The 50,824-nt window shown below is 70.2% G+C and carries 42 protein-coding genes and 2 pseudogenes; 21 read left to right on the top strand and 23 right to left on the bottom strand.

Translation table 11 applies throughout. The features are described 5' to 3' along the window. Window positions 1-521 precede the first annotated feature (521 nt). A complete protein-coding gene (locus tag VET29_RS12525; protein ID WP_324919385.1) occupies window positions 522-1,145 on the top strand; it encodes a hypothetical protein in 624 nt (207 codons plus the stop codon). Window position 1,146: 1 nt separating this feature from the next. Here the strand turns inward: VET29_RS12525 and VET29_RS12520 are convergent, their stop codons facing one another. From VET29_RS12520 to VET29_RS12505, 4 genes are all read right to left on the bottom strand, one after another. Continuing rightward, the gene (locus VET29_RS12520; RefSeq protein ID WP_324919383.1) at window positions 1,147-1,917 is read right to left on the bottom strand and encodes a DUF4262 domain-containing protein; all 771 of its coding nucleotides are present in this window, start codon (window positions 1,915-1,917) and stop codon (window positions 1,147-1,149) included. A gap of 75 nt (window positions 1,918-1,992) precedes the next feature. Beyond that, window positions 1,993-5,019 carry a helix-turn-helix transcriptional regulator gene (locus VET29_RS12515; RefSeq protein WP_324919381.1) on the bottom strand — a complete coding sequence of 1,009 codons (3,027 nt, stop codon included), beginning with the start codon at window positions 5,017-5,019 and terminating at the stop codon, window positions 1,993-1,995. 316 nt (window positions 5,020-5,335) lie between these two features. Then, a complete protein-coding gene (locus tag VET29_RS12510; protein ID WP_324919388.1) occupies window positions 5,336-5,530 on the bottom strand; it encodes a DUF397 domain-containing protein in 195 nt (64 codons plus the stop codon). Window positions 5,531-5,559: 29 nt separating this feature from the next. After that, complete coding sequence (locus tag VET29_RS12505; protein ID WP_324919379.1) at window positions 5,560-6,411, bottom strand: helix-turn-helix transcriptional regulator; 852 nt, start codon at window positions 6,409-6,411, stop codon at window positions 5,560-5,562. A 320-nt stretch (window positions 6,412-6,731) separates the two neighbouring features. Between VET29_RS12505 and VET29_RS12500 the strand changes: the two genes are divergently transcribed. After that, window positions 6,732-7,064, top strand: a complete 333-nt coding sequence (locus VET29_RS12500) for a hypothetical protein (protein ID WP_324919377.1) — start codon at window positions 6,732-6,734, stop codon at window positions 7,062-7,064. A gap of 368 nt (window positions 7,065-7,432) precedes the next feature. On the opposite strand, the gene dacB is transcribed toward VET29_RS12500, so the two are convergent. The 3 genes from dacB to pyk form a co-directional block, all read right to left on the bottom strand. Further along, window positions 7,433-8,962 carry a D-alanyl-D-alanine carboxypeptidase/D-alanyl-D-alanine endopeptidase gene (gene dacB, locus VET29_RS12495; protein ID WP_324919375.1) on the bottom strand — a complete coding sequence of 510 codons (1,530 nt, stop codon included), beginning with the start codon at window positions 8,960-8,962 and terminating at the stop codon, window positions 7,433-7,435. Between the two features lie 111 nt (window positions 8,963-9,073). Next, window positions 9,074-9,985 (bottom strand): acyl-CoA thioesterase II, encoded by a 912-nt coding sequence (gene tesB / locus VET29_RS12490; protein ID WP_324919373.1) that lies wholly within the window; start codon window positions 9,983-9,985, stop codon window positions 9,074-9,076. Window positions 9,986-10,016: 31 nt separating this feature from the next. Beyond that, window positions 10,017-11,441, bottom strand: a complete 1,425-nt coding sequence (gene pyk / locus VET29_RS12485) for a pyruvate kinase (protein WP_324919371.1) — start codon at window positions 11,439-11,441, stop codon at window positions 10,017-10,019. 207 nt (window positions 11,442-11,648) lie between these two features. On the opposite strand from pyk, the gene VET29_RS12480 reads away from it, so the two are divergent. Beyond that, complete coding sequence (locus VET29_RS12480; protein WP_324919369.1) at window positions 11,649-12,047, top strand: hypothetical protein; 399 nt, start codon at window positions 11,649-11,651, stop codon at window positions 12,045-12,047. Window positions 12,048-12,049: 2 nt separating this feature from the next. Then, window positions 12,050-12,583, top strand: a pseudogene (locus VET29_RS12475) (SigE family RNA polymerase sigma factor); the annotation flags it as partial. Window positions 12,584-12,795: 212 nt separating this feature from the next. Here the strand turns inward: VET29_RS12475 and VET29_RS12470 are convergent. After that, window positions 12,796-13,461, bottom strand: a complete 666-nt coding sequence (locus tag VET29_RS12470; protein WP_324919367.1) for a DUF2461 domain-containing protein — start codon at window positions 13,459-13,461, stop codon at window positions 12,796-12,798. 75 nt (window positions 13,462-13,536) lie between these two features. Then, the gene (locus VET29_RS12465) at window positions 13,537-14,487 is read right to left on the bottom strand and encodes a peptidase (protein ID WP_324919365.1); all 951 of its coding nucleotides are present in this window, start codon (window positions 14,485-14,487) and stop codon (window positions 13,537-13,539) included. Between the two features lie 141 nt (window positions 14,488-14,628). Here VET29_RS12465 and VET29_RS12460 point away from each other — a divergent pair, with 141 nt between their 5' ends. Beyond that, the gene (locus VET29_RS12460) at window positions 14,629-16,062 is read left to right on the top strand and encodes an aromatic amino acid ammonia-lyase (RefSeq protein WP_324919363.1); all 1,434 of its coding nucleotides are present in this window, start codon (window positions 14,629-14,631) and stop codon (window positions 16,060-16,062) included. A gap of 501 nt (window positions 16,063-16,563) precedes the next feature. On the opposite strand, the gene VET29_RS12455 is transcribed toward VET29_RS12460, so the two are convergent. Continuing rightward, entirely contained in the window at window positions 16,564-18,084 is a 1,521-nt protein-coding gene (locus tag VET29_RS12455) for a glutamate synthase subunit beta (RefSeq protein ID WP_324919361.1), read from the bottom strand. Beyond that, window positions 18,077-22,642 carry a glutamate synthase large subunit gene (gltB, locus tag VET29_RS12450; protein ID WP_324919359.1) on the bottom strand — a complete coding sequence of 1,522 codons (4,566 nt, stop codon included), beginning with the start codon at window positions 22,640-22,642 and terminating at the stop codon, window positions 18,077-18,079. Before gltB ends, VET29_RS12455 begins: the two co-directional genes overlap by 8 nt. Before the next feature lie 384 nt (window positions 22,643-23,026). Here gltB and VET29_RS12445 point away from each other — a divergent pair, with 384 nt between their 5' ends. The 11 genes from VET29_RS12445 (at window position 23,027) to VET29_RS12395 (ending at window position 35,894) form a co-directional block, all read left to right on the top strand. Beyond that, entirely contained in the window at window positions 23,027-24,388 is a 1,362-nt protein-coding gene (locus VET29_RS12445) for a carbohydrate-binding protein (RefSeq protein WP_324919357.1), read from the top strand. Between the two features lie 415 nt (window positions 24,389-24,803). Then, the gene (locus VET29_RS12440; RefSeq protein ID WP_324919355.1) at window positions 24,804-26,072 is read left to right on the top strand and encodes an ABC transporter substrate-binding protein; all 1,269 of its coding nucleotides are present in this window, start codon (window positions 24,804-24,806) and stop codon (window positions 26,070-26,072) included. 122 nt (window positions 26,073-26,194) lie between these two features. Then, window positions 26,195-27,061 carry a carbohydrate ABC transporter permease gene (locus tag VET29_RS12435; RefSeq protein ID WP_414636488.1) on the top strand — a complete coding sequence of 289 codons (867 nt, stop codon included), beginning with the start codon at window positions 26,195-26,197 and terminating at the stop codon, window positions 27,059-27,061. Window position 27,062: 1 nt separating this feature from the next. Beyond that, a complete protein-coding gene (locus VET29_RS12430) occupies window positions 27,063-27,899 on the top strand; it encodes a carbohydrate ABC transporter permease (RefSeq protein ID WP_324919351.1) in 837 nt (278 codons plus the stop codon). After that, entirely contained in the window at window positions 27,896-29,287 is a 1,392-nt protein-coding gene (locus VET29_RS12425) for a GH1 family beta-glucosidase (protein WP_324919349.1), read from the top strand. Before VET29_RS12430 ends, VET29_RS12425 begins: the two co-directional genes overlap by 4 nt. Beyond that, window positions 29,284-30,282 (top strand): LacI family DNA-binding transcriptional regulator, encoded by a 999-nt coding sequence (locus VET29_RS12420; protein WP_324919347.1) that lies wholly within the window; start codon window positions 29,284-29,286, stop codon window positions 30,280-30,282. Before VET29_RS12425 ends, VET29_RS12420 begins: the two co-directional genes overlap by 4 nt. Before the next feature lie 260 nt (window positions 30,283-30,542). Beyond that, the gene (locus tag VET29_RS12415) at window positions 30,543-31,493 is read left to right on the top strand and encodes an ABC transporter substrate-binding protein (protein ID WP_324919345.1); all 951 of its coding nucleotides are present in this window, start codon (window positions 30,543-30,545) and stop codon (window positions 31,491-31,493) included. Between the two features lie 469 nt (window positions 31,494-31,962). Then, window positions 31,963-32,958, top strand: a complete 996-nt coding sequence (locus tag VET29_RS12410) for an iron ABC transporter permease (protein WP_324919386.1) — start codon at window positions 31,963-31,965, stop codon at window positions 32,956-32,958. Further along, window positions 32,955-33,743, top strand: coding sequence for an ABC transporter ATP-binding protein (locus VET29_RS12405; RefSeq protein ID WP_324919343.1), 789 nt, complete (start codon window positions 32,955-32,957; stop codon window positions 33,741-33,743). The genes VET29_RS12410 and VET29_RS12405 overlap by 4 nt, the downstream gene beginning before the upstream one ends. Window positions 33,744-33,985: 242 nt before the next feature. Continuing rightward, on the top strand, window positions 33,986-34,765 hold the full coding sequence (locus VET29_RS12400) for an SDR family oxidoreductase (RefSeq protein ID WP_324919341.1): 780 nt from the start codon (window positions 33,986-33,988) through the stop codon (window positions 34,763-34,765). 67 nt (window positions 34,766-34,832) lie between these two features. Continuing rightward, window positions 34,833-35,894: a diacylglycerol kinase gene (locus VET29_RS12395; RefSeq protein WP_324919338.1), complete on the top strand. Its 1,062-nt coding sequence runs from the start codon at window positions 34,833-34,835 to the stop codon at window positions 35,892-35,894. A gap of 582 nt (window positions 35,895-36,476) precedes the next feature. On the opposite strand, the pseudogene lgt reads toward VET29_RS12395, so the two are convergent. The 6 genes and pseudogenes from lgt to VET29_RS12365 form a co-directional block, all read right to left on the bottom strand. Then, window positions 36,477-37,646, bottom strand: a pseudogene (gene lgt, locus VET29_RS12390) (prolipoprotein diacylglyceryl transferase); the annotation flags it as partial. A 105-nt stretch (window positions 37,647-37,751) separates the two neighbouring features. Continuing rightward, window positions 37,752-38,540 carry a tryptophan synthase subunit alpha gene (gene trpA / locus VET29_RS12385; protein WP_324919336.1) on the bottom strand — a complete coding sequence of 263 codons (789 nt, stop codon included), beginning with the start codon at window positions 38,538-38,540 and terminating at the stop codon, window positions 37,752-37,754. Then, a complete protein-coding gene (gene trpB / locus VET29_RS12380; protein WP_324919333.1) occupies window positions 38,537-39,757 on the bottom strand; it encodes a tryptophan synthase subunit beta in 1,221 nt (406 codons plus the stop codon). The genes trpA and trpB overlap by 4 nt, the downstream gene beginning before the upstream one ends. A gap of 8 nt (window positions 39,758-39,765) precedes the next feature. Next, window positions 39,766-40,575: an indole-3-glycerol phosphate synthase TrpC gene (trpC, locus tag VET29_RS12375; protein ID WP_324919331.1), complete on the bottom strand. Its 810-nt coding sequence runs from the start codon at window positions 40,573-40,575 to the stop codon at window positions 39,766-39,768. Between the two features lie 141 nt (window positions 40,576-40,716). Then, window positions 40,717-41,178 (bottom strand): Trp biosynthesis-associated membrane protein, encoded by a 462-nt coding sequence (locus tag VET29_RS12370; protein WP_324919329.1) that lies wholly within the window; start codon window positions 41,176-41,178, stop codon window positions 40,717-40,719. Then, window positions 41,171-42,712: an anthranilate synthase component I gene (locus tag VET29_RS12365; protein ID WP_324919327.1), complete on the bottom strand. Its 1,542-nt coding sequence runs from the start codon at window positions 42,710-42,712 to the stop codon at window positions 41,171-41,173. The genes VET29_RS12370 and VET29_RS12365 overlap by 8 nt, the downstream gene beginning before the upstream one ends. Before the next feature lie 93 nt (window positions 42,713-42,805). On the opposite strand from VET29_RS12365, the gene VET29_RS12360 reads away from it, so the two are divergent. Further along, window positions 42,806-43,414 carry a TetR family transcriptional regulator gene (locus VET29_RS12360; RefSeq protein ID WP_324919325.1) on the top strand — a complete coding sequence of 203 codons (609 nt, stop codon included), beginning with the start codon at window positions 42,806-42,808 and terminating at the stop codon, window positions 43,412-43,414. Window positions 43,415-43,622: 208 nt separating this feature from the next. Here the strand turns inward: VET29_RS12360 and hisI are convergent, their stop codons facing one another. Together hisI and hisF are read right to left on the bottom strand one after the other, a co-directional pair. Further along, complete coding sequence (gene hisI, locus VET29_RS12355; protein WP_324919323.1) at window positions 43,623-43,958, bottom strand: phosphoribosyl-AMP cyclohydrolase; 336 nt, start codon at window positions 43,956-43,958, stop codon at window positions 43,623-43,625. After that, window positions 43,955-44,716: an imidazole glycerol phosphate synthase subunit HisF gene (gene hisF, locus VET29_RS12350; RefSeq protein WP_324919321.1), complete on the bottom strand. Its 762-nt coding sequence runs from the start codon at window positions 44,714-44,716 to the stop codon at window positions 43,955-43,957. Before hisF ends, hisI begins: the two co-directional genes overlap by 4 nt. 41 nt (window positions 44,717-44,757) lie before the next feature. Between hisF and VET29_RS12345 the strand changes: the two genes are divergently transcribed. Beyond that, window positions 44,758-45,330 (top strand): TetR family transcriptional regulator, encoded by a 573-nt coding sequence (locus VET29_RS12345; protein ID WP_324919319.1) that lies wholly within the window; start codon window positions 44,758-44,760, stop codon window positions 45,328-45,330. Between the two features lie 49 nt (window positions 45,331-45,379). Here VET29_RS12345 and VET29_RS12340 read toward each other — a convergent pair whose 3' ends face one another. Then, complete coding sequence (locus tag VET29_RS12340; RefSeq protein WP_324919317.1) at window positions 45,380-45,748, bottom strand: YciI family protein; 369 nt, start codon at window positions 45,746-45,748, stop codon at window positions 45,380-45,382. Window positions 45,749-45,873: 125 nt separating this feature from the next. On the opposite strand from VET29_RS12340, the gene VET29_RS12335 reads away from it, so the two are divergent. Continuing rightward, window positions 45,874-46,212: a PadR family transcriptional regulator gene (locus VET29_RS12335; RefSeq protein ID WP_324919315.1), complete on the top strand. Its 339-nt coding sequence runs from the start codon at window positions 45,874-45,876 to the stop codon at window positions 46,210-46,212. A 289-nt stretch (window positions 46,213-46,501) separates the two neighbouring features. Further along, window positions 46,502-46,702 carry a hypothetical protein gene (locus VET29_RS12330; RefSeq protein WP_324919313.1) on the top strand — a complete coding sequence of 67 codons (201 nt, stop codon included), beginning with the start codon at window positions 46,502-46,504 and terminating at the stop codon, window positions 46,700-46,702. Between the two features lie 94 nt (window positions 46,703-46,796). Here VET29_RS12330 and VET29_RS12325 read toward each other — a convergent pair whose 3' ends face one another. From VET29_RS12325 to VET29_RS12315, 3 genes are all read right to left on the bottom strand, one after another. After that, window positions 46,797-47,642, bottom strand: coding sequence for a type II CAAX endopeptidase family protein (locus tag VET29_RS12325; protein ID WP_324919311.1), 846 nt, complete (start codon window positions 47,640-47,642; stop codon window positions 46,797-46,799). Window positions 47,643-47,745: 103 nt separating this feature from the next. Next, window positions 47,746-48,402 (bottom strand): response regulator transcription factor, encoded by a 657-nt coding sequence (locus tag VET29_RS12320; RefSeq protein ID WP_324919309.1) that lies wholly within the window; start codon window positions 48,400-48,402, stop codon window positions 47,746-47,748. After that, the gene (locus VET29_RS12315; protein ID WP_324919307.1) at window positions 48,399-49,496 is read right to left on the bottom strand and encodes a sensor histidine kinase; all 1,098 of its coding nucleotides are present in this window, start codon (window positions 49,494-49,496) and stop codon (window positions 48,399-48,401) included. Before VET29_RS12315 ends, VET29_RS12320 begins: the two co-directional genes overlap by 4 nt. A gap of 76 nt (window positions 49,497-49,572) precedes the next feature. Between VET29_RS12315 and VET29_RS12310 the strand changes: the two genes are divergently transcribed. Then, entirely contained in the window at window positions 49,573-50,472 is a 900-nt protein-coding gene (locus tag VET29_RS12310) for a DUF5829 family protein (RefSeq protein WP_324919305.1), read from the top strand. Window positions 50,473-50,824 lie beyond the last annotated feature (352 nt).

Here is a 50,824-nt window from a genome sequence, read left to right as displayed (position 1 = left end):
CACCGGCACAGGCCGCACCCGATGGACGATGCGCTGGAAACCAGTACTCAACGCCTTCGCCATCACCTTCGGTGACCGCTGGCCGGGAGCCGAAACCTACTGATCAACAACGCCGGACACACCGATCACGACACAGACCCGGGACTCGCGAAGTCCCGCGTGCAGGAACCCGCAGTTCGTGATGTCCGAACGCCGGACTCGCGAAGCCTCGTGTGCACGAACCCGCGGTTCGCTGTGTTTGAACGCGGGACTCGCGAAGGGTGGGGTTCGCGCGTTCGGCGCGGTGGCTCCGGTAGTCGGTGCCGAGCCTCGAGTGGCGGATCTGTGCACACCGGGTTCTGCACGAAACCGCAACTCGGTGTGGGCGAACGCGGGACTCGGGGTGTTTGGGTGCGGGACTCGCGAAGGGTGGCGCGGGACTCGGGAGTTGCGGCCCTAAGTGCTGCCCTATCGGCCATCGGATGGGTGATCAACGGGAAGTAGCGTGTTGGTGGGGGGTGTGCCGGTTGCGAAGGAGAGCCATGACGATGGCGGCATTGCTGCCCGAACCCCCACCTGTCGTGTTCGCGTACGCGTTGCCGGACGGGCCCGTGGCCGGGGCGGCCGTGGACATCGGGCACGTGACGGTCACCATTGGGTTGCTGCTGACCGGTGATCTGGAGGTGCTGGCCGGGTCCGGGCCGGCGGACGTTGGGCGGGTGGCCGGCGGCCGGGTCCGGGCCGGCGGCCGGGTGGACGCCGGGCCGGTGGACGCCGGGTGGGCGGACGTTGGCCGGGTGGCCGCGCTTGCGGCGCTTGGTGCTGTGGCGAAAGGGGTGATGATCCGCGGGCTTGGGTCGGCGACGCCCAGGGTTACCGCTGCCGGGCATCGGTTTACCCAGCGGCACCATGACTTTCGGGCGCCGAACACTGTCATCTCGGGCGGTGAGTGCGTGATCGACATCGCCGGACGGCATGCCGGTGTGGCCGTGACCGTGAGCGGGCAGGTCGACTACGCGCTGGAGGTCACGGCCGAGCGGCCGCCGTCGGCCACCGCGCCCCGGGGCTGGTTCCGCCGGCACGAGAAGGAGCTCGCGTCCATCGGGCTGGTCCTGCTCGTCGCGACACCCATCGCGCCGGTTCGGCTTGTGGTCAAAGAGGAATAGGTCACTCCACTCTGGACCGGGACCAGTTGCCGTCGGCCTCCTGCCGGGCCACGTAGCCCAGCGGCAGGTCGGCGAAGTCGCACACGTACGGGTGGTCCGCCACGACGTGCCGCAGGTGCACCATGCCCAGCTCCTCCCGCTCGGAACCGTCCAGGAAGCACCACGAGCCGTCCGCGCCGTGGATGACGCCGGCCACCGGCGCCGACCCGTCGATCACCCGGCGGGAACCGAGCACCAGCGAGTCCGCCGCCGCGCCGGCGAACGGCGAGTCGACGAGCAGGTCCAGCCGCGTCCACAGGCTCGGCGGGTGGTCGTCCTTGGGCAACCACAGCGACGGCTGCCGGCCCACCGACGTCAGCTCCGGCCACTCCAGCTGCACCATCGGCATGGGCCGCTCGCGGTAGAAGTCGAGGCCGTACGCGAACAGGTCGGGGTGCCAGGACGGGTGCACCGGCCGCACCGTCAGCGGGTACCCCGCCAGCACCCCGTCGATGGACGTGCCGGGACGTAAGGAAAGTCCTTCGTGCACAAGGGATCCCACGCGGTTCACCCAGTGGTGCATGTCCGTCACCCGTAAGCCGAACACGCACACCTCGGGCGCACCCATGGTGTGCCACATCCCGACGCTGTACGCCCAGCCGGGGTACTCCGCCTCCTCGGGCAGCGCGACGACGCTCCACCCGTGGCTCTTCACATGCCACGCGATGTCGCGCAGGTACTCGTCCATCTCCGCCGGGTCGTCGTCCGAGCAGAGCCAGCACTCGCAGTTCACGCGAAGAACCTAGACCCGAGCACCGACAGTGTTGCGCGGCTCCTGGTGAGCGGGCCCGTACCCGCTCACCACCACTCAGGCGTGCTGCTCCTCGAGCAGGCCACGGTCGTACGCGATGGCGACCGCCTCGGCCCGCCGGGTCGCGCCCAGCTTCGCCATGATCCGGGACAGGTGCACGCTCACCGTCTTCTCGCTGATGAACAGCTCGTCGCCGACCTGGCGGTTGGTCCGGCCCAACGCGACGAGCTTGAGCACCGACCGTTCGCGCGGGGTGAACGGGTCGAGCGCCTCGCGTGGCGCCACGCCGTCGGTCAGCGCGATGCGGCCGCGGCGCGCCAGCTTGCGCAACGCGTCGCGCAGCGGCCGGGCCTCCAGCCGCTCGGCCACCTCGTCGGCCGCACGCAGCGCGCGCGTCGCCTCCTCCCGGCGCTCCGCGCCCAGCAGCGCCTCGCCGAGCCGCCACCGGCACACGGCCTGCTCGTACACCGCCCCGTAGGAGAACGCCTCGACCGCCTCCGCCCACAGCGCCGGATCGGCGGGTCCCCGCAGCCGGCTCAGCTCGGCCTCGGCCCTGGCGAGCCACGCCAGTCCCTCGGGACCAAGCGAACCGGTGCGTGGCCGGCCGAACTTCGCGGTCTTGCGGGCCAGTTCGACCAGCCGCGTGCCCTCCTGGACCGCCGCGTTCCGCTCCGCCTCGTCCTTGCGCCGTGCCGCCCGCTCGGCCAGGTCCGCGTACAGCGCCACGCCGAGCGCGCCGAACCGGATGTTCACGAGCTGGTACTGCCCGCCGATCCGCTCCGCCCAGTCCAGCGCGTCACGGACCAGCTTCACGCCCTCCTCGGTACGGCCCTGCCACAGCGCCAGCTCGGCGCCGGTGGTGCCCATGGTCGCGCCGATCTGGAAGTCCCGGTGCCACTCCGACCGCAGCTCGGTGGCGAGCCGCGCCGCCTCGACCAGCCGGCCGCGGCTCACCATCACATAGCTGCCGACCGCCGCGAGCCGCGCGGACACCGTGTTCGACACCCGCGTGCCCGGCGGTTCCGCGGCGGCCTCGCTCTCGCCCCAGTCGCCGCGGGCGTACCGGGCGATGACCTTGATGGCACGCAGCTCGAACCCGTAGGTGCTCCAGGCCAGGCCGGTGCCGCGGGCCCGTTCGATGCCCTCGTCGATGATCATGACGGCGTCGTCCAGCTCGCCCTGCTCGTAGGTGCTGAGGGCGAGGTAGTGCCGGGCCCGCAGCTCGACGCTCAGCTCCCCTTCGTCGCGCGCGAGCTCGATCGCCTCCCGCAGGCGGGCCCTGCTCTCGACGGTGCGCCCGTTCTGCTCGTCCAGCGCCGCGAGGGTGACCAGCGCGTCCGCGACCACACCCTGCTCGTCGCACGCCCGCGCGTCCGACACGGCCAGCTCGGCGAACTTCCGCGCCTCCTCCGGCTCCCGCATGCTGCGCAGGATCAACGCGTACACGGCGAGGATCCACGCCTTCTCGCAGTTCGGGGGCGCCCCCTCGACGATCTTCCACGCCTTCTCGATGGTCTGCCGCGCCTCCTGCTCCCGGCCCTCGAGCACGAACAGCGAGGAGGCGAGTCTGCGGCGCATCATGGCCGCCGTCTCCCGGTCGCCTGCCTCGTCGGCGAGCTTCACCGCCGAGCGCGCGAACGACACGGCGCGTTCCGGGTCGCCCGACCTGCCGGCCATCCACGACGCCTTGCGCAGCAGCGTCACCTCGTCCATGCCGGGCGGCCGGTCCTCGGACGCGACCGCGTCCCACAGCTTCAACGCCAGCTCGTAGTGTTCGAGCGACTCCGCGGGCGCGCCGGCGGCCTGCGCCTCCTTCGCCGCCGTGACGGAGGCGGACAGCGCCTGCGGCAGCTGGTGGCTCTCCATGCTGTGGTGGGCGAGCGCACCCGCCGCGCCCCGCGGTCCCGTGGTGCTCGCGAGGTGGCGGGCGTACGCGGCGTGCAGCCGGACACGCTCGCCGGGCAGCAGGTCCCCGTACACGGCCTCCCGCAGCAACGCGTGGCGGAACACGTAGAAGTCCATGCCCTGGTGCTGCCGCGCCACGAGGACGTGGTGCTGCACGGCCTCCCGCAGCGCCTCCTCCAGCTCCGGCTCGGACAGCTCGGACACCGCGAACAGATCGGCGTGCGGCACTCGGCGGCCCGACACCGAGGCGACCCGGACCACGTGCTGCGCGGTCTCCGACAGCCGCTCGACCCGCGACAGCAGCACGTCGACCAGGGTGGCCGGCAGGCTCTCGCCGTCCTCGGTGTACGCGGCGAGCAGCTCCTCGGCGAAGAAGGCGTTGCCCTCCGAGCGCGCGGCGACCTCGCGGACCAGGTCGTCCGGCAGTGCCTCCTCGGACATCGAGGTGACGAACAGCCGGGAGTCGGAGCTGTTGAACGGCGTGAGGTCCATCCGTTCCAGCGCGGGCTGGCGGAACAGCTCGGCGAGCAGCGGGCGCAGCGGGTGGCGGCGGTGCAGGTCGTCGCCGCGGTAGGTGCCGACGATCATGACCCGCTGCCCGCGCAGCCGCGCGACGAGGAACGACAGGAGGCGCCGGGTGGAGCCGTCGGCCCAGTGCAGGTCCTCGAGGACCAGCACGACCGGCGCGGTCGCGGCGAGGTCGGTGAGCAGCGCGTGCACCGCGTCGAACAGCTGGAGCTGGCCGATGTCCTGCTCGGGCCGGTTGCCGATCCGGCCGCCGACGCCCGGCACGACCGCGTTGATGACCGCGAGGTTGCTGTCCCGACCGTCGCCGGCCGGCAGCGTGACGTCGGGGAAGAGCCTGGCCAGCGCGGGGTGGGCGAGCACGGCCTGCTCGCGGTCGGGAACCTGCGACAGCGCCTCGGCGAACGGCAGGTAGGGCAGACCGGACTCGCCGGCGTCGAGACAGCGACCGGTGAGCACGACCGCGCCGAGGTCTCGCGCGACTGCGGCGAGCTCCTCGGTGAGCCTGGTCTTGCCGACCCCGGCGTCACCGGAGATCAGCACCGCGGTCGCGGTCCCCCCGGCCGCCTGGTCGAACACGGCCCGAAGCCGGTCCACCTCCCGGTCACGGGCAACAAGGGGTATTCCAGATCCCAGACGAGCCACGCCCTGCATACTGTCACGCCCCCCGGGTACGAGCGCGCGTCAGTTTCGAAGGGCGAGACGTTCGGTTCATCAGCGGCGTTCCCTGTCGGCGGATCCCGGTGTACGAGGGCCCACTGTCGTACTGAGGGGCCCCTGCCGGCATCGGGAGATCACGCACTCCTGCCCAACGAGGGGGTAAGGGACGAGGCTGGAAGGTGGCGACGGTCGTCGCCTCTGAGCGCCGAGGACGGAGCCGGCGCGGAAGCCGTGAGACGGGCCGTGCCCGTCGGTCGAACCGGTGCTCCGGGGTCAGGAGAGCACCTCTGCGGTCACTCAGGCGTCAGCCTCAGGCGTCGAGGCGGCCGTCCTTGACGATGCCCATGAAGGCACTCCAGCCCGCGTTCGCGAACGAGACGTGGCCCTCTTCTGGGTTCTTCGAGTCACGAACCGCCGCGCCGGCGCCGCGTACGACGAGCTCCACGCAGTCGTTCTGGGCGCCGCTGAAGCTGCTCTTGCGCCACCGTGTGTCGGAAAGATCCATCACACCCTGCTCCCTTCGATTTTCTTCCTTCAGGACATCCGGTCGGCTGTCCTGTCGATCAGGTCGACGGTGTCGTCTGGCTTCAACGCCGCCGCACGCAAGTGATCGAAGATCAACGAGTATCGGTGCACGTCCTCGGGCTGTTCCAAGTAGACACCCGACGTCGAGTACTCAACGTAAACCACATCGGGGTCCGCCTGCTCGGGGAAGCCGAGGATAAGGAACGGGCCTTCCATGCCGGCGTGCGCGCCGGCCGAGAAGGGCACCACCTGCAGCGTGACGTTCGGCAGCGACGACAGCTCGACCAGCCGCTTGAGCTGCTCGCGCATGATCTCCGGGCTGCCGACGACCCGCTCCACCGCGGCCTGGTCGAGTACCGCCCAGTACTCCGCCGGGTTGGACTCCTCGGTAAGCAGCTTCTGGCGGGACGTCCTGGCACGTACGCGAAGCTCCACATCGGCCTCGCCGATGTCCGGCCGGATCGCGCGGATCACCGCACGGGTGTAGGACTCGGTCTGCAACAGACCGGGGATGAGGAGCTGGTGGTGGGTGTGCAGGAACGAGGCGTCGGCCTCCAGGCCGACGAACGCTCCGGTGAACGCCTCGTTGAAGGCGTGCCACCACCCCTTCTTCCGGGCCTCTCTCGCCAGCTGCACGAGCGCCTCCCGCTCGTCGTCCTCGACGCCGTACACCTCGAGCATGTCCCGCACGTCGCGCGGGGTGACGCCGACGTGCCCGGTCTCGATGCGACTGATCTTGGAGGCGGAGCACTCCAGCCTGTCGCCGACCTCGTCGATCGTCAGGTTCGCGTTCTCGCGCAGCTCACGCAGCCTGGCCGCTAGCCGTCGGCGGCGCACCGTCGGACTGGGACCTCGCGACATGGATCACCTCTTCACTGGATGGTTCGCGGAGATGATGTTCTCACTTGGACACGATCACGAGGAAATCTCGCGAACGCGGCCCAAGCCTGCACGCTCACAGTAGGCGAACGCACGGTGCTATCTCGCTCTTCACCCAATCGTGTAGTGCAAGTTGCAATATGCGCGTGGCCCGGCGCAAGCTCCTAGGCAAGCCGGCGGCATCTCCAATGGCCCGATCGATCCAGTACCGCCCGAGCAGCAACTTGACGCGCGGTCACGTTGTCGCAACTCGAACCGGTACAGGATAGGTCCGTCCGCGCTACACACCTAGGGGAGTCACGGTGAGTAGTCCAGTTTTTGGACAGCTCGAAAGTTCGCTGAGCGACTACCTGACCGACATCACCCACCGGGGCCGGTACGGCGACGAACACTCGGTGGCGTCCGTCGCACGTTTCGAGCTGCCGCGCCTGGTCGAGGCGTTGAAGGCGGTGCTCGACGAGCACTCACCGGACGAGTTCGGTCGCTGTGCGAACTGCCGCACCAGTAGGTTCGGCCGCTCGCCCGCCCCCTGCCGGGCCTACCTCACGGCCCACCTCTGCCTTGTGGTGACCGAGGAAGAGACGCCGGAGGAGCTCCCGCGGCCCGTCCGCAGACGGGTCGCCTTCGGCAACTGAGTACCAGAGTTCCGTGCCGCGGCAGCGCTCCCTGGGAACATCCCCCCGCGGCTCGGGTCGGACGACACGTCTCCCCACGTCTTCCCGTGCCGTCCGGCATGTGGCGGGTTCGGGACCCTTCCCCCCCGACCGGTCCCGGACCCGCCCTCTTCCCGGCATTCGACTCCCGCGAGTGCCGTGGCAGGCCGTCCACAAGTGAGGCCGCTAGTGTCCCGCGCCGGAAATCAGGCAACCAATTCAGCGGCCCAGCTTCCCGCCGGCGGCGTTGCCGGTCCGCCCAAGTACGACCCAGTACGAGGACGAACCGGCGCCTTGCCAGCAGAAACCCGGATCCACCCACTCAATCACCGCATCTCCGGCGCGGGACACTAGCAGGCCTTCACCCAGCTGCACTCCACATCGGACGTCTGGCCCTCGAGGTCCGGCACACTCGTCGCGGTGCGGGCGGCGGCACTTCCTTCCTGTGCGAGCCGTATCGCCACGGTGTCCTCCATGGCCTTCAGGTTCACCCCGACGGCGTTGTTGGTCACCAGTGAGAACACCAACACCTGACCGTCCGCGGTCGTGGCGTACCCGGACAGGCTGCTCACGCCGGTCAGCGAACCGGTCTTCGCGTGTACCCGGCCCTCCGCGGCCGTCCCCTTCATGCGGTTACGCAAGGTGCCGCCGACCAGCCGGTCCGTCTTGCCCGCGATGGGCAGCGCCTCGTACCACTCGGGGAACCACGGCCGGCCGCGGGCGGCGCCGAGCAGCGAGGCCAGCTGGTCCGGCGAGATCTGGTCCATCCTGGACAGACCGGAACCGTCCCGGAGGGACAGTCGAGCGGGGTCGACGCCGTAGGCGGGCAGGCGGCCGGCCACGGCGGCGAGGCCGGCGCTCCAGGTGCCCTGGTTCTTCGTGGCACGGCCCATGGCCTTGACGAGGATCTCGGCATGCAGGTTGTTGGACAGCTTCAGGAACGGCACCAGCAGCTCACGCAGCGGCATGGACCGCCTGGTCGCGACCTTCGCGCCGGCGGTGGGGACCGCGCCCCTGGTCGTCGGGCCGAGCACCCGCACGCCGTGCCTGCCGAGCGCCGCCCGGAACAACGCGGCCGCGTAGCCGGTCGGCTCCCAGACCGCCATCCACTCGGACGTGGCCGCACCGTTCACCGGAATGGAACCGGTGACGGTGAAGGTGTTCGCACCGTGCACACGGTCGACACTGATCGTGTTGGCCGATCCGGCCGGTCCGGTGACGGCCGTGTTCGCGATGGTCACGTAGTCGGTGGGCGGTTCCGTGGTGACCTTCGCCTTGCCGTTCGCGCCGGGCTGGACCCGGACGATGATCGAGCCGGCGTCGTAGTCGGTGTCCGGGGCGGCGGTCAGCGCGGAGACCTGCGCGTCGTAGTAGAACGGCTCGTCGTCCCAGGCCCAGGACACGCCGAGGCGCACGTCGTCGAACCACGTGTCGTCGGCGACGAGCCTGCCGCTGACGAACCGGATGCCCTGGTCCGCGACCTGCTTGGCGAGCGCGTCGTAGTCGGCGGCGAGCATGGTGGGGTCGCCGGTGCCGCGCAGGTAGAGGTCGCCGTCCTGGACCGGGCCGTGCCGGCGGCCGGTGGTGTGGACGGTCGTCTCGAAGCGGTAGTCGGGGCCGAGGACGTCGAGCGCGGCGACCGAGGTGACCAGCTTGGCGTTGGAGGCGGGCTGCTGGCGCCGGCCGGCGTCGCGGCTGTAGACGGTCTGACCGTCGGCGGTGCGGACGACGAGCCCGACGTCGGCGCCGGCGAGCGCCGGCGCGGACAGGATGGTGTCGAGGTCGGCGGTGAGACCGGCCCGGTCCTGCGCGACGACGGGTGCGGCGCCACCGAAGACCAGGGCGATGAGGGCTAGGGAACCAACCAGGCGGGCACGCACGGGCGCCTCCAGGGTCGCAGGGGTGTTGGTGAAGAATCGTCCTACCCTGCAACCTTGCTGACAATCACCCACCACGGGTATGCGGTGCCGTGCCGGGTCCCCGGAGGGGGCTCAGTCCGGGACGATCCGGAGCAGCCCCTCCTGCACCACGGTGGCGATCAGCGCGCCGTCCTGGGTGAAGAAGCGGCCCGTGGCCAGGCCGCGGGCGCCGGAGGCAGTCGGCGAGGCGCAGTCGTACAGGACCCACTCGTCGGCGCGGAACGGCCGGTGGAACCACATCGCGTGGTCGAGGCTCGCGCCGACCACGTTGTCGAAGCCCCAGTACACGCCGTGCCGCACGAGGACGGAGTCCAGCAGTGTCATGTCCGACGCGTACGCCAGCACGCACACGTGCAGCAGGTCGTCGTCCGGCAGGGTCCCGTCCGCACGCATCCACACCTGGTTGCGTGCCGCGTTGCCCTGACCCCGCAGCACCCACGGCGGGTCGGTGACGTACCGGATGTCGATGGGCCTGGGCATCCGCGCGATCGGGCCCAGCTTCTCCGCGTACTCCTTGATCGACTCCTGCCGCGACGGCAGGTCGTCCGGCGGCGGCACGTCGGGCATCGTCTCCGCGTGGTCGATGCCGGGCTCCGGCGTCTGGAACGACGCGGACAGCGCGAAGATCGCCTTGCCGTGCTGGATCGCGATGACCCGGCGCGTGGTGAACGAGCGGCCGTCACGGATGCGGTCCACCTCGTACACGATCGGCACGCTCGGGTCACCGCCGCGGATGAAGTACGCGTGCAGCGAGTGCACCTTGCGTTCGGCCGGGACCGTGCGGCCGGCGGCGACCAGCGCCTGCCCGGCCACCTGTCCGCCGAACACCCGGACGGTCGAGTGCGCCGGGCTCACCCCGCGGAAGAAGTTCTCCTCGATGCGCTCGAGGTCCAGGAGCGCGACCAGCCGGTCGAGCACGGGCTGGCCACGCATCGCCTGGGTTCCGTCGAGGTCAGCGGCTGCCTGACGGGCCGCTTCCGTCATGGGAGACCACCTTCCGAGCCGGACGAACGGCTCAGGCGTGATCTTCCTCCCCGAGCCGGTGGACCCGGATGAGGTTAGTCGAGCCGACCGTCCCCGGCGGCGAACCTGCGACGACCACCACGAGATCACCCGGCTGGTACCGGCCGATGGACAGCATCGCGTTGTCGACCTGGCGGACCATGAGGTCGGTGGAGTCCACCTCGGGCACCATGAACGTCTCGACGCCCCAGGTCAGCGACAGCTGGCTGCGTACGGACGGCTCCGGGGTGAACGCCAGGAGCGGCAGGTGCGTGTGCAGCCGCGCGAGCCGCCGGACCGTGTCCCCGGACTGGGTGAACGCGACCAGGGCCTTGGCGTTGAGGCGCTCGCCGATGTCGCGGGCCGCGTAGGAGATCACGCCACGCTTGGTGCGCGGGACGTGGGCCAGCGGCGGCGCCACCGTCGACTCGCTCTCGACCGCCTCGATGATGCGGCCCATCGTCCTGACCGCCTCGATCGGGTACCGGCCCACGCTGCTCTCGCCGGACAGCATGACCGCGTCCGCGCCGTCGATCACCGCGTTGGCGACGTCGGAGACCTCCGCACGCGTCGGGCGCGAGTTCTGGATCATGGACTCCAGCATCTGGGTCGCCACGATCACCGGCTTGGCGTTCTCGCGCGCGATCTGGATCGTGCGCTTCTGGACCAGGGGCACCTGCTCCAGCGGCAGCTCGACGCCCAGGTCACCGCGGGCGACCATGACCGCGTCGAACGCGAGCACGATGGCCTCGAGGTTCGATACGGCCTCGGGCTTCTCCAGCTTGGCGATGACCGGCAGCCGGCCGCGGCCGGCCCGGTCCATCACCTGGTGCACGAGGTCGATGTCGGCCGGGGAGCGCACGAAGGACAGCGCCACGAAGTCCACGCCGAGCTGGAGTGCGAACTCCAGGTCCTCGATGTCCTTCTCGGACATGGCCGGCACCGACACGTCCATGCCCGGCAGCGAGATGCCCTTGTTGTTGCTGACCTTGCCGCCCTCGGTGACCTCGCAGACCACGTCCGGACCGTCGACCTCGATCACCGTCAGGCCGATGTTGCCGTCGTCGACCAGCAGGCGGTCGTCCTTCTTGGCGTCCTTGGCCAGTCCCTTGTAGGTCGTGGAGACGCGGTCGTGGGTGCCCTCGATGTCCTCGACGGTGATGCGCACGACGTCGCCGACACGCCACTCGGCCTTGCCCCCGGCGAACGTGCCGAGGCGGATCTTGGGGCCCTGCAGGTCGGCCATGATGCCCACGGCCCGGCCGGACTCGTCGGCAGCGGCGCGCACCAGGTCGTAGACCTGCTTGTGGTCGCTCTGGCTACCGTGGCTGAAGTTCATTCTCGCGACGTCCATGCCGGCCGCGACCAGGTCGCGCACCTTCTCCGGGGTGGCTGTCGCCGGTCCCAGAGTGCAGACAATCTTCGCTCGTCGACTCACGGGGCCGTAGCTTAACCCTCCTCGCTGGAACGATCCTGAAGTACTGGTCGGTAACGGGAGGATCGATCCAGAAAGTTATCCGTGCGTTGGTCTGACGGTCTCCTGCTCGCACCGGAAAACTCGCTGCAACCCCCCACCCGCCGGCGCCCCTATCAACCGGTGAAGGGGCGCGGCAGCGGGCCACGCCCTCGGGACGAGGAGGACCCTTTGCCAGGACGAGGAGCACGGATCGGGCTGGTCGCGGCGGGTTTCGTGATGGTGGGCGCGGCGGTCACGGGGACGGCGATCGCCGCGACGGGCGGCCACCCGGCACCGGCGCCGCCGGCGACCACCGGACCCGCGACGACTCCGCCGGGGACCGGGGCGCCCGAGACCACACCACCGGCGCCGAACGTGCCGGAGACCACACCGGCGCCCACGACCAGGTACCCCGACACCACGCCACCCGGGACCACGCCACCCGGGACCAAGCAGCCCGCGACGACGCCGGCCGCGACCAAGTACCCGGAAACCACCCCGCCGGGGACGAAGGCGCCCGAGACCACGCCGACCGGAACCAAGCTCCCGGCGACCACACCGTCGCCGACGAAGAGCACGGCTCGGTGACACTGGACACCGTGAACCGAGATACCGGGCAGGGCTCGTCGTGGGACGACGAGTTCGCCCGGTATGTCGGTGCGCGGGCACGGTCGTTGCGGGCCACCGCGTACACGATGTGCGGCGACTGGCACCACGCGGAGGACATCACGCAGGTCGCGTTGCTCACGCTGTACCGGGTCTGGCCGAGGATCAACGACGAGACCCGCGACGCCTACGCCCGCAAGGTGCTGTTGCGGGTCTACCTCGACGACCGCAGGCGGTCGTGGCGCAGCCGTGAGCAGCTGACCGACGCGGTGCCCGACAACGGCGCGGAACCCGAGGGCTTCGAGGACCGGACGCTGGTGCTGGGGGCGCTGTCCGGCATGGCGCCCAAGCAGCAGGAAGTGCTGGTGCTGCGGTATCTGCGCGACCTGAGCGTCGAGGAGACGGCCGAGGAGCTCGGCGTGTCGACGGGGACCGTCAAGAGCCAGAGCGCACGCGGGCTCGCCACCCTCCGCAAGCGGCTCGGCCCGCACTTCCCGATGCTGGTCGCCGGGGCCGCGACCGTCGCGGCGATCATCGCGATCGTCCTCGGCATCGCGTTCGCCAGCACGCCACCCGGCCCGGTCGTGCCGGCCGTGCCACCGTCGGAGACGACGACACCGCACACCACACCGGACACGACGCCACACACCTCGCCACACACCTCGCCACACACCTCACCGGACACCACGCCGGGACACACGAAGACCGGAGAGGACCCGAAGACCACTCGCTAGCGGCGCGGGACCTCCGAGACGCCGACGTGGTCGCGGGCCCACTCGTTGATGGGGCGCAACGCGCGGAAGGCCTTCCTGACGCGGTCGAGGGTCTTCCGCTCGTGCAGTGCGTCGTCCGGTGGCCAGACGCGGGCCGCGTACAGCGACCTGTGCCGGAGCAGGTCGATCCTGGGGTGGTCGGCGTCGTAGCCACGCGGCCTGGTCCTGAGCCGTTCGCCCCTGATCTCCCAGCCGGCCCGTTCGAGCTTGGCGACGACGCCGTCGAGTGCCTTGCCGTGGAGGTCCTCCGCGACGGCCGTGCGGAAGCGGGCCAGCTGGTCGGACTCGAGGTGGAAGCAGCCGCCGCCGACCCGCAGCCCGGCCGGCCCGACCTCGACGTAGTACGCGCCGGCGCCGCGGCCCGGCTCGATCACGCCGCCGCAGTGCGTCTTGTAGGGCGTCTTGTCCTTGGCGAACCGGACATCGCGGTACGGGCGGAAGACGGTGACGCGGCTGGTGTCGTCGGCGAACTCGGGGGCCAGCTCGGCGAGCAGCGCCTCCATCGGAGCACGGACGTCCGACGCGTAGAGGTGCTTGTTGTCCTCCCAGTACGACTTCGAGTTGTCGGCCTCGAGGCCGTCGTAGAAGTCGATCGCGTGTTCGCCGAACCCTTCGAACGCCATGGACCGTGAGTATGAACGAGGGGGCGGCTCCGCCCAGCCGCCCCCTCGCCCGACGCGACGACCGTTGCCCGGGTCCTAGGCCGCCTGTGCCGCGTTGTAGAGGTTCTGCGCGTCCGTGCCGAAGTAGGGACCGAACATCCACGTCGGGATGAAGCTGATCTTGTAGCTGTTGACCGAGTTCTGCACGCCGGTGCCGGCGGCCTCGTTGAACTGCAGGAACCACGGGCCGCCGCTCGCGCCACCGGTCATGTCGCACGTCATGCCGATGCCGTCGGACAGGAACGCGTTGAACGTCGTACCGCTGCAGTAGACCATCTTCGTGCCGTCGTACGGGGACGCCGCCGGCCAGCCGAACGCGTACATGTTCTGGCCGCGTGCCTGGTTGAACGCGATGCCCTGGCCGCCGACGACGTCGGTGAGGCTCTGGCCGCTCAGCTGGTTGACGACCGCGGCGCCGACGTCGTAGTTGATGTCCTCCGACGCCACCCACTGCGGCGTGGCCATGGTCGCGCGTGCGGTCCACGTGCCGTACGGGGCGTTGCCGTTGTTGTAGCCGGGCACGAACGCCCAGTTGGTGTGGAAGGCGCCGTCCAGCTTCACGCAGTGGCCGGCGGTGATGACGACGCTCTTGTTTCCGCTGGTCACCGCGTTGCCGGAGCACGAGGCCTGGCGGCCCTGGTAGGTGAAGAACACGCGGCCCGCCGTGCTGACCACCTTGCCGCCGCCGGTCCACGCCGCGCCACCGGACGGGAAGGCCGCCGGTCGCACGCCGGGGACGACCTCGGGCAGACCCTTGAGCACGTCGTCCGTCAGCTTCGCCGGGTCCACGGCTGGCAGGTCGAGCGGGACCGCGTCACGCATCGCCTCGGGCGTCCAGCGCGCGGCGACCGCGGCGGCCTTCGCGGGGGTGTCCGCGGCGAGGTGGACCGTGACGCCCGGTGCCGACTGTGCCGCCGGCTGGACCAGGGCGACCGCGAGCCCGGCCGCCGCGAGCACGACGGCGGAACGCCAGAATCGCCTTTCCATGTGATCACCTAACCTTTCGCCCACTCGACCAAGTGGGCGTGCAGGGTGGATAGGTTGCGTTTTCGGACGCTACCGACAAGTCGGGCGGTCATTGACCCGCCATTCGGGGGTTCACATTCCCGATATGGCTACTCTGCCCACATGTTCACAGTGGACGGTCGGACGCTCCGCCTCGAGGACGTGCGGCTGGTGGCGGAGGAGGACGTGCGGGTCACGGTCGACGAGGCGGCCATGCGGCGCGCCGCGCAGGCGTGGGAGCTGGTCACCGAACTGTCGGCGCGGCGGGAGATCTACGGCCGCACGACCGGCGTCGGCGCGAACCGCGACCTGACGATCGACGAGGACTCCAGCCCCGAACACGGGCGGCGGCTGCTGCGCAGCCATGCCGGCGGCGCGGGCCCGCTGCTGTCGGCGGCGCATGTGCGCGCGATGATGCTGATCCGGCTGAACCAGCTGGCGGCGGGCGGTTCCGGTGTGCATCCCCGGCTGCTGACGGCACTCGCCCAGGTGCTGACGTCCGGTGCGCTCCCCCGCGTGCACGCGTTCGGCGCCATCGGCACCGGCGACCTGACCATGCTGGCCGAGACGGGGCTGACGCTGGCGGGCGAGCGGCCGTGGGCGACCGGTCACCTCGATCCCGTGGCGATGGACACGTCGGACGCGCTGGCGTTCATGAGCAGCAACGCCTCGACGCTGGCGGAGGCGGCGCTGGCATGCCTGTCGCTGGAACGGCTGCTGCGCGCGAGCCATGTGGTGACGGCGTTGTCGTACGTGGTGCTGGGCGGTTCCCCGGAGGCGTACGCGACGGCCGTGCACGCCGCGAAGCCGCACCCCGGGCAGGTGTGGTGCGCGGCGGAGATGCGGCGGCTGCTGGGGATGGTGACACCCCCGCCGGGGCGGCGGATCCAGGACCCGTACGGCCTGCGCGCGTTCCCGCAGGTCCAGGGACCGGCGGTGGATGCGTTGGCGTACCTGCGTTCCGTGCTGACCGTGGAGATCAACGCGAGCGCGGAGAACCCGATGGTGTCCCTGGCGGCCGGGGATGTCTTCCACAACGCGCACTTCCACACCGCGTACCTGGCCACGGCGCTGGACCAGGCCCGGGCGACGGTCCATCACGTGGCCGAACTGTCGGCAGCGCGGCTCGGTGACCTCGTGGAGCCGTCGTTCACGGACCTGCCGGCGTTCCTGGCGGACGGGCCGCCGGGAAGCTCCGGCGTGATGATCCTGGAGTACGTGACACACGACGCCCTGGCGACACTCCGACAGGCGGCCCTACCCGTGACACTCGGAACCGCGGTGGTCTCCCGCGGCGTCGAGGACCACGCGAGCTTCTCGACCCAGGCGGCCCGCCAGGCGGTGTCAGCCGCCGACGCCTACCGCCAGGTGCTGGCCTGCGAGCTGGTAGCAGCGGTCCGCGCCCTCCGCATGCGCCCAGCAGACCTGCTGGACATCCCCATCCGCGACGCCTTCGACCTCGCCGCCGCCACCCTCGACCCGTCAACCGCCGACCGCCCGTTCTCCGACGACCTGACCAAAGCAGCCGCCCTACTAGACACCCTCTCCGACATCTAACCCACCCCCTCGCGAGTCCCGCGTTCAAACACCGCGAGTCCCGCGTTCAAACACACCGAGTCCCGCGTTCGCACACACCGAGTTGCGGTTTCGTGCAGATCTTGTTGCGTACGAACGAATCCTTGGTGTGACTCCTCGGTGCGACGCACCGACCGTTGGTGTGTTGGTGTGCACGAAACCGCAACTCGCCATGTCTGAACGCGGGACTCGCTATGTGCGAACGCGGGACTCGCACACGAAGCGCAACCGGGGAGATCCTGACGACGCCGGGCGCAGAACTCGCCGTCCACGTCGCGGAGCTTGATCGGTTCGCCGCCGCGATGCCGGCCACCACTAACCGCGGCACGGCAGGGAGGCCGCGGATGGTGTTTTCCATCACCCGTCAGGAGGGCCGATACCCGACGTGCCCGGCCGGTGTCCCCCGGCCGATCGGCCGCGGCGGAGTTGGGTGCCGACGCGGCGTGAGGGTGAGGCCGGCACGTCGTTGGGCCGGCTCGGGGCTCAGACGACCGCGAGGGGCAGGGCCGTCGGGATCACCGGGGCGGGCAGGTCCGAATGACCGGTCAGGAAGGCGTCGACGGCGTTGGCCACCGAGCGGCCCTCCGCGATCGCCCACACCACGAGGGAAGCGCCGCGGTGCGCGTCGCCGCAGACGAAGACGCCGTCGGAGGTGGTCTGCCAGTCGGTGCCGCACGACAGGGTGCCGCGCGGGGTCAGTGACAGGTCCAGGCCATCCAGCAGCGGCATGTGTTCCACGCCTTCGAAGCCGATGGCAAGCAGGACCATGTCCGCCGGCAGCTCCTCGACGTGGTCGTTGACCGGCGAGACCTCGCGGCGACCCGTCGTCGGGTCGCGCCTGACCCGGACCTCGCGCAGCCGCACCGCGCGGACGTTTCCCTCGCCGTCGTCCACGAACTCGTCCACCGCGACGGCGAAGCGGCGTTCGCCCGCCTCCTCGTGCGCCGGGTACGTCCGCAGGATCCACGGCCACACCGGCCACGGCGACCGCGCGTCGTCCCGCACGGACGGCGGTTGCGGATACTGGTCCAGCTGCGTCACGGTCAGCGCGCCCTGGCGGGTCGCGGTGCCGTAACAGTCCGCGCCGGTGTCGCCGCCGCCGATCACGATCACGTGCTTGCCCGCGGCCGAGAGCGGGGACGGCCCGTCGCCCTCGCACTCCCGGTTCGCCGGCACCAGGTGGTCCATCGCCATGTGCACACCGGAAAGCGACCGGCCCGGGACGTCCTGTGCGTCGCGGCCACGCAGTGCGCCCACCGCCAGCACCACCGCGTCGAACCGCGACCGCAGCGTCTCCACCGACAGGTCACCGGGTTTCGAACCGCCGACCTCGCAGCCCGTCACGAACCGGGTGCCTTCCTGGCGCAGCTGCGCCAGGCGCCGGTCCAGGACCTTCTTCTCCATCTTGAACTCGGGAATCCCGTACCGCAGCAGGCCGCCCAGCCGGTCGTCCCGCTCGTACACGGTCACCTCATGGCCGGCGCGGGTCAGCTGCTGCGCTGCCGCGAGACCCGCCGGGCCCGAGCCGACGACCGCGACCTTCTTGCCGGACGACACCGAAGCCTGCCGCGGCCGGATGAGGTCCTTCTCCCACGACGCGGTGGCGATGGCCTCCTCGACGCGTTTGATCGCGACCGGGCCACCGGACACCGGGTTGATCGACAGCACACACGCCGCCTCGCACGGCGCCGGGCACAGCTTCCCGGTGAACTCGGGGAAGTTGTTCGTCGCATGTAGACGGTTGCTCGCCGCGGACCAGTCGTTGCCGCGGACCAGGTCGTTCCACTCCGGGATCAGGTTCCCGAGTGGACAGCCGGCGGATCCCGAGTGACAGAAGGGAATCCCGCAGTCCATGCACCGGGACGCCTGGGCGCGGACCTGCTTGTTCCGCTCGTCGGGGTCCTGGTCGACATACACCTCGTGCCAGTCCGCGAGCCGGTCCGGCTTGGGGCGCTTGGGCGCCTCCGCACGCGAGAACTTCAGGAAACCACCTGGGTCAGCCACGCGACGCCTCCATGACCGCCTCGTCGATGTCGCGTCCCTCGGCCGCGGCGAGCCGCATCGCCTCGAGCACGCGCTGGTAGTCGCGCGGCATGACCTTCGTGAAGGAGGCCGCGCGCCTCGTCCAGTCGCCGAGCAGCGACGCCGCTACCGCCGATCCGGTGTGCCTGTGGTGTGCCGTGACGGTCTCCCGCAACCATCGAAGGTCCTCCGTGGAGGGTCGTTGCAGGTCGACCATCGCCTTGTTGACCATCTTCTCGTTCAGGTCGAGCACGTACGCGATGCCGCCGGACATGCCGGCCGCGAGGTTGCGCCCGGTCGGCCCGAGCACCACCGCCCGGCCGCCCGTCATGTACTCGAACGCGTGATCGCCGACGCCCTCGGTCACCGCCACCGCGCCGGAGTTCCGCACGCAGAACCGTTCCCCGACCCGCCCACGCAGGAAGATCTCGCCGCCGGTCGCGCCGTACGCGATCACGTTGCCGCCGATCACCTGCTGCTCGGCCGCGAACCGCGAGTCCGGGTGCGGCCGCACGATGATCCGGCCACCGGACAGGCCCTTGCCAACGTAGTCGTTGGCGTCGCCGACCAGGTCCAGCGTGATGCCGGACGGCAGGAAGGCGCCGAGCGACTGGCCGGCCGAGCCGGTCAGCTCGATGTGGATCGTGTCGTCCGGCAGGCCCTCACCGCCGTAGCGCCTGGTCACCTCGGCGCCGAGCAGCGTGCCGACCGTGCGGTTCACGTTGCGGACCGGGATCTCCAGCCGCAGCGGGTGCGCGTCCTCGAGCGCCGCCTCGGCCAGCTGGATCAGCGTGCGGTCCAGCGCCTGGTCCAGACCGTGGTCCTGGCCACGCACGCGCCGCCGCGCGCTCGAGTACGTGGTGTCCGGCACCTCGAAGATCGGCGCCAGGTTGAGCCCGTTCGCCTTCCAGTGCTCGACGGCCCGGTCGACGTCCAGCAGCTCCGCGTGGCCGATCGCCTCGTCGAGCGTGCGGAAACCCAGCTCCGCCAGGAACTCCCGCACCTCCTCGGCGATGAAGTGGAAGAAGTTGACCACGTGGTCGGCCTGCCCGGTGTACCGCTCGCGCAGCACCGGGTTCTGCGTCGCGACGCCGACCGGACAGGTGTCCAGGTGGCACACCCGCATCATGACGCAGCCAGCCACGATCAGCGGCGCGGTCGCGAAGCCGTACTCCTCCGCACCGAGCAGGGCGGCGATGACGACGTCCCGGCCGGTCTTCATGGCGCCGTCGACCTGCACGGTGATCCGGTCGCGCAAACCGTTGAGCATCAACGTCTGCTGGGTCTCGGCGAGACCGACCTCCCACGGCGTGCCCGCGTGCTTGAGCGAGTTCAGCGGCGAGGCGCCGGTGCCGCCGTCGTGCCCGGAGATCAGCACGACGTCCGCGTGCGCCTTGGAGACCCCGGCCGCCACGGTCCCGACACCCAGCTCGCTCACCAACTTGACGTGAACCCGGGCGTCCTCGTTCGCGTTCTTGAGGTCGTGGATCAGTTGCGCGAGGTCCTCGATGGAGTAGATGTCGTGGTGCGGCGGCGGCGAGATGAGCCCCACACCCGCCGTCGAGTGCCGCGTGCGCGCGATCCACGGCCACACCTTGTTCGGCGGCAGCTGCCCGCCCTCGCCCGGCTTCGCGCCCTGCGCCATCTTGATCTGCAGGTCCGTCGCGTTCACCAGGTACTCGCTCGTGACGCCGAACCGGCCGCTCGCGATCTGCTTGATCGCCGAGCGCCGCTCCGGGTCGTACAGCCGGTCGGTGTCCTCGCCGCCCTCGCCGGTGTTGGACCGGCCACCGATGCGGTTCATCGCGATGGCAAGGGTTTCGTGCGCCTCGGCACTGATCGACCCGTACGACATGGCGCCGGTGTTGAACCGCCTGAGGATCGACTCGACGGGCTCGACCTCGTCCAGCGGGACCGGCTCGCGGCCCTCGGTGCGCAGGCGGAACAGCCCGCGCAGCACGCCACCCTCCCGGTTGAGCCGCTCGACCTCCTCGACGTAGCGGCGGTACACGTCCGCACGGCGAGTCTGTGTCGCGTGCTGCAACAGGAACACGGTCTCGGGGGTGAACAGGTGCAGCTCGCCCTCGCGGCGGTAGGCGTACTCGCCGCCGACCTCCAGGCGCCGGTGTACGCGGTCCGTCGGGTTCTCCGGGTACGCCTGGTGGTGGCGGGTCTCGACCTCCTTGGCGATCACGTCGAGGCCGACGCCGCCCAGCTTGCTGCTCGTGCCGGTGAAGTACTCGCCGAGCAGGTCGTTCGCCAGCCCGAACGCCTCGAAGACCTGCGCCGCCGTGTACGCGCCGACGGTCGAGATGCCCATCTTCGACATGATCTTCAGGACGCCCTTGACCAACGCCTGGACGTAGTTGCGGATCGCGCGCTGCGGCTCGATGCCGGTCAGCGTGCCGCGCCGGATCTGGTTCTCGATGGTCTCGAACGCCAGGTACGGGTTGACCGCCGCGGCTCCGTAACCGAGGAGCAGCGACACATGGTGCACCTCGCGCGCGTCGCCGGTCTCGACGACCAGCGCGACCTGCAGGCGCTCCTTGGTGCGCACCAGATGGTGGTGCACGGCGGAAACCAGGAGCAGCGAAGGGATCGGCGCCATCCGGTGGTCGGCGTCCCGGTCGGACAGCACGAGGATGCGCGCACCGGCCGCGATGGCCTCGGACGCCTCGCGCCGCACCCGCTCGACGGCCTCGCCGAGCGCGGCTCCCCCACCGTCCACTTCGTACAGTCCGGGGATCACGGTGCAGGCGTAGCCCGGCATGTCACCGTCGTCGTTGACGTGGATGAGCTTGGCCAGCTCGTCGTTGTCGATGACGGGGTAGGTCAGCTGGATGTGCCGGCAGGACGCGGGGCCCGGTTCGAGCAGGTTCTGCTCGGGCCCCATGATGCGTGCCACCGAGGTGACGATCTCCTCGCGGATCGCGTCCAGCGGCGGGTTCGTGACCTGCGCGAAGTTCTGCTTGAAGTAGTCGTAGAGCAGCCGGGACCGCTTGGACAGCGCCGCGGGCGGCGTGTCCGTGCCCATCGAGCCGATCGGCTCGGCGCCGTTCAACGCCATCGGCGCGAGCAGGATCTTCAGTTCTTCTTCCGTGTAGCCGAAGGAGAGCTGGCGACGCAGCACGGACTCACTGGTCTGCACCACGTGCTCGCGGTCGGGCAGGTTGGTGACCTTCAGCAGGCCGGCGTGCAGCCACTCCTCGTACGGGTGCTGCGCCGCGAGCTTCGACTTGACCGCGTCGTCGTCGACGATCCTGCCGGCCTTGGTGTCCACCAGGAACATGCGGCCGGGCTGCAGGCGGCCCTTCGCGACGACCTGGTCCGGTGGCACGTCCAGCACCCCGGTCTCGCTCGCCAGCACCACGCGGTCGTCGGCGGTCCGCCACCAGCGCGCCGGGCGCAGGCCGTTGCGGTCGAGCACGGCGCCGACGAGGGTGCCGTCGGAGAACGTGACGCTCGCCGGGCCGTCCCACGGCTCCATCAGCGACGCGTGGAACTTGTAGAACGCACGCCGCTTCGGGTCCATGGTGGCGTTGTTCTCCCACGCCTCCGGGATCATCATCAGCACCGCGTGCGGCAGGCTGCGACCGCCGAGGTGCAGCAGTTCGAGCACCTCGTCGAAGGAGGCGGAGTCCGAACCTTCCGAGTCGCAGATCGGGTACAGGCGGGTGAGGTCGCCCGGGATGAGATCACTCTGCAGCAACGCCTCGCGGGCCCGCATGCGGTTGCGGTTGCCGCGGATGGTGTTGATCTCGACGTTGTGCGCCACGAACCGGGACGGGTGCGCGAGCGGCCACGACGGGAAGGTGTTCGTGGAGAACCGGCTGTGCACCAGTGCGATGGCGCTCTCGAGCCGGGAGTCGGTGAGATCGGTGAAGAACACCGGCAGCTGCGCGGTGGTCAGCATCCCCTTGTACACCAGTGTCCGGGACGACAGTGACGGAAAATACACCCCGCAGCCGGCGGCGACGCTCTCGTGCTCGGCGCGCTTACGCAGGCAGAACGCCAGCCGGTCGAGCTCGACGCCGCCGGGACGGACGCCGTCCACGTCCGGCGGCGCGGCCACGAACGGCATCGCGAAGTGCGGCATCACCGAGAGCGCGGTCGGGCCGACGTCGGCCGCCTCTGGCGCGACCGGCACGTCGCGCCAGCCGAGGACTTCCAGGCCTTCTTCCTTGGCGACGCGCTCGACCAGCAGGACGGCTTTGGCCCGCTGGTCGAGGTCCTGGGGCAGGAACGCCATGCCCGCCGCGTACGTGTGCGCACCGTCCTGTGTGGCCGGTAGGTCGAACTCGACCTCGGCACGTAACAGCTCGTCGGGGAGTTGGAGGAGGATGCCGGCACCGTCGCCACTGGTCGGCTCCGCGCCCGCCGCACCGCGGTGCTCGAGGTTGGCCAGCGCCACCAGCGCGTCGGTCACGATGCCGTGTGACCTGCGGCCCTTGATGTCGGCGACCATTGCTACGCCACACGCGTCGCGCTCGGTGGTGGGATCATAAAGACCCTGTGCGGTGGGTATGGCGGAATAGATCACGCGTCGACCTCCCTCGTCGTCCTCGCGCTCAACTGTTCGCTGGGCGCGGGACGCCGGTGGCCCGCGTGTTGACGCGAGCTTAACAGTCCCGAAACCCAGGAGCCATGCGTCAATGGGCGGATTTCCGCGATCGATGTAACGGTTTGGATGATCCGCGCGATAAGGCGCCCTCGCCCTGGTGGGGCCGGTAGCGCCGGCTGCCTCGCCTGCCTCCAGCGTAACCGAAGGATCCTCAAAAGGAAGGACGACCAACCGTCACTTGCTGTTGACAAGGCCCCGTGAGAGCGCTTCCATGGCATCCACAATCATTTGCGGCCTTCGTGCAGGCACTCGGTACCCCTGCCCGAGCGTGACGAGGAGGTCACATCCATGCCCGCTACCCGCATGGCCAGAACACGGAGGCTCGCCGTCGGCGTGGCCACCGTGGCCCTGACCCTCGCTCCCCTCAGCTACACCGCACAGGCCTCCGTCCCGCCGCCCGACTCGGGCTGGACGCAGGTCTGGGCCGACGACTTCACCGGCAACGCCGGCGCACTGCCGTCGTCGTCGAACTGGATCTTCGACACCGGCCACAGCTATCCCGGCGGCGCCGGGAACTGGGGCACCGGCGAGATCCAGAACTACACCACCAACACGAACAACATCAGCCTCGACGGCGGCGGCAACCTGCGCATCACCCCGCTGCGGGACGGGTCCGGCAACTGGACCTCGGGCCGCATCGAGACCCAGCGCACCGACTTCGCCCCACCGTCGGGTGGGGTGCTGCGCATCGAGGGCCGCATCCAGATGCCGAACGTCACCGGCAACCAGGCGCTCGGCTACTGGCCGGCGTTCTGGGCGCTCGGCGCGCCCTACCGCGGCAACTACTGGAACTGGCCGGGCATCGGCGAGCTCGACGTAATGGAGAACGTCAACGGGATCAACCAGGTGTGGGGCACGCTCCACTGTGGAGTCGCCCCGGCCGGGCCGTGCAACGAGTACAACGGCCTCGGCGCCGTGCGCGCCTGCCCCGGCTCGTCGTGCCAGTCGGCGTTCCACACCTACCGGTTCGAGTGGGACCAGAGCGTCTCGCCCAACCAGCTGCGCTGGTACGTCGACGGGCAGCAGTTCCACAGTGTCAGCCAGAGCCAGCTGCCGGCGGACACATGGAGCCAGATGACCTCGCACGGCTACTTCATCCTGCTGAACGTCGCCATCGGCGGCTCGTTCCCGGACGGCGTCGCCGGCCGCACGACGCCGACGGCCGACACCGTCTCGGGCCGGCCGATGCTCGTGGACTACGTGGCGGCGTGGACACGCGGCGGCGGGGGCACCACTCCCCCGCCGGGCAACGGCGGCACGGCCTACCGGCAGATCGAGGCGGAGAGCTACAACGCGCAGTCCGGCACGCAGGTCGGCAGCGCGGCGAGCGCCGCGGGCGGGTCGTACCTCGGCTGGCTCGCGAACGGTGACTGGGCGCGTTACTCGGGCATCGACTTCAGCTCGAGCGCGGCGCGGCAGTTCACGGCCAGGGTGGCCTCCGGGGCCGCGAGCGGCGTGAGCGGGCTGGTCGAGGTCCGTCTGGACAGTCCGTCGAGCACACCGGTCGGCAGCTTCGCGGTCGGCAACACGGGCGGCTGGGAGAGCTGGCGGAACATCCCCGCCAACATCAGCGGCGTGACCGGCACCCACGACGTCTACGTGACGTTCACCAGCGGCCAGCCGGCCGACTTCGTCAACGTGGACTGGCTCACCTTCGGTCACTGAGCCCGATGCCCTGGAAGGCACGCCGAGTGTCCCCGACGTGCCTTCCAGGGTCCTGAAGCGGCGGTCCGCGGCAAACCCGTACAGGCCACGTGGAGCCCCGGACCGCTGACCCGCCGGTCCCTCGCGCGCCTTGTCCCTGCGCGGGGGACCGGCACATTTGTTGTCGACCGCAACATTCCGGTTACGAGACCTTGACGCACCCCGCCTTGACAGGCAATTCTTCGCACACCCATGAGAGCGCTCTCACGTATCGACCACAGCACTGGAGCGGAGCAACGGAGCTGACGCCGTCTGGACTGACGAGCACGGAGACCCGGCGAGGAACGAGCCCAGGGTCTCCGCGCACAGGAGGGAAGACGGCGCCTTGAGCGAAGGAGCGACGCGATCCAGTTCAACACAGTGGCCTGGAGGCCAAATGCGTAACTCACGGATCGTGGCGTCCATCGCCGCGACCGCCCTCGTGCTCACGGCGTGCGGCTCGGGCGACTCGGGCGACAGCGGTGTGACCACGCTGACGATCAACGTCTTCGGCGACAGCTTCTCCTTGAAGGACAACCGGACTCTCTACGACGAGTACGAGAAGTCCCACAAGAACGTCAAGATCGTCGAGAACAGAAGCGACTTCGGCACACACCACCAGAACCTGCAGGCGCGCCTGACCGCGGGCTCCGGCGCGGCGGACCTCGAGGTGATCGAGGTCGGCCAGGTGTCCGGCTTCATCGGCCAGACCGACAAGTTCGTGAACTTCAAGGACAAGGACGTCGACACGGCACAGTGGACGGACTCCACCGTGCAGCGGGCGTCCAGTCCGGACGGCAAGACGCTGATCGGCCTGCCGACCGACATCGGCGGCCTCGCCATGTGCTACCGCACCGACCTGTTCGCCCAGGCCGGTCTACCCACCAACCGGGACGAGGTGTCGGCGCTCTGGTCGTCGTGGGACGACTACGTGGACGTCGGCAGCCGGTTCGTCGGCAAGGTGCCCGGCGTCAAGTGGTTCGACGCGGGTGGGCACGTGTTCACCGGCGTCCTCGGCAACGAGAAGGAGACCTACTACAACGCCAAGGGCGACCTGATCGTCGAGAAGAACAAGGCCGTCAAGGACGCGTGGGACCTCACGGTCAAGGCGATCAAGGCCGGCCAGTCGGCCGCGCTGGCCGAGTTCTCCACCGAGTGGAACACCGGCTTCCAGAAGGGCCAGTTCGCGACGGTCACCTGCCCCGCGTGGATGATGGGCTACATCCAGGGCAACGCGCCCGACACCAAGGGCAAGTGGGACATCGCGAAGATCCCCGGCGGCTCCGGCAACTGGGGCGGCTCGTACGTCACCGTTCCCGCGCAGGGCAAGCACATCGACGCGGCCGTCGAGCTGGCGAAGTGGCTGACCACGCCGGAGCAGAACGTCAAGCTGTTCAAGACGATCGGCAACTTCCCGAGCCAGGAGTCCACCTGGTCGCAGCCCGAGGTCGCCGACTTCACCTCGGAGTTCTTCTCGAACGCGCCGGCGGGCAAGATCTACCCGGAGTCGCTGGAGAACGCGCCGGTGCAGGTCGTCGGCCCGCAGAGCGGCGTCATCGGCAACACGTTCGCCGGCGCGCTGAACAGCGTCGAGCAGGGCACCGATCCCGGCAAGGCCTGGGACTCGGCGATGTCGGACATCAAGTCCGCCGCGGGTGAAGGGTGACAGTCCATCTGGACCACCGTGGGGCGCCGGCTGAGGCAGACCGGCGTCCCGCGGGACCACCCGACCGCAGGCAGGCCTGGCGTTCGCGGCTCTACCGCTGGGACCTCAAGGGCTCGCCGTACCTGTACGTCTTCCCGTTCTTCGGGTTGTTCGCGGTGTTCGGCCTGTTCCCGTTGGTGTACACAGCGATCATCTCCACGACCGCGTGGAGCCCCCGCAAGCCCGGCAGCGAGGACGTCTCGGTCGGCCTGGACAACTACGGGAAGCTGTTCGCCGACCCGAACTTCCACAACGCGCTGGTCAACACGTTCGGCATCGGGATCGTGTCGACCGTGCCGCAGCTGTTGCTGGCACTGGGCATCGCGCACCTGCTGAACTACAAGCTGCGTGGGCGGCTGTTCCTGCGGATGGGCGTGCTGCTCCCGTACATCACGTCCGTGGCCGCGGTCGCGCTGATCTTCAACCAGATCTTCGCCCGCGACTACGGGCTGCTGAACTGGTTCCTCCAGCCGTTCATGGACAACCCGCTCGACTGGCGGGCCGAGAAGTGGGCGTCGTGGCTCGCGGTGTCGGCCATGGTGACCTGGCACTGGACCGGCTACAACGCGCTGATCTACCTGGCCGCGATGCAGACGATTCCCTACGAGCTGTACGAGTCCGCGTCCATCGACGGCGCGACCAGGTGGCAGCAGTTCTGGCACATCACGATTCCCAGCCTGCGCCCGACGATCATCTTCACGGTCATCGTGTCGACGATCGGCGCGCTGCAGCTGTTCGCCGAGCCGTTCCTCTTCGATGTGACCAGGAACAACAACGGCGGCTCCGAACGGCAGTTCCAGACCGTGGTCCTCTACCTGTACCAGCAGTTCTGGACCAACGGCCGGTACGGCTACGGCGCCGCGATCGCGTGGACGCTCTTCATCGTCACGGTGGTGATCGCGCTGGTGAACTTCCTGCTGGTACGACGGATCCGATCGGCGGACGACTGACATGGCCCGGCGCGGAGCACCCGACCAGGGCCGCTGGGGCACCTACGGCATCCTGTTCGCGATCATCCTCTTCTCGATCTTCCCGCTGTACTGGTCGATCGTGGTGTCCTCGCGGGACCAGTCCGCGATCGGCAGCTACCCCCCGCCGCTGGTGCCCGGCGGTTCGTTGTGGGACAACCTGTCCGCGGCGTGGGAGCAGGGCAACTTCGGGCTGGCGCTGGTGAACTCGGTGATCGTGGCCGGCACCATCACGGTGGCGGTCGTGTTCACGTCCACGCTCGCGGGTTTCGCGTTCGCCAAGCTGACCTTCCGCGGCCGCAACGGGTTGTTCACCGCGGTGGTCGCCACGATGCTGGTGCCGACGCAGCTCGCGATCATCCCGCTGTACATCATGGTGACACAGTGGTTCGGCTGGGCGAACGACCTGCGCGGCGTGATCGTGCCGGCGCTGGTGAGCGCGTTCGGCGTGTTCTTCATGCGCCAGTACCTGTTCTCGGCCATGCCGACCGAGCTGCTCGAGGCCGGCCGCGTCGACGGCGCGTCGACGTTGCGGATCTACTGGAACGTGGTGCTGCCCATCGCGCGGCCCGGCGCGGCGGTGCTGGGGCTACTCACGTTCATCACCTACTGGAACGACCTGTTCTGGCCACTGATCCTGCTCAACACGCAGAACCCGACGGTTCAGGTGGCGATCGCCAACACGGCGAGCGGCATCGAGGTCGACTACTCGCTCGTGCTGGCGGGCACGGTGATCGCGACCTTCCCCATGCTGATCGTGTTCCTGTTGCTGGGCAGGCAGATCATCGGAGGGATCATGCAGGGGGCGGTGAAGGGGTGAACGCGGCTCGCGGAGTGAACGACCAGGGGCCGCGGTTCCCCGAGGACTTCGTGTGGGGTGCCGCGACGGCGGCGTACCAGGTCGAGGGCTCGCCGGACGCGGACGGGCGCGGACCATCCATCTGGGACACCTTCGCGCACACGCCGGGCCGGATCACCAACGGCGACACGGGTGACGTGGCGGCCGACCACTACCGGCTGTTCCGGGACGACGTCGCGCTGATGGCCGACCTGGGCCTGTCCGCGTACCGGTTCTCGGTGTCGTGGCCGCGGATCCAGCCGGGCGGCAAAGGGCCCGCCAACCCGGCGGGTCTCGACCACTACGAGCGCCTGGTCGACGAGCTGCTGGCGCGGGGCATCACCCCGATGCTCACGCTCTACCACTGGGACCTGCCGCAGGAGCTCGAGGACTCCGGCGGGTGGGGAGCGCGGGACACCGCGGTTCGGTTCGCGGAGTACGCCGAGCTGGTCGGGGCCCGCCTCGGCGACCGGGTTCCGCTGTGGACCACGCTGAACGAGCCCTGGTGTGCCGCCTTCCTCGGGTACGCGTCCGGCGAACACGCGCCGGGCCGCACGGATCCGGCGCTGGCGCTGCGGGCCGCCCACCACCTGATGCTGGCACACGGGCTGGCCACACAGGCGCTGCGCGCGGTGCTGCCGCCCTCGGGCCAGGTCTCGGTCACGCTGAACCTGGCCGCGGTGCTGCCGGCGGCCACGTCGTCGGCGGCGACGAACGCGGTGCGGCGGATCGACGGCCTCGCCAACCGGCTGTTCCTGGACCCGCTGTTCGTCGGCCACTACCCGGTGGACGTCCAGCAGGACACGGCCCGGCTGACCGACTGGTCGTTCGTGCGGCCCGAGGACCTGGACGTCATCTCGACGCCGATCGACCTGCTGGGCATCAACTACTACTCGCCAACGCTGGTGGACGTCGGCCCCGCCATCGAGGGCCCGTCACCGTGGCCGGCGTGTGAGAATGTCCGGTTCGTCCAGCCACCGAACGCCCGCACGACCGCGATGGGCTGGGCCATCGACGCCCAGGGCCTGCGCAACGTCGTGCACCGCGTGCACGAGCAGTACCACCCGCTGCCTCTGATGATCACCGAGAACGGCGCCGCGTTCGAGGACGAGCTGGGGGTGGACGGCGTCCGGGACGACGAGCGGATCGCGTACCTGCGTGATCACCTGGAAGTAGTACACGAGGCGATCACCGCGGGAATCGACCTTCGGGGATACTTCGTGTGGTCGCTGCTGGACAACTTCGAGTGGGCCTACGGCTACGCGAAGCGGTTCGGCATCGTCCACGTGGACTACGCGACGCAGGCTCGGGTGTGGAAGGACAGCGCACACTGGTATCGCGACGTGATTCGACGGAACGGGTTGGAATGAAGCCGACACTGGACACGGTCGCCGCGGAAGCCGGAGTTTCCCGCGCGACCGTCTCCAGAGTCATCAACGGCTCACCGAGAGTGTCGCCTGAGGTCAAGACGGCGGTCGAGGCGGCGATCGCCGCGCTGGGGTACGTGCCCAACCGTGCGGCACGCAGCCTCGCCATGCGCCGCACGGACTCGATCGCCCTGGTCATGCGCGAGCCGGACGCGACGGTGCTGAACGACCCGTACCTGGGCAACATCATCATCGCGACGAGCCAGACGCTGATCGGCACGGGCGTGCAGCTCGTACTGGTGAACGCACAGAACACCGCGGAACACGCACAGCTGGCCGACTACGTCCGAAGTGGACACGTGGACGGCGTCCTGCTGGCGTCCATGCACGACGACGATCCCCTCCCCCGGCTGCTGCTGGACGCCGGCATCCCGACGGTGGTGGGCGGCCGCCCCGCCCGGTCGCTCCCCGGCATGTCCTATGTGGACTGCGACAACGAGGGCGGCGCCCAGCTGGCCGCGGAGCGGTTGCTCTCCGCCGGCCGCCGCCGCGTGGCGACCATCGCGGGCCCGCAGGACATGACGGCCGGCATGGACCGCCTGACCGGCTACCAGCACGCCCTGACGGAGGCCGGCCGGAAGGCGGACCGCGTGGCGTACGGCGACTTCACCCGCGAGTCGGGCCAGCAGGCGATGACCGAGCTGCTGGCAAGGTACCCCGACCTGGACGCGGTGTTCGCGGCGAACGACATGATGGCGGTCGGCGCGCTCCGGGTCCTGCGGGACGCGGGCCGCAGGGTGCCGGCGGATGTCTCGGTGGTCGGCTTCGACGACATCGAGATGGCCCGCCACACCGAGCCCCCGCTCACCACGGTTCACCAGCCGATCGTGGACCAGGCCCGCACGATGACCGAACTGTTGCTGACCCAGATCGGCGGCGATCCGGTCAAGGAGCCGGTGATCCTGCCGACGGAGCTGGTGGAACGCGAGTCGGTCTAGCGGGGCCCGTCGGTCTCGGGCTGCCGTTGCCGGCGCGCACGCGAGTGGTAGCGTCAGCCTGCTGGTCAACCCGCTGACCAGCGGCGCGATGGTGGTAGCGAAGTCCGGTGCGAGTCCGGCGCTGTCCCGCAACTGTCATAGCCAGGTCGCCTCCCCATCGCGTCGACGCCAACCGCCCCCGGTGCAGGGATGCGGCGTCCCCTGGGTTTCGGTACCCAGGGCCGCGCCACGTGCCGGGCCGACGAACTCGAGGAAGTCCGTTGTCCTTCACAACAAGGCGCCTCGCGGCCCTCACCATCGCCGGCGCGCTGCTCGCCGCCGGTTGCGCGGCCCGCGACCAGGCCTCCGGCAACTCAACACCCGACACGTTCGAGCCGCGCAGCCAGTCCTTCCCGGTCACGGTCACGCCGCCGACGGGCAAGCCGGTCACGATCGAGCGGCGGCCGACGCACATCGTGTCGCTGTCGGCCAGCAACACCGAGACGCTGTTCGCGGTCGGCGCGGGCAAGCAGGTCGTGGCCGTGGACGACCAGTCCGACTACCCGGCCGACGCGCCGAAGACCGACCTGTCCGGGCTCACCCCGAACGTCGAGGCCATCTCGAAGTACGACCCCGACCTGGTGGTGATCTCCGACAACGCCGACAACCTGGTCGAGTCGATGTCGGCCATCGGCGTCCCGGTCCTGGCGGTGCCGGCCCCGGCCACGCTCGACGACGTGTACTCCGGCATGGAGCTGATCGGGAAGGCGACCGGCCACTTCGACGAGGCCACGGACCTCGCGGACCAGACCCGCGCGGGCCTGGACAAGATCGTCGCCGACACCCCGAAGGCGGCCAAGCCGCTGACCTACTACCACGAGGTCGACCAGACGCTGTACAGCGCGACGTCCAAGACCTTCATCGGGCAGGTCTACAGCCTGTTCGGCCTGACGAACATCGCCGACCCGGCCGACAAGGACAAGGGCGGCTATCCACAGCTGTCGAACGAGGCCATCCTGCAGGCCAACCCGGACCTGATCTTCCTCGCGGACGCCCAGTGCTGCGCCCAGAACGCGACCACCGTCGCCGCCCGCCCGGGCTGGAACACCCTGGCGGCGGTCAAGAACGGCAACATCATCGCCCTGGACGACGACCTCGCCTCCCGCTGGGGACCACGCATCGTCGACCTGGCCCGCTCCATCGCCGACGCCGTCACGAAGGCCGGCAGCTGACCAGCCCCATTCGATCACCCGAACTCAGCACCGACGCGCCAGCACGATCCAGCCGGCCGACCTACGCGATCGACTGTGCCGCAGGCCCTCGACCCACACGCCCAACCAGCCTGACCTGCGAAAAAATCTATTCGAAGATCAACCCCAGAAGGGAGAGTAGGCAGCCCCCACCCGAACCCGGGGGCCACCCCGCTGACCATTCTACCGGCTGGGGGTGACACAGTCCGACAAAAGCCCAGGTCAGCGGGGGCTGTGGATAACTATCACCCGGTTGGGTCGAGCGAAAGGGACACTCATGCGCCGCAGCGAGTCAGCCCGCGCTGTCGACGCGTCCTCGGCTGGGCATGCGGGCGTGAATTCGGACGGGCATGCGGGCGAGAGTCCGGACAGGCGTTCGAACGGGCCGGGCGGGCGTTCGGGCGGGCGTTCGGGCGACGACGTGCGGCCTACTCGGCTGCGGGCCGTGGCGGTGGTCATCGCCGTTGTGACGTTGCTCGGCGTCGCTTCCGTCTCCGCGTTGCTCGGTGCCGCCGATCTCGGCTGGACGCGGGTCGTGCGCGAGGTCTGGGCGCAGCTCACCGGCGGCACCTCGCCCCTCTCCGCGACCGAGGCGGCCATCGTCTGGGAGGTCCGGGTGCCTCGGGTCGTGCTCGCCGGGCTGGTCGGCGCGGCGCTCGCGGTGTCGGGCGCCGCGTTCCAGGGTGTCTTCCGCAACCCACTGGCCGATCCCTACCTCCTCGGCGCCGCCGCCGGCGCGGGTATGGCGGCCACCATCGTCGTGGTCGCCGCGCCGCAGACCACCGGGTGGGTCCTCGGGCCCCTGCCGATCGCCGCGTTCGCCGGGGCCATCGGCGGGGTGTCGCTCACCTGGCTGCTCGGCCGCTCCGCCGGCGGCGGGACCGCGGTGCTCCTGCTCGCCGGTGTGGCCGTCGCCTCGTTCCTGACGGCGGTGCAAACGTTCGCGCAGCAGCTCAACACCGACACCATCAAGCAGGTCTACAGCTGGATGCTCGGCGGCCTCAACACGACCGGCTGGCGCGAGGTCCTCATCACCGTCCCCTACATCGGCGCGGCCGCCGTCGTGCTCTGCCTGTGCGCACGGCTGCTCGACGTTCTCGCGGTCGGTGACGACGAGGCCGCGTCCCTCGGCGTCAACCCCGCGCGGGTCCGGGTGGTCGTGCTGCTCGCGGCCTCTCTCGCGACCGCCGCCGCGGTGGCGGTGAGCGGGCTGATCGGTTTCGTCGGGATCGTGGTACCGCACGTGGTCCGGCTGCTGGCCGGCGCGAGCTACCGCGTGGTCGTGCCGCTGTCACTGTTCGGCGGCGCGACGTTCCTGATCATCACCGACTACATCGCGCGTACCGCGTTCGCGCCGGCCGAGGTGCCGATCGGGGTGATCACGGCGTTCACCGGCGCGCCGTTCTTCCTGCTGGTACTACGCATGTACCGGGGACGGCTGCGATGACCGCCCTGACGCTCGACGCCGTGAGCGCCCGGTACGGCACCCGGGTCGTGACCTCGGACGTGTCCATCTCGGTCGAGCGGGGCGGCTGGCTCGCGATCATCGGACCCAACGGCGCGGGCAAGTCGTCACTGCTGAAGGCCGTCGTCGGCATCGTGTCGCACGACGGGTCGGTCCTGCTGGACGGTGTGCCGGCGTCGTCGCTGTCCAACCGGGAACGCGCCAAGGCCGTCGCCTACGCGCCGCAGACCCCGCAGCTGCCGGACCGCCTGACGGTCACGGACTACGCACTGCTCGGCCGCACGCCGCACCTGTCGCCGCTGGCGCGCGAACGGCGGTCGGACCTGGCGGTGGTCTCGACGGTGCTGGAGCGCCTGGACCTCGGGGCGCTGGCGACCAGGGCGCTGCAGACGTTGTCGGGCGGGGAACGCCAGCGGGCGGTGCTGGCGCGGGTACTGGCCCAGGAGTCCAGCCTGCTGCTGCTGGACGAACCCACCACCGGCCTGGACATCGGCCACGCTCAGGCGCTGCTCGACCTCATCGACCGCCTCCGCCACGAGGAAGGCGCCACGGTGGTCAGCACCCTGCACGACCTGACCCTCTCGGCCCAGTACGCGACCCAACTCCTGTTGCTGGACAACGGGAAGGTGGTCGCGACCGGCACCCCGGACCAGGTGCTGACCCGCGACACGATCGAACGCCACTACGCCGCGACGGTCGAGGTCCTCCACACGACATCCGGCCAACTGGTCGTCGCCCCCACCCGCGAGTCCCGCATTCAAACATAGCGAGTCGCGCGTTCAAACATAGCGAGTCCCGCGTTCAGACATGCCGAGTTGCGCGCTCAAACATGCCGAGTTGCGGTTTCGTGCTGATCGTCATGTGCACGAGATCGCAACTCGGTATGCGCGAACGCGAGACTCGCGGTGCGGGTGCGCGAACGCGAGACTCGCGGTGCACGAACGCGGGACTCGGTGTGGGTGGACGCGGGACTCGCGGCGGGAGTGGTAGAACGTGTTACAGTTTGGCCGTGATCCTTGATCGGTTTCGGGTGGTGGATCGGGTTGCCGTGGTGACCGGGGCCGGGCGGGGAATCGGTGCGGCCACCGCTGTTGCGCTTGCTGAGGCCGGGGCCGACGTCGTCATCGCCTCGCGGACCGCCGGGGATCTCGACGCCGTCGCCGAGCGGGTCGCGGCAGCCGGGCGGAAGGCTCGGGTCGTCGCCGTCGACCTGTCCGATGTGGACGCCGCCGCAGGGCTCGCGGAGATCGCGCAGGACACGTTCGGGCGGCTGGACATCGTGGTCAACAACGTCGGCGGCACCTACCCTCGGCCGTTCCTCGACACCGACCACCGCTTCCTCGAGGATGCCTTTCACTTCAACGTCTCCACCGCGCACGCGCTGACCAGGGCCGCGGTCCCGCTCATGACCGAGGGCGCGGTCGTCAACATCTCGTCGATCATGGGCCGGGTCAGCGGGCGCGGCTTCCTCGCGTACGGCACGGCGAAGGCGGCGCTGGCCCACTACACCGAGCTGGCCGCGTACGACCTCGCGCCGCGGGTCCGCGTCAACGCCATCGCCGTCGGGTCCGTCGCGACCTCCGCGCTCGACATCGTGCTGACCAACGAGGAACTCCGCGACCGAATGGCACAGGCCACGCCACTGCGTAAGATCGGCGAGGCGGAGGACATCGCCGCGACCGTGCTGTTCCTGGCCTCGCCGGCAGGTGCCTACGTCACGGGCAAGGTCCTCGAGATCGACGGTGGCCTGCAACAACCGAACCTGGACCTGGGACTTCCTGACCTATGAGCGGAGCTTGCGGCGCGAGTCGGCGACGTTCGGGACGCCGGTGCCACGGAGCCCGCGAGGGAGCGGCATGAGAGTCGTGCAATGGAGCACGGGAAACGTCGGGCGGCACGCGCTGGCGGGCATCGCCGCGCGCCCGGACCTGGAGCTGGCCGGCGTCTGGGTGTCCACAAAGGACAAAGTGGGGCGTGACGCCGGTGAGCTGGCCGGCATCGAGCCCCTCGGCGTCACTGCGACCGACGACGCCGACGCGCTCCTGGCGAACAAGCCGGACTGCGTCGTGTACACCGCCATGGCCGACGACCGGCTGGCCGAGGCACTTGACGACCTCGCGCGGATCCTGCGCGCGGGCGTGAACGTCGTCGCGAGTGGACCGGTGTTCCTGCAGTACCCGTTCGGCGTGGTGCCCGATGACCTGCTGACGCCGCTCCAGTCCGCCGCGGCGGAGGGTGGCGCGTCGCTGTTCGTCAACGGCATCGACCCCGGCTTCGCGAACGACTGGCTGCCGCTGGTGCTGACGTCGGTGAGCCAGCGCATCGAGCAGGTGCGGTGCCTGGAGATCCTGGACTACGCGACGTACGACAACGCGAAGGTCCTGTTCGACATCATGGGTTTCGGGCATCCGCTGGACGAGACGCCGATCCTGCTGCAACCCGGTGTGCTGTCGCTCGCGTGGGGCAGCGTGGTGCGGCAGTTGGCGGCGGGACTCGGGGTGACGCTGGAGCGTGTGGAGGACTTCGCGACGAGGCTGCCCGCGCCGCACCGGATCGAAGTGGCGTCGGGTGTCATCGAGGAGGGCACGGCCGCGGCACTGCGGTTCGAGGTGCGCGGGATCGCGAGCGGCCGGGCGGTGTTCGTGCTGGAACACGTCACGCGGCTGCACCCGGACCTGGGCCCGGACTGGCCGACGATGCCGGGACAGGGCGGGTATCGCGTCGAGGTGACGGGCGAACCGAACTACACGCTGGACCTGCGCCTGGAGGGTTCGGACGGCGACCACAACACCGGCGGCCTGAAGGCGACGGCCATGCGGTTGGTGAACGCGATCCCAGCGGTGGTGGCGGCCAAGCCGGGCCTGCTGACTGCGTTGGACCTGCCGCTGATCACCGGCCGCGGCCTGGTCACGGGCTAGTCACGCGCTAACCCGGACTGACCGGCAGACGCAGAGACCGGCAGACACTCGGACCGGCAACCTCGCCGACCGACCGGCGGCCTCCGGCCCCCGGTTTCAACGCTACCGGAGTGCACTGACAATTCCGGTGATCAGCGTGCGCGAACGGACCGTTCGTACGCAACGTCCGGGAACGGGACGATGGCACGAGCAGTGTCGGGAACGCGGCCCCTGCCGGTCGGGTGATGGCCCCGCCGGTCGTCAGCCTTCCGACTTTGCGGACGCGTCGGCCTTCTTTTCGGCGGCCGTGTCGGCGGTCGCGGCGGCCGTGTCGGCCGGGGGCTTCTCGGCGACCGGCTTCTCAGCATCGGCTTTCTTCGTGCCGCCGGCCTTTTTCGTGGCGGCCTTGTTCGCGTCGGCCTTTTTCGTGGCGGCCTTTCCTGTCGCGGGCTTTTCCGCAGCAGCGGGTATTTCCGTCGCGGGCTTCTCCGTGGGCGTCTCAGCCTTTTCCGCGGCGGGCTTCTCGGCGTCAGCCTTCTCTGCCACGGGCTTGGCCGGCTTTTCCGCAGCGGGCTTTTCGGGCGTTTCCTTCGCGGGGGAAGACTTGGCGTCGGCGGCCTTGGGGTCAGCCTTTGCCGGTTTGCCGGACTCCTCGTCTTCGGCGGCCTCGTCGGAGTCCTCGGCGTCGTCGGAATCCGCGTCCTTGGCCTTCGCGTCCTTGGCCTTCGCGTCCTCGTCGGGCTTTGCCTTGTCATCGGAACCGCCGGAATCACCAGAGTCACCGGCGTCGTCAGAGCCAGCGGCGTCGCCGGAGTCCGGTCGGGGTGCGTCCTTGCCGAGCAGCAGTGCCGGGTCCTCGCGTTCACCGCGCGACCGTGCCAGAACGAAGTACACCGCCGCGCCAAGGAACACCAGGATCGAGACCCAGACATTGATCCGGACGCCGGCCACGTGGGTCGCGTCGTCCGTGCGCATCAGCTCGATCCACGTCCGGCCAAGGGTGTAGCCCATGACGTACACCGCGAACGCGCGCCCGTGGCCCAGCCGCAGCTTCCGGTCCAGCCACACGACCAGCACCGCCACCAGTGCGTTCCAGATCAGCTCGTACAGGAACGTCGGATGGACCGGACTTCCCTCGATCGCGATGTGGTTGACCGCCACGCCGTTGAGGTTGTCGTCCTGCCCCAGGTCGTTCACGCGCCGGTAGATCTCCAGGCCCCACGGCAGGTCGGTGTGCCCTCCGTACAGCTCCTGGTTGAAGTAGTTGCCGATGCGTCCAATGCCTTGTGCCGCCACGATCCCCGGCGCGATGGCGTCCGCGAACACAGGCAGCGGCACGCCCTTGACGCGGCACCCGATCCACGCGCCGACCGCGCCCAGCGCGATCGCGCCCCAGATGCCCAGTCCGCCGTCCCAGATGCGCAGGGCGTCCAGGGGGTGCTTGCCAGGCCCGAAGTACCGGTACCAGTCGGTCGCCACGTGGTAGAGCCGGCCGCCTACCAGGCCGAACGGCACCGCGAAGACCGCGATGTCCACGATCGTGCCGGACGTGCCACCACGGGCGATCCAGCGCCGCTCACCCCACCAGATCGCCAGGATGATGCCGGCGATGATGCACAGCGCGTACGCGCGGATCGGGATGGGCCCCAGGTGCCACACGCCACGGTCCGGGCTGGGGATGGTGGCCAGGAAGACGCTCGACGCCGCAGTCACGCGCGTCACCGTAACGGGCGACGTCGGACCGTGGTGCGGCAGGTCCCCAACTGAATGCATCCGGGCACGATCGGGCGTATCCAAGCAGTCACGCCCTGTGCTTCCATAACGGGTGCTGAGCGTGACGAGAGGAGCCGCTTTTGCGTAACCGGGAGTACTAGCGGACTAGCGGACGACCAGCGGGCGGCGGACTCCTTCGGCAAGCTCCGCCGCCAGCTTCTGCACCCCGCCGACACCTTCCGCTGCCCGCGACACGAACGCCGAGCCGACGATCACCGCGTCCGCGAAGCCGGCGATCTCGGCCGCCTGCTCGCCCGAGCGGACCCCGAGCCCGACCCCGACCGGCAGTGACGTGTGTGCCCGCGCCCTGGCCACCAGGGCGGACGCCCCCGAGCCGACCGCGGCCCGCGCGCCGGTCACGCCCATGACGGCCGCCGCGTACAGGAAACCGCTGGTCGCGGCCGTCGTTGAGGCGATCCGCTCCTCGGTCGAGGACGGCGCCACCAGGAAGATCCGGTCCAGGCCGTGCGCAGTGGAGGCCTCGAGCCAGTCCTCGGCCTCGTCCGGGACCAGGTCCGGTGTGATGATGCCCAGCCCGCCGGCCGCGGCGAGGTCGCGCGCGAACCGGTCGACGCCGTAGTGGTAGACCGGGTTCCAGTACGTCATGACCACGGCCTTGCCGCCGGCCGCCGTCACCCGCTCGACCACCGTGAACACGTCACGCAGCCGGAAGCCGGCGGACAGCGCCTCGGTGGCGGCCGCCTGGATCGTCGGGCCGTCCATCACCGGGTCGGAGTACGGCACGCCGACCTCGACCAGGTCGCAGCCGGCCTCGACCATGCCGGTCAGCAGCTCCGCCGAGACGTCCACCGAGGGGTAGCCCGCCGGGAGGTAACCCACGAGGGCACCGCGGCCCTCGGCCCGGGTCCGCTCGAAGAGCGACGCCAGACTCATGACGTGAACCCGAAGTACGACGCGGCGGTGTCCATGTCCTTGTCCCCTCGCCCGGACAGGCAGACCACGATCAGCCCGTCGGGCCCCAGTTCCTGCCCCAGCTTGATCGTGCCGGCCAGCGCGTGCGCCGACTCGATGGCCGGGATGATGCCCTCGGTCCGCGACAGCAGCTGGAACGCGGCCATGGCCTCGGCGTCGGTCACCGAGCGGTACTCGGCGCGGCCGGTGTCCTTGAGCCACGCGTGCTCGGGACCCACGCCCGGGTAGTCCAGGCCGGCGGAGATCGAGTACGCCTCGATGGTCTGGCCGTCCTCGTCCTGCAACAGGTAGGACTTGGCGCCGTGCAGCATGCCGGGCGAGCCCTCGGACAGCGTCGCGCCGTGCTCACCGGACTCGATGCCGTGGCCGCCCGGCTCGAAGCCGACCAGCCGCACGTCCTTGTCGTCGATGAAGCCGTGGAAGATGCCGATCGCGTTGGAACCGCCGCCGACACACGCGGTGACGGCGTCCGGCAGCCGGCCGGCCTGCTCCAGGACCTGCGCGCGGGCCTCGTTGCCGATGACCTTGTGGAAGTTCCGGACCATCATCGGGAACGGGTGCCCGCCGGCGGCCGTGCCCAGCAGGTAGTGCGTGGTGTCGACGTTCGCGACCCAGTCGCGCAGCGCCTCGTTGATGGCGTCCTTCAGGGTCCGCGAGCCAGTGGTCACCGGGATGACCTCGGCGCCCAGCAGCCGCATGCGAGCCACGTTCAGCGCCTGGCGCTTGGTGTCGACCTCGCCCATGTAGACGACGCAGTCGAGGCCCATCAGCGCGCACGCGGTGGCGGTCGCGACGCCGTGCTGGCCGGCGCCGGTCTCGGCGATGACTCGCTTCTTGCCCATCCGCTTGGTGAGTAGCGCCTGGCCCAGCACATTGTTGATCTTGTGTGACCCGGTGTGGTTCAGGTCCTCGCGCTTGAGGAAGATCCGCGCGCCGCCGGCGTGCTCGGCGAACCGCGGCGCCTCGGTGAGCAGCGACGGCCGCCCCGCGTAGTCGCGGAGCAGCCGGTTGAACTCGTCGAGGAAGTCCGGGTCCTGCCTGGCCTTGTCGTAGGTGGTGGCCAGCTCGTCCATGGCCGCGATCAGGGCCTCTGGCAGGAACCGGCCGCCGTACGGGCCGAAGTGCCCCCGCTCGTCCGGGTCGTGCTCGTCATGGTCGTGCGGCTGCTTGTCGGTCATCGCTTCCGTCACCGGCTGGGCCTGGGGCACGCCGGGTGTGAACCCGCCGTGACCAGCTGGATCAGCGCCGCCTTCGGGTCCGGGGCGGACACGAGGCTCTCGCCGACCAGCACCGCGTCGGCGCCCGCGCCGGCGTGGGTCATCAGGTCGCCCGGTCCGCGAATCCCGGACTCGGCGATCTTCACGGTCTCGAACGGCAGACCGGGCGCGAGCCGGCCGAAGACCTCACGGTCCACCTCGAGGGTGTGCAGGTCACGCGCGTTGATGCCGACCACGGACGCGCCGGCCTCCAGCGCCCGGTCGCACTCCTCGGAGTTGTGCACCTCGACCAGCGCGGTCATGCCAAGCGACTCGACCCGGTCGAGCAGCGACACCAGTGCGTTCTGCTCCAGTGCCGCGACGATCAGCAGCACGATGTCCGCGCCGTGCATGCGTGCCTCGTGCACCTGGTACGGCGACACGACGAAGTCCTTGCGCAGCAACGGCACGTCGACGGCGGCACGCACCGCGTCGAAGTCGGCGAGCGAGCCGCCGAACCGGCGCTGCTCGGTGAGCACGCTGATCACCCGCGCACCCGCGTCGGCGTAGTCCTTGGCCAGCGTCGCCGGGTCGGCGATCGAGGCCAGATCGCCCTTCGACGGGCTGCGTCGCTTGATCTCCGCGATGACGCTGATGTCGGCACTGCGCAGCGCCGAGACCGCGTCACGCGGCGGCGGCGCCTTGGTCGCCTTCTCCTTCAGGACGTCGAACGGCATCGCCGCCTCGCGAACCGCGAGGTCGGCACGCACACCTTCGATGATCGAGTCGAGAACACTCACCGGCCACGCTCGCTGGTCGGTACCGGCTTCGTAGTGGCCGACTCCGATGAATCGCTCGTGCTATCCGTCACCAGCCCTGCCCCTTCCCGCTCAAGGGATGCTAACCCCGCACCGTCGTGGCACTTCCCACGGGTGCCGGGTTCACCGTTGGTCCCCGGTCGGATCCTGGCCGTGCGACAGGTCATCCCACATGTCCTGGTGCGGGTCGCCGGATCGGCCGCGCGTGTTCGCCAGCTGATATTTAGCACCCATTGTCGGCAGTGTGGTGGCGTTCCGCACAATCAGCAGGCCAGCGGCCAGGAAGAGCAGGCCGCCGAGCAGTGCGAGACCGCGACCGCTCATCAGGTGCCACGGTCCTGACGTGGCGATCCCCTGCCAGCACACGAAGACGCCCGCGGCCGCGATGACCGCGCCGAGCATCCGCCGCGCCCAGCCGCCGACGGCGAACACGCCGAGGAGGCTCGCGAGCGAGAGCAACGCCAGCGCGTCGAACCCGGAGGTCAGCTGGTGGTCCGCCCCCCAGCCGACCTTGGTCGCGCCCCACAGCGCCGCCGCGGTGCCCAGCAGGAGCACCGCGATTATCCACAGTGGACGTTTACGCACGGTCCGCCGCTGCACGCATCGTCTCGGCGGTGGCGATCGCGGCGAGGACCGCGCCCGCCTTGTTGACACACTCGTCGTCCTCCGCGATCGGGTTCGAGTCGGCCACGATCCCGCCGCCGGCCTGCACGTACGCGGTGCCGTCACGCATCAGCGCGGTGCGGATGGCGATGGCGGTGTCGGCGTCGCCCGCGAAGTCGAGGTAGCCCACCACGCCGCCGTACAGGCCGCGCCTGGTCGGCTCCAGCTCCTCGATCAGCTCCATCGCCCTGGGCTTCGGCGCGCCCGAGAGCGTCCCGGCCGGGAAACACGCGGCCACGGCGTCGTAGGCGGTCCTACCCTCGGCCAGCTGGCCCGTCACGGTCGACACGATGTGCATGACGTGGCTGTACCGCTCGACCCGGAAGAAGTCGACGACGTGCACCGAGCCGGGCTTGCAGACCCGGCCCAGGTCGTTGCGGCCCAGGTCGACGAGCATGACGTGCTCGGCGCGTTCCTTCTCGTCGGCCAGCAGGTCCTTCTCGAGGATCGCGTCCTCGTCCGGATCCATGCCACGCCATCGGGTACCCGCGATCGGGTGAGTGGTCGCCTGCCCGTCGCGCACCGTGACCAGTGACTCGGGGCTGGAGCCGACGATGTCGAACCCGTCGAGACGCAGCAGGTACATGTACGGGCTGGGGTTGGTGGCCCGCAGCACGCGGTAGACGTCGAGCGGGTCGGCCTCGGTCGTCACCTCGAAGCGCTGGGAGACGACGACCTGGAAGGCCTCGCCGGCGTGGATGGCCTCCTTGGCGGCGTTGACGGCCGCCATGTGCTCCTCCTGCGTCCGCCTGCGCAGGTACCGCGGCTTGACCCGCTCGTAGATGGCGACGGTAGGCGGGGCGGGCGTGTACAGGGCCCTGGTCATCTCGTCGAGGCTGCGTACCGCGTTGTCGTAGGCCGCGTCCACCCGCTCGGGGCTGTCGTCCCAGTTCACCGCGTTGGCGATGAGCGTGATCGTGCCCTCGTGGTGGTCGAGCGCGGCGAGGTCGGTGGCCAGCAGCATGACCAGCTCGGGCAGGTGGAGGTCGTCGTCGGTGAGGTCCGGCAGGCGCTCAAGCCTGCGGACGGCGTCGTAGCCGATGTAGCCGACCATGCCGCCGGTCAGCGGCGGGAGGCCCGGGAACGGGTTGGTGTGCAGGCGCTGGATGGTCTCGCGCAGGGCGGCCATGGGGTCGCCGCCCTCGGGCAGGCCGACGGGCGGCGTGCCGGTCCAGACGGCCTCGCCGTTCCGTTCGGTGAGCGTGGCGGCGCAACGCACGCCGACGAACGACCATCGTGACCACGACCGCCCGTTCTCCGCCGACTCGAACAGGAACGTCCCCGGCCGGCCCGCGGCGAGCTTGCGGTAGACCCCGACGGGCGTCTCGGCGTCGGCGAGCACCCGGCGGACGACCGGGATGACCCGGCGGTCCGCGGCGAGCCGGCGGAACTCCTCCCGCGTGGGGCTGACCACGCCCAGCCCGGTGGCGGGAGCGGCATCGATCACAGTGGCCATGGCGCCATTCTGCCGGGCGGGTCCTCGCCGGTGCGTCCGGGCCAAAATTCAGCCATTGTTGAAAAAATTCGCGGCCTCGCGCATGATGGACGAGTGACGGAGAAGACGCAAGGGGTGCGGCGGCGGGGGCGCCGGCCAGGCGGGACGGACACGCGGGAGGCGTTGCTCAACGCCGCCCGCGAGGTGTTCATCGAGCAGGGCTTCGACGGGGCGACCGTGCGCGCGATCGCCAGCCGCGCCGGGGTGGACGCCGCGATGGTCAACCACTGGTTCGGCGGCAAGGAGGGCCTGTTCGGCGAGGCTGTCCTGAAGCTGCCGTTCAACCCGCAGGACATCCTCTCGGACCTGCTCACCGCCGACGCGGAACACATCGGCGACGCCATCGTGCGCCGTTTCGTCACCACGTGGGACACGACCGGGGGTGGGGTCTTCACCGCGCTCATGCGCAGCGTGGCCAGCCACGAGGAGGCCGCGATGATGCTGCGCGACTTCTTCTTCAAGCACATCTTCAAGCACGTGATCGGCCGACTGGCCCCCGACAACCACGAACTCCGCGCCACCCTCGTCGCCACCCAGATCGTCGGCATGGGCATGATCCGCTACGTGGCGAAGTTCGAACCGTTCGCATCCGCCGACGTAGACATCGTCTCCGCCGCCGTAGCCCCAACCCTCCAGCGCTACATAACCGGCAAGATCGACTAACCCCGCGGGTCCCGCCCTCACACCCCGCGAGTCCCGCGTTCAGACATGCCGAGTTGCGCGTTCAGACATACCGAGTTGCGGTTTCGTGCACACCAAGACCCGCACGCAAACCAGGATCTGCACGAATCCGCAACTCGGTGCGCGCGTACGCGGGACTCAGTGTGGGCGAACGCGAGACTCGCGGTGTTTGAATGCGGGACTCGCGGGGTTAGAGGGGGGTGTTGTCGAAGCAGGTTTTTGTGCCGGTGTGGCAGGCGGGGCCTTTTTGGTCGACGATCAGTAGGAGGGTGTCGCCGTCGCAGTCGAGGCGGACCTCGTGGACCTGTTGGGTGTGGCCGGAGGTTTCGCCCTTGACCCACAGGGTGTCCCTGCTGCGGGAGTAGTACGTGGCGCGCTTCGTCGACAGGGTGAGTGCCAGGGCCTCGTCGTTCATCCAGGCGACCATCAGGACCTCGCCGGTCCCCCGCTGTTGCGCGACCGCGCACACCAGGCCGTCCGCGTTGCGCTTGAGACGGTCGGCGATCTTCGGGTCCAGAGTGGTCACCGGACCACGACCTCGGCCTGGCGCAGGGCGTCCTTGACCTCGCCGATGCGCAGCTGTCCGAAGTGGAAGACGCTTGCGGCGAGCACCGCGTCCGCGCCGGCCTCGACCGCGGGTGGGAAGTGCGCGACATCGCCGGCGCCGCCGGAGGCGATCAGCGGGACGTCCACCTCGGCCCGCACCTTGCGGATCAGCTCCAGGTCGAAGCCCGCCTTCGTGCCGTCGGCGTCCATGGAGTTCAGCAGAATCTCGCCGACGCCGAGCGCCTGACCGCGGGCGGCCCACTCGACCGCGTCGATGCCGGTGCCCCTGCGGCCGCCGTGGGTGGTCACCTCGAAGCCGGACGGGGTGCCGGGCGCGCGGCGCGCGTCGACCGACAACACGATGCACTGCGCCCCGAAACGTTGGGACGCCTCGGAAAGCAGCTCCGGCCGGAGAATCGCGGCGGTGTTGATCGAGACCTTGTCCGCGCCGGCCCGCAACAACCTGTCCACATCGGACACCTCGCGCACGCCGCCGCCGACGGTCAGGGGGATGAACACCTGCTCGGCCGTGCGGCGCACCACGTCGAACGTGGTCTCGCGGTCGCTCGCGGACGCGGTCACGTCCAGGAAGGTCAGTTCGTCCGCGCCCTCCGCGTCGTAGGCACGCGCCAGCTCGACCGGGTCGCCGGCGTCGACCAGGTCGGTGAAGTTGACGCCCTTGACGACCCGCCCGGCGTCGACGTCCAGGCAGGGGATCACTCGGACAGCTACTGACATGGGGTCGAGGATACTGGCGGTCAGGAGCGAGAGGAGCGGACGTGGCGCGGACCGGGCGGCGGCCTGGGCAGACCCAGACCAGGGAGGGCATCCTGGCGGCTGCCCGCAACCAGTTCGCGGAGCGCGGGTACGGCGGCGCGACCATCCGCGGCATCGCCGCCGAGGCGGGGGTGAACCCGGCGCTGGTGCACCACTTCTTCGGCTCGAAGGACCAGGTGTTCGTGGCCGCGCTGAACCTGCCGGTCAACCCGGCGGTGATCGTCGACAGCATCCTGGCCGGACCGCGCGAGCGGATCGGCGAGCGGATCGTGCGGTTGTTCCTCGGGCTGTGGCAGCAGCCGGAGACGAGGGCCCCGTTCCTGGCTCTGCTCCGCTCCGTGGCGAACAGTCCCGAGGTGGCGCAGCAGCTGCGGACGTTCATGGAGACCGCGGTCCTCGCGAAGGTCGCCGCGGCGCTCGACCTGCCCACGCTGCGCCTGACGGCCGCCGTCTCGCAGATGATGGGCCTCGCGATGGTCCGCTACGTCCTGGCGGCCGAGCCGATGGCGTCCGCGTCGGACGACGAGGTCGCCGAGCTGATCGCGCCGGTCATCCAGCAATACTTCGACGCCTAGCGCCACGCCCGGCGGGTGGCCGGCCGGTGACCGGCCCACCGCCGGGAGGTCACCCCGGCAGGTCCTCGAACTCCACGACCTGCCGCACCTCGACCTCGATCTCGATGCCCTCGAACAGCCGGATGTACTGCCGCGCCAGCTCGACGGCCTCGGTCCGGTCCTTGGCGTTGATCAGCGCGAAGCCCCCGATGACCTCCTTGGCCTCGGTGAACGGGCCGTCGGTCACGGTGACCCCCTCGGTCCTGGCCTTGCGGACCAGTGAGCCCTTCTCGGACGGGTGCACGCCCTCGGCGGTGATCAGCACCCCCTTCTCGGTCCAGTCCTGGATGGTCCGGCCCATCTTCGCCATGAACTCCGGGGTCGGGTTCCACGCCTCGGGGACGCTCTCGTCGAGCCGGTGCATCATCAGAAACCGCATGGTCACTCCTCGTGTCTTCCGGCCGGTCCGTCCCGGCCGACACTCCCGCGTCGAACGGCCGCACGCGATTTCGACACACCGACCCCGAATTGCGGATAGTTAGTTCATCGGTATATACAGATGGCATGATCGATGGCGCGTTGCGGGAGCCGACCTTCCTGATCCTCACGGCGCTGGCGGCCCGCCCCCAGCACGGGTACGGGATTCTGCGCGACGTGGCGGAGATCTCCGACGGCCGGGTCCGGCTGCGTGCCGGCACCCTCTACACCGCGCTGGACCGGATGGGCACGGACGGGTGGGTGGCCGTCGACCGGGAGGAGGTCGTCGACGGCAGGCTCCGTCGCTACTACCGGCTGACCGACCAGGGGGCGGCCAGGCTGGCGGCAGAGGTGCGGAGACTGCGGGCCCACACCCGCGCGGCGGAGCAGCGCCTGCGCACCCGGCCGCAGGGAGGGACGGCATGAGCACGCCCGAACGGGCCGGGCGCGCTGTTCGACATGCCATGGGGAGCGAATTTCCCGGACGCGCCGGTGTTGGTGATCTGGCTGGCCGTAGCCGTACTGGGGGTGCTACGGAAGCGCCGCGCCGCCGCGGTGGGGGCCTGGCTCGGCACGGCCGGGTTCCTCACGCTCACGTTCTTCGCGCCGTCTCAACACTGGTGGTTCGGGGTCGACGCGGGCTGGGTGGAACTTCGGCGCCCTGACCGCCGTCGCGCTGACGTGGTCGCCGGGACCGGCCCGCGGCCGGGAGCTGGTGCACCGGAGCGGGATCGTCGTGCTGGGCGCCTCGGTCGCCGGCGCGGTCCTGGCCAGGATGTTCGGCTACGGCGACGACCTCTGGGACACCGTGGGGCTAGTGCTGCCGGTCGCCGGCGCCGTGGTGGCCTCGCGCCATGGTCGCGAGCCGGGCGGCGGGCCGCGCTGGTGCTCGCGCTGCCCGTCCTCCCGGTGTTGATGTGGCGGTGTCGGCGTGCCGCTGCTGTTGCCGCTGGCCCTGGGCGGCCTGCCGCGACGCGTCCGGCGCCGCGGCACCCCGGTGGCCTGAGCGGTCAGGCCTGCTTGCCGCGGGCGCGGATCAGACCGCGGCGGCGGGCCGACCGGAGGAAGAAGTAGATCGGCACGACGCTGACGATGATGGCGAAGATGCTCGCCTCCGGACCGAACTGGCCGCCGGTGACGAGGTCCGAGCCGGGCATCGAGGAGTGCAGCAGGGACAGCGACTCGGTGCGGCCGCCGGACGCGGTGGCGCCGAAGATGCCGGTCTCCGCGAAGTTCCAGGCGAAGTGGATGCCGATGGGCACCCACAGGCTCCGCGTGGCGATGTACGCGGCGCCGAGCATGAGGCCGGCCTCCATCGCGATGGACAGCGCGCCCCAGATGGTCGCCTTGGGGTTGAGCAGGTGCACGCCACCGAAGAAGACGGCGGAGATCACCAGTGCGACCGTCGTGCCGGTGAGCTCCTCAAGCACACGCAGCAGCACACCGCGGAAGACCAGCTCCTCGCCGACCGCGACCGCCGCCATCAGGCCGAACGCGGCGACCGCGTCCCAGAACGAGCCCCCGCCGGTGATCTTGTAGCCGCCGAAGACCGCGATCAGGCCGATCGCCGCGACGAACAGGGCCAGGCCGACGCCGGCGCCGCGGAGCAGTCCCTTCGACGCGTCCGCCCACCGCAGCTCGTCGGGGCTGCGCCGTTCGACGAACCGGATGGCGCCGTGGTAGAGCAGCAGCGCGAGCGCCGCGAACACCAGGCCCACGATGAGGCACCAGAACGGCGCCCCGGTGGTCGCGGGGACGACGACGGCGATCAGCGTGCTGGCGCCGAACATCACGATGATCAGCACGACGAGGCGTACCGCCGCGGGCCAGCGGGTGTTCGCAGCTGTTGAGGTCACGGGTCCACTCCTGTTCGTCCGAATGTCGTGGACGAAGCTATGGCCGGGACGGGGTCGGGATCATCGCGCCGCGGTGGGCAAACCGGGTAGCTCGCTCGGGGGACTACCTCGGCGACACGAGCCCGGTACGGTAGGCCAGGACAACGGCTTGGACACGGTCGCGGAGGTCGAGCTTGGTGAGGATGCGGGACACGTAGGTCTTGACGGTCTCGTGGCTGATCACCAGCTCCGCCGCGATCTCGGCGTTGGACATGCCTGCCGCGATGAGCGTGAGGACCTCGCGTTCGCGGCCGGTGAGCGCGGCCAGCGGCGCGGTCGACTCCGTGGGGCGCACCCGGTCCGCGTAGCGGCCGATGAGCTGGCGGGTCACGGCGGGCGCGAGCAGTGACTCCCCCGCGGCGATCGTGCGCACGCCGGCGATCAGCTCGGGCGGCGGCGTGTCCTTGAGCAGGAACCCGCTCGCGCCGGCACGCAGTGCCTCGTAGACGTACTCGTCGAGGTTGAACGTGGTCACCACGAGCACCCTGGCCGGGTTCTCGACGCCGGGGCCGGCCAGGCGGCGGGTGGCCTCGATGCCGTCGAGCATCGGCATGCGGATGTCCATCACGACCACGTCCGGCCGCATGCGTTCGACGGTCTGGACGGCGGTCCGCCCGTCCGCCGCCTCGCCGACGACCTCCATGTCCGGCTGCGCGTCGAAGATCGTGACGTAGCCGGTGCGCACGAGCGCCTGGTCCTCGCAGACCACCACGCGAATCATGTAACCCCCAGTGGAATCCTTGCGCTGACCCGGAAGCCGCCGTCCGGCGACGCGCCTGCGCTGAGGTCGCCACCGACCACGCTGACCCGTTCGCGCATGCCGACGAGCCCGCGCCCGCTGCCTCGGCCGAGGCCGGTCCTGGTCGTGCCGGCCGTGGTGACGGCCAGTTCCAGCCATTGGTCGCCGTGGTGAAGCTCGACGACGGTGCGCTTGCCGGCGGCGTGTTTGAGCGCGTTGGTGAGTGCTTCCTGGACGACGCGGTAGGCGGCCATCTCGGCCGGCCCGGCCATCGGGCGCGGCTCGCCGTGCTCGACCAGTTCGACGGGTTGGCCGGCCGCCCTGGAGCGGGCGACGAGGTCGGGCAGCGTGCCGGCCTGCTCCTCGATGTCGCCGTAGCCCTGGAGTGCGCCGAGCAGGTAACGCAGGTCGGTGAGCGCGTCGCGGCCCGCGTCGCTGATGGCTCGCAGGCCCACGGTGACGTTGTCGCCGGTGGCGTACTGCGCGGCGTCGGCCTGTACGACCATCGCGGTGACGTGGTTGGTGACGGTGTCGTGCAGCTCGCGGGCGATCCGCGCGCGCTCGGCCACGACGATCTCTTCTTCGGCCCGGCGCCGCCGCTCGGTGTGCTCCCGTGTCCAGCGACCGAAGCTCCAGCAGGTGACCAGCACGAACGAGAAGGTCACGTACTCCGCGACGGTCTCCGGCGACCCGGCGGCACGCAGCGCGGCCACGAACGCCACGTACACGGCGGCCGCCGTCACCGCGGTGGTGATCCGGTGCCGGGTGTGGTGCGCGCCGACGCTGTAGAGGGCGATGAGCAGCGCGAGCGACGCGAACGCGGTGGGGTAGCGGAGGAGTTGGAAGGCGATGAAGGAGCCGCCGACGACGGCGAGGCACGTGGCGGGCCACCGGCGCCGGACGACGAGCGGCAGGGCCTGGCCGAGAAGTAGGAGGATGCCCGCGGTGTCCAGCTGCCGGTTCCCGAACTCGCCGAGATCCACACCCTGATGCTCGGCGCCGGGGACGAACGACAGCACGACCAGGGCGACGGCCAGTGTGGCGTCCCAGGTGTGGCGCCACGTCCGCGGGGGCATGGCGCGAACGGTATCGAACGTCCAGCGTTTGCCCGCACGGCCCTGATCGGCGGTCCGTCGAACCTAGGATCGCGGCATGTCGCTTCGCCGGACGATTCTCACCGTGGCACTGACGGCCGCGGCCCTGACCGGGGCGGTCCAGCACGCCGCGGCCACGACGGACCGCCAGTTGTTGTTCTACAACCACTCCTACGGGGTCTTCGACCGCGAGACGGCCGACGCCATCGAGCGCTCGGACTACCTGCGCAAGTTCGCGAACTTCACCGTGCGCACGACGACCGGCACCGGCGGGCAGACGTGGACGGGCCGGTACCTGATGGGCCACGAGACGTACCTGGAGCTGTTCGGCGTCGGCGACATCCCCGGCCAGGACGGCACGCTCGGCTCGGCCGGCCTCGGCTTGGGCACGGAGCATGACGGTGATATCGAGACGATGGCGTCCCGCCTACCGGCCGAGGGCGTGCCGGACCCGCTGGAGTTCCTGCAGACACGAGACTTCGGCGACGGCGTACCGGTCCCGTGGTTCGACGCGGTCCTGACCGCGGAGCAGTACGACGCCTTCGGCGCGTGGGCGATGGAGTACCGGCCGGAGTACCTGGCCGATCCGCGGAGCGGCGTGGAGCCGGCGAGCTACCCGGGCGACGTGAGCCGGGAGCGCTACCTGAACGACGAGTACCAGAACCACCTGATGCGCGACATCACGGCTGTCCGCATCGCGGTGACGGAAGGGGACCTGGCGGACACAGTGCCACTCCTACGCGCGGGCGGTTTCGTCGTGCGGCCGACACCCGACGGCGGCGTCGTGGCCGTACGCGGCGGAACGACGATCAGGTTCGACAGCGTGGCGAGGGCCGACGCGGGGATGAAGCAGGTGGAGTTCTCGCTCAACAGGGCGGTTCCGTATCGCCATGTGGAGCAGTTGGGCAACTCGACGCTGGTGGTCGGCCCGGGCGCCCACGCGGTGTGGACGTTCTGAGGTAGTTCGAGGCCGCCGCAGGCTCGGCGCCGGCCGCTCGGTCGCAGACCGAGTGACGCGCGCCCACGCCCCAATGGTCGGGAAGGAATCGGAGGGCGGCGACCGGCCAGAACCAGCCTGGCACAAGGACGTCCGGGACAAGAGGTCCTTCCCCGGCGACGAGTCGGCGAGGACCTTCAGCAGGCAACCGGCAGCCCCGTTCCGCGAAAGGCTCGTTCACGACATTCTCCCTCCCCGCCCCCACCCCGGCCCTCCCCTTCCCTTCCCCACCCCCGGCCTTCCCCACCCCCGGCCCGGCCCAGCCCTCCCAGCCCACTCCCCCACCTCCACCCACCCCGGCCCTCCCCACGGC

Source organism: Actinophytocola sp., assembly GCF_035634895.1.
In the GTDB taxonomy this organism is placed as follows: Bacteria; Actinomycetota; Actinomycetes; order Mycobacteriales; family Pseudonocardiaceae; genus Actinophytocola.
This window is presented reverse-complemented; position numbering and strand designations above follow the sequence as displayed.

Coding starts and splice junctions, on each gene's coding strand:
- VET29_RS12515 (WP_324919381.1), bottom strand. CDS start 5,019: ATGCAGGGCGTGGCTCGTCTGGGATCTGGAATACCCCTTGTTGCCCGT.
- VET29_RS12505 (WP_324919379.1), bottom strand. CDS start 6,411: ATGTCGCGAGGTCCCAGTCCGACGGTGCGCCGCCGACGGCTAGCGGCC.
- VET29_RS12460 (WP_324919363.1), top strand. CDS start 14,629: ATGTTCACAGTGGACGGTCGGACGCTCCGCCTCGAGGACGTGCGGCTG.
- VET29_RS12430 (WP_324919351.1), top strand. CDS start 27,063: ATGGCCCGGCGCGGAGCACCCGACCAGGGCCGCTGGGGCACCTACGGC.
- hisF (WP_324919321.1), bottom strand. CDS start 44,716: ATGTCAGTAGCTGTCCGAGTGATCCCCTGCCTGGACGTCGACGCCGGG.
- VET29_RS12420 (WP_324919347.1), top strand. CDS start 29,284: ATGAAGCCGACACTGGACACGGTCGCCGCGGAAGCCGGAGTTTCCCGC.
- trpB (WP_324919333.1), bottom strand. CDS start 39,757: ATGACCGACAAGCAGCCGCACGACCATGACGAGCACGACCCGGACGAG.
- VET29_RS12405 (WP_324919343.1), top strand. CDS start 32,955: ATGACCGCCCTGACGCTCGACGCCGTGAGCGCCCGGTACGGCACCCGG.
- VET29_RS12335 (WP_324919315.1), top strand. CDS start 45,874: ATGATCGATGGCGCGTTGCGGGAGCCGACCTTCCTGATCCTCACGGCG.
- VET29_RS12470 (WP_324919367.1), bottom strand. CDS start 13,461: ATGGCGTTCGAAGGGTTCGGCGAACACGCGATCGACTTCTACGACGGC.
- VET29_RS12340 (WP_324919317.1), bottom strand. CDS start 45,748: ATGCGGTTTCTGATGATGCACCGGCTCGACGAGAGCGTCCCCGAGGCG.
- trpA (WP_324919336.1), bottom strand. CDS start 38,540: ATGAGTCTGGCGTCGCTCTTCGAGCGGACCCGGGCCGAGGGCCGCGGT.
- VET29_RS12395 (WP_324919338.1), top strand. CDS start 34,833: ATGAGAGTCGTGCAATGGAGCACGGGAAACGTCGGGCGGCACGCGCTG.
- VET29_RS12440 (WP_324919355.1), top strand. CDS start 24,804: ATGCGTAACTCACGGATCGTGGCGTCCATCGCCGCGACCGCCCTCGTG.
- VET29_RS12310 (WP_324919305.1), top strand. CDS start 49,573: ATGTCGCTTCGCCGGACGATTCTCACCGTGGCACTGACGGCCGCGGCC.
- VET29_RS12510 (WP_324919388.1), bottom strand. CDS start 5,530: ATGGATCTTTCCGACACACGGTGGCGCAAGAGCAGCTTCAGCGGCGCC.
- VET29_RS12320 (WP_324919309.1), bottom strand. CDS start 48,402: ATGATTCGCGTGGTGGTCTGCGAGGACCAGGCGCTCGTGCGCACCGGC.
- tesB (WP_324919373.1), bottom strand. CDS start 9,985: ATGACGGAAGCGGCCCGTCAGGCAGCCGCTGACCTCGACGGAACCCAG.
- VET29_RS12445 (WP_324919357.1), top strand. CDS start 23,027: ATGGCCAGAACACGGAGGCTCGCCGTCGGCGTGGCCACCGTGGCCCTG.
- VET29_RS12365 (WP_324919327.1), bottom strand. CDS start 42,712: ATGGCCACTGTGATCGATGCCGCTCCCGCCACCGGGCTGGGCGTGGTC.
- VET29_RS12465 (WP_324919365.1), bottom strand. CDS start 14,487: ATGGAAAGGCGATTCTGGCGTTCCGCCGTCGTGCTCGCGGCGGCCGGG.
- VET29_RS12315 (WP_324919307.1), bottom strand. CDS start 49,496: ATGCCCCCGCGGACGTGGCGCCACACCTGGGACGCCACACTGGCCGTC.
- VET29_RS12525 (WP_324919385.1), top strand. CDS start 522: ATGACGATGGCGGCATTGCTGCCCGAACCCCCACCTGTCGTGTTCGCG.